51 protein-coding genes and 1 pseudogene (1 of these 52 only partly in view) are annotated in these 55,869 nt (G+C 71.4%); 26 read left to right on the top strand and 26 right to left on the bottom strand.

Annotation, left to right across the window (positions count from 1 at the left end):
- Together HZU84_RS21210 and HZU84_RS15275 are read left to right on the top strand one after the other, a co-directional pair.
- Positions 1-119, top strand: the end of a protein-coding gene (locus tag HZU84_RS21210) for a hypothetical protein (protein ID WP_244954373.1). Its footprint begins 829 nt before the window's first position; only the last 119 of its 948 coding nucleotides appear in the window; the start codon falls outside the window, past its left edge; the stop codon is at positions 117-119.
- The gene (locus HZU84_RS15275) at positions 116-1,159 is read left to right on the top strand and encodes an MBL fold metallo-hydrolase (RefSeq protein WP_244954374.1); all 1,044 of its coding nucleotides are present in this window, start codon (positions 116-118) and stop codon (positions 1,157-1,159) included. The genes HZU84_RS21210 and HZU84_RS15275 overlap by 4 nt, the downstream gene beginning before the upstream one ends.
- On the opposite strand, the gene HZU84_RS15270 is transcribed toward HZU84_RS15275, so the two are convergent.
- Positions 1,096-2,487, bottom strand: coding sequence for a sensor histidine kinase (locus HZU84_RS15270; RefSeq protein WP_149505053.1), 1,392 nt, complete (start codon positions 2,485-2,487; stop codon positions 1,096-1,098). The genes HZU84_RS15275 and HZU84_RS15270 overlap by 64 nt on opposite strands.
- Positions 2,484-3,140: a response regulator transcription factor gene (locus HZU84_RS15265; RefSeq protein ID WP_149505054.1), complete on the bottom strand. Its 657-nt coding sequence runs from the start codon at positions 3,138-3,140 to the stop codon at positions 2,484-2,486. Before HZU84_RS15265 ends, HZU84_RS15270 begins: the two co-directional genes overlap by 4 nt.
- Positions 3,141-3,269: 129 nt before the next feature.
- On the opposite strand from HZU84_RS15265, the gene HZU84_RS15260 reads away from it, so the two are divergent.
- Entirely contained in the window at positions 3,270-4,949 is a 1,680-nt protein-coding gene (locus HZU84_RS15260) for a phosphoethanolamine transferase (protein ID WP_244954375.1), read from the top strand.
- On the top strand, positions 4,934-5,692 hold the full coding sequence (locus HZU84_RS15255; protein ID WP_149505055.1) for a phosphatase PAP2 family protein: 759 nt from the start codon (positions 4,934-4,936) through the stop codon (positions 5,690-5,692). Before HZU84_RS15260 ends, HZU84_RS15255 begins: the two co-directional genes overlap by 16 nt.
- Here HZU84_RS15255 and HZU84_RS15250 read toward each other — a convergent pair.
- Positions 5,599-6,474, bottom strand: a complete 876-nt coding sequence (locus HZU84_RS15250) for an AEC family transporter (RefSeq protein ID WP_149505056.1) — start codon at positions 6,472-6,474, stop codon at positions 5,599-5,601. The genes HZU84_RS15255 and HZU84_RS15250 overlap by 94 nt on opposite strands.
- 239 nt (positions 6,475-6,713) lie before the next feature.
- Here HZU84_RS15250 and HZU84_RS15245 point away from each other — a divergent pair, with 239 nt between their 5' ends.
- Entirely contained in the window at positions 6,714-8,594 is a 1,881-nt protein-coding gene (locus tag HZU84_RS15245; protein ID WP_180692986.1) for a DUF1800 domain-containing protein, read from the top strand.
- A gap of 26 nt (positions 8,595-8,620) precedes the next feature.
- A complete protein-coding gene (locus tag HZU84_RS15240; RefSeq protein WP_149505058.1) occupies positions 8,621-10,012 on the top strand; it encodes a DUF1501 domain-containing protein in 1,392 nt (463 codons plus the stop codon).
- Positions 10,013-10,030: 18 nt separating this feature from the next.
- Here the strand turns inward: HZU84_RS15240 and mmuM are convergent, their stop codons facing one another.
- A complete protein-coding gene (gene mmuM, locus HZU84_RS15235; RefSeq protein WP_149505059.1) occupies positions 10,031-11,005 on the bottom strand; it encodes a homocysteine S-methyltransferase in 975 nt (324 codons plus the stop codon).
- Between the two features lie 8 nt (positions 11,006-11,013).
- The gene (locus tag HZU84_RS15230) at positions 11,014-12,249 is read right to left on the bottom strand and encodes a trans-sulfuration enzyme family protein (protein ID WP_244954376.1); all 1,236 of its coding nucleotides are present in this window, start codon (positions 12,247-12,249) and stop codon (positions 11,014-11,016) included.
- Positions 12,250-12,336: 87 nt separating this feature from the next.
- On the opposite strand from HZU84_RS15230, the gene HZU84_RS15225 reads away from it, so the two are divergent.
- The gene (locus HZU84_RS15225) at positions 12,337-12,849 is read left to right on the top strand and encodes an Lrp/AsnC family transcriptional regulator (RefSeq protein WP_149505061.1); all 513 of its coding nucleotides are present in this window, start codon (positions 12,337-12,339) and stop codon (positions 12,847-12,849) included.
- A 7-nt stretch (positions 12,850-12,856) separates the two neighbouring features.
- On the opposite strand, the gene mgrA is transcribed toward HZU84_RS15225, so the two are convergent.
- The 3 genes from mgrA to HZU84_RS15210 all read right to left on the bottom strand — a co-directional run bounded on the left by mgrA (position 12,857) and on the right by HZU84_RS15210 (position 16,535).
- Positions 12,857-13,903: an L-glyceraldehyde 3-phosphate reductase gene (gene mgrA, locus HZU84_RS15220; protein ID WP_149505062.1), complete on the bottom strand. Its 1,047-nt coding sequence runs from the start codon at positions 13,901-13,903 to the stop codon at positions 12,857-12,859.
- 95 nt (positions 13,904-13,998) lie between these two features.
- On the bottom strand, positions 13,999-14,532 hold the full coding sequence (locus HZU84_RS15215; RefSeq protein ID WP_149505063.1) for a phasin family protein: 534 nt from the start codon (positions 14,530-14,532) through the stop codon (positions 13,999-14,001).
- Between the two features lie 110 nt (positions 14,533-14,642).
- A complete protein-coding gene (locus tag HZU84_RS15210; protein ID WP_149505064.1) occupies positions 14,643-16,535 on the bottom strand; it encodes a DEAD/DEAH box helicase in 1,893 nt (630 codons plus the stop codon).
- 236 nt (positions 16,536-16,771) lie between these two features.
- Here HZU84_RS15210 and HZU84_RS15205 point away from each other — a divergent pair, with 236 nt between their 5' ends.
- Positions 16,772-17,206: a CBS domain-containing protein gene (locus HZU84_RS15205; protein WP_149505065.1), complete on the top strand. Its 435-nt coding sequence runs from the start codon at positions 16,772-16,774 to the stop codon at positions 17,204-17,206.
- Here HZU84_RS15205 and HZU84_RS15200 read toward each other — a convergent pair.
- Positions 17,191-18,120, bottom strand: a pseudogene (locus HZU84_RS15200) (LysR substrate-binding domain-containing protein). The gene HZU84_RS15205 and the pseudogene HZU84_RS15200 sit on opposite strands and share 16 nt — an antisense overlap.
- A 125-nt stretch (positions 18,121-18,245) precedes the next feature.
- Here HZU84_RS15200 and HZU84_RS15195 point away from each other — a divergent pair.
- The 7 genes from HZU84_RS15195 to HZU84_RS15165 all read left to right on the top strand — a co-directional run bounded on the left by HZU84_RS15195 (position 18,246) and on the right by HZU84_RS15165 (position 24,638).
- The gene (locus HZU84_RS15195) at positions 18,246-19,379 is read left to right on the top strand and encodes a tartrate dehydrogenase (RefSeq protein ID WP_149505066.1); all 1,134 of its coding nucleotides are present in this window, start codon (positions 18,246-18,248) and stop codon (positions 19,377-19,379) included.
- Positions 19,380-19,495: 116 nt separating this feature from the next.
- Positions 19,496-21,226 carry a cation:proton antiporter domain-containing protein gene (locus HZU84_RS15190; protein ID WP_149505067.1) on the top strand — a complete coding sequence of 577 codons (1,731 nt, stop codon included), beginning with the start codon at positions 19,496-19,498 and terminating at the stop codon, positions 21,224-21,226.
- A 101-nt stretch (positions 21,227-21,327) separates the two neighbouring features.
- Positions 21,328-21,915 carry a GNAT family N-acetyltransferase gene (locus HZU84_RS15185; protein WP_149505068.1) on the top strand — a complete coding sequence of 196 codons (588 nt, stop codon included), beginning with the start codon at positions 21,328-21,330 and terminating at the stop codon, positions 21,913-21,915.
- 11 nt (positions 21,916-21,926) lie between these two features.
- Entirely contained in the window at positions 21,927-22,292 is a 366-nt protein-coding gene (locus HZU84_RS15180; RefSeq protein ID WP_149505069.1) for a hypothetical protein, read from the top strand.
- Between the two features lie 81 nt (positions 22,293-22,373).
- Positions 22,374-23,180 carry a HupE/UreJ family protein gene (locus HZU84_RS15175; protein WP_244954377.1) on the top strand — a complete coding sequence of 269 codons (807 nt, stop codon included), beginning with the start codon at positions 22,374-22,376 and terminating at the stop codon, positions 23,178-23,180.
- Positions 23,181-23,235: 55 nt separating this feature from the next.
- Complete coding sequence (locus tag HZU84_RS15170) at positions 23,236-23,598, top strand: DUF6488 family protein (protein WP_149505070.1); 363 nt, start codon at positions 23,236-23,238, stop codon at positions 23,596-23,598.
- Positions 23,599-23,624: 26 nt separating this feature from the next.
- The gene (locus HZU84_RS15165; RefSeq protein WP_149505422.1) at positions 23,625-24,638 is read left to right on the top strand and encodes a DMT family transporter; all 1,014 of its coding nucleotides are present in this window, start codon (positions 23,625-23,627) and stop codon (positions 24,636-24,638) included.
- A gap of 1 nt (position 24,639) precedes the next feature.
- Here HZU84_RS15165 and chrA read toward each other — a convergent pair whose 3' ends face one another.
- The 5 genes from chrA to HZU84_RS15140 all read right to left on the bottom strand — a co-directional run bounded on the left by chrA (position 24,640) and on the right by HZU84_RS15140 (position 29,869).
- Positions 24,640-25,974, bottom strand: coding sequence for a chromate efflux transporter (gene chrA, locus HZU84_RS15160; protein WP_219340959.1), 1,335 nt, complete (start codon positions 25,972-25,974; stop codon positions 24,640-24,642).
- Positions 25,971-27,428 carry a TrkH family potassium uptake protein gene (locus HZU84_RS15155; protein WP_149505071.1) on the bottom strand — a complete coding sequence of 486 codons (1,458 nt, stop codon included), beginning with the start codon at positions 27,426-27,428 and terminating at the stop codon, positions 25,971-25,973. Before HZU84_RS15155 ends, chrA begins: the two co-directional genes overlap by 4 nt.
- Positions 27,429-27,446: 18 nt before the next feature.
- On the bottom strand, positions 27,447-28,826 hold the full coding sequence (gene trkA / locus HZU84_RS15150) for a Trk system potassium transporter TrkA (protein ID WP_149505072.1): 1,380 nt from the start codon (positions 28,824-28,826) through the stop codon (positions 27,447-27,449).
- 75 nt (positions 28,827-28,901) lie between these two features.
- The gene (locus tag HZU84_RS15145) at positions 28,902-29,183 is read right to left on the bottom strand and encodes a hypothetical protein (RefSeq protein WP_149505073.1); all 282 of its coding nucleotides are present in this window, start codon (positions 29,181-29,183) and stop codon (positions 28,902-28,904) included.
- Between the two features lie 149 nt (positions 29,184-29,332).
- Positions 29,333-29,869: a phosphonate C-P lyase system protein PhnH gene (locus HZU84_RS15140; protein WP_149505074.1), complete on the bottom strand. Its 537-nt coding sequence runs from the start codon at positions 29,867-29,869 to the stop codon at positions 29,333-29,335.
- 148 nt (positions 29,870-30,017) lie between these two features.
- On the opposite strand from HZU84_RS15140, the gene HZU84_RS15135 reads away from it, so the two are divergent.
- Positions 30,018-30,866: a UDP-2,3-diacylglucosamine diphosphatase gene (locus HZU84_RS15135; protein ID WP_149505075.1), complete on the top strand. Its 849-nt coding sequence runs from the start codon at positions 30,018-30,020 to the stop codon at positions 30,864-30,866.
- A gap of 31 nt (positions 30,867-30,897) precedes the next feature.
- Here HZU84_RS15135 and HZU84_RS15130 read toward each other — a convergent pair whose 3' ends face one another.
- The 9 genes from HZU84_RS15130 to HZU84_RS15090 form a co-directional block, all read right to left on the bottom strand.
- Positions 30,898-31,935: a glycosyltransferase family 4 protein gene (locus HZU84_RS15130; protein ID WP_149505076.1), complete on the bottom strand. Its 1,038-nt coding sequence runs from the start codon at positions 31,933-31,935 to the stop codon at positions 30,898-30,900.
- A complete protein-coding gene (lplT, locus tag HZU84_RS15125) occupies positions 31,935-33,152 on the bottom strand; it encodes a lysophospholipid transporter LplT (protein ID WP_244954378.1) in 1,218 nt (405 codons plus the stop codon). The genes HZU84_RS15130 and lplT overlap by 1 nt, the downstream gene beginning before the upstream one ends.
- Positions 33,153-33,222: 70 nt before the next feature.
- Complete coding sequence (locus tag HZU84_RS15120) at positions 33,223-34,356, bottom strand: acyl-CoA dehydrogenase family protein (protein ID WP_149505077.1); 1,134 nt, start codon at positions 34,354-34,356, stop codon at positions 33,223-33,225.
- 39 nt (positions 34,357-34,395) lie between these two features.
- Complete coding sequence (locus HZU84_RS15115; protein WP_149505078.1) at positions 34,396-35,073, bottom strand: LysE family translocator; 678 nt, start codon at positions 35,071-35,073, stop codon at positions 34,396-34,398.
- 14 nt (positions 35,074-35,087) lie between these two features.
- A complete protein-coding gene (locus HZU84_RS15110) occupies positions 35,088-36,287 on the bottom strand; it encodes an acetyl-CoA C-acyltransferase (RefSeq protein WP_149505079.1) in 1,200 nt (399 codons plus the stop codon).
- A 19-nt stretch (positions 36,288-36,306) separates the two neighbouring features.
- Positions 36,307-38,124: a bifunctional isocitrate dehydrogenase kinase/phosphatase gene (gene aceK, locus HZU84_RS15105; protein ID WP_149505080.1), complete on the bottom strand. Its 1,818-nt coding sequence runs from the start codon at positions 38,122-38,124 to the stop codon at positions 36,307-36,309.
- A gap of 23 nt (positions 38,125-38,147) precedes the next feature.
- Positions 38,148-38,834, bottom strand: a complete 687-nt coding sequence (can, locus tag HZU84_RS15100; RefSeq protein WP_149505081.1) for a carbonate dehydratase — start codon at positions 38,832-38,834, stop codon at positions 38,148-38,150.
- A 152-nt stretch (positions 38,835-38,986) separates the two neighbouring features.
- A complete protein-coding gene (locus tag HZU84_RS15095) occupies positions 38,987-40,375 on the bottom strand; it encodes an L-serine ammonia-lyase (protein ID WP_149505082.1) in 1,389 nt (462 codons plus the stop codon).
- Positions 40,376-40,409: 34 nt separating this feature from the next.
- Positions 40,410-41,063, bottom strand: coding sequence for a YitT family protein (locus HZU84_RS15090; RefSeq protein WP_149505083.1), 654 nt, complete (start codon positions 41,061-41,063; stop codon positions 40,410-40,412).
- A gap of 151 nt (positions 41,064-41,214) precedes the next feature.
- Between HZU84_RS15090 and HZU84_RS15085 the strand changes: the two genes are divergently transcribed.
- From HZU84_RS15085 to alaC, 4 genes are all read left to right on the top strand, one after another.
- A complete protein-coding gene (locus HZU84_RS15085) occupies positions 41,215-43,191 on the top strand; it encodes a sigma-54-dependent Fis family transcriptional regulator (protein WP_420821133.1) in 1,977 nt (658 codons plus the stop codon).
- 228 nt (positions 43,192-43,419) lie between these two features.
- On the top strand, positions 43,420-45,234 hold the full coding sequence (locus HZU84_RS15080) for a flavin-containing monooxygenase (RefSeq protein WP_149505084.1): 1,815 nt from the start codon (positions 43,420-43,422) through the stop codon (positions 45,232-45,234).
- A gap of 100 nt (positions 45,235-45,334) precedes the next feature.
- On the top strand, positions 45,335-47,632 hold the full coding sequence (locus HZU84_RS15075; RefSeq protein ID WP_149505085.1) for a 2OG-Fe(II) oxygenase: 2,298 nt from the start codon (positions 45,335-45,337) through the stop codon (positions 47,630-47,632).
- Between the two features lie 136 nt (positions 47,633-47,768).
- The gene (gene alaC / locus HZU84_RS15070; protein WP_149505086.1) at positions 47,769-48,980 is read left to right on the top strand and encodes an alanine transaminase; all 1,212 of its coding nucleotides are present in this window, start codon (positions 47,769-47,771) and stop codon (positions 48,978-48,980) included.
- Between the two features lie 13 nt (positions 48,981-48,993).
- On the opposite strand, the gene HZU84_RS15065 is transcribed toward alaC, so the two are convergent.
- The 3 genes from HZU84_RS15065 to HZU84_RS15055 are packed head-to-tail and all read right to left on the bottom strand — an operon-like array spanning position 48,994 to position 51,394.
- Positions 48,994-49,326, bottom strand: coding sequence for a soluble NSF attachment family protein (locus HZU84_RS15065; protein ID WP_244954380.1), 333 nt, complete (start codon positions 49,324-49,326; stop codon positions 48,994-48,996).
- Positions 49,327-49,385: 59 nt separating this feature from the next.
- A complete protein-coding gene (locus HZU84_RS15060) occupies positions 49,386-50,597 on the bottom strand; it encodes an MFS transporter (protein ID WP_149505087.1) in 1,212 nt (403 codons plus the stop codon).
- Positions 50,598-50,602: 5 nt separating this feature from the next.
- Positions 50,603-51,394, bottom strand: a complete 792-nt coding sequence (locus HZU84_RS15055) for a ThuA domain-containing protein (RefSeq protein WP_149505088.1) — start codon at positions 51,392-51,394, stop codon at positions 50,603-50,605.
- Positions 51,395-51,459: 65 nt separating this feature from the next.
- Between HZU84_RS15055 and HZU84_RS15050 the strand changes: the two genes are divergently transcribed.
- The 6 genes from HZU84_RS15050 to HZU84_RS15025 all read left to right on the top strand — a co-directional run.
- Entirely contained in the window at positions 51,460-52,512 is a 1,053-nt protein-coding gene (locus HZU84_RS15050) for a helix-turn-helix transcriptional regulator (RefSeq protein WP_149505089.1), read from the top strand.
- Positions 52,513-52,573: 61 nt separating this feature from the next.
- Positions 52,574-52,999 carry a carboxymuconolactone decarboxylase family protein gene (locus HZU84_RS15045; protein ID WP_149505090.1) on the top strand — a complete coding sequence of 142 codons (426 nt, stop codon included), beginning with the start codon at positions 52,574-52,576 and terminating at the stop codon, positions 52,997-52,999.
- Between the two features lie 60 nt (positions 53,000-53,059).
- Positions 53,060-53,470, top strand: coding sequence for a helix-turn-helix domain-containing protein (locus HZU84_RS15040; RefSeq protein WP_149505091.1), 411 nt, complete (start codon positions 53,060-53,062; stop codon positions 53,468-53,470).
- Positions 53,471-53,612: 142 nt separating this feature from the next.
- On the top strand, positions 53,613-53,864 hold the full coding sequence (locus HZU84_RS15035; RefSeq protein ID WP_149505092.1) for a helix-turn-helix domain-containing protein: 252 nt from the start codon (positions 53,613-53,615) through the stop codon (positions 53,862-53,864).
- Positions 53,865-53,886: 22 nt separating this feature from the next.
- A complete protein-coding gene (locus HZU84_RS15030; RefSeq protein ID WP_149505093.1) occupies positions 53,887-55,230 on the top strand; it encodes a type II toxin-antitoxin system HipA family toxin in 1,344 nt (447 codons plus the stop codon).
- Between the two features lie 158 nt (positions 55,231-55,388).
- Positions 55,389-55,869 (top strand): leucine-rich repeat domain-containing protein (locus HZU84_RS15025; protein WP_180692985.1); only part of this gene is annotated, 481 nt, incomplete at its 3' end.

Below are 55,869 nucleotides of genomic sequence, written 5' to 3'. Positions count from 1 at the left end.
GCGGCCTGAGCACGGGGCCTGCTGAGCGTTTCGCGCACGACTCTGAGCGCCGCGCGCATGCCGGCCCGCCTACGCTGTCGACATCGATGTTGCGCCCAACCCTGGAGAGATCCCGATGACGATCATGCCGAAGACGACGACGAAGACGACGAGATTCCCGCTGCGCCGCGCCCTGGCCGCCGCGCTGCTGCCGCTGGCCGCGCTGGGCGCGACGCTGGCTCCGCTGGCCGAGGCGCAGGCGGCGGCGCCCGCGCAGCAGCGCAGCCAGGTCCCGGGCTACTACCGCGCCGCCGTCGGCGACTTCGAGGTCACCGCGCTGTTCGATGGCGTCGTGCCGCTGGCGCCGGGGCTGCTCAAGGGGCTGGCCGCCGACGAGATCCAGACGCTGCTGGCACGCATGTTCCTGGAGACCACGCCGGGCGTGCAGACCGCGGTCAATGCCTTCCTGATCCATACCGGGCAGAAGCTGGTGCTGGTCGATGCCGGTGCCGCCGCCTGCTTCGGTCCGACGCTGGGCCGCATCCAGGACAACCTGAAGGCCGCCGGCTACCGGCCCGAGCAGGTCGACACGGTGCTGCTGACCCACATGCATGCCGACCACCTCTGCGGCCTGCGTGATGCGCAGGGCCGCGCGGCCTTCCCGAACGCCACCGTGCGTGTCGCCGCACGCGACGCCGGCTTCTGGCTCGACGAGAAGACCGCCGCCAGCGCACCGAAGGAGATGCAGGGCTTCTTCAGGATGGCGAGCGAGGCGGTGGCGCCCTATCGCGAGGCCGGCCGGCTGTCGACCTTCGAGCCGGGCGAGGTGCTGCTGCCCGGCGTCACCGCGATGGCGACGAACGGCCACACGCCCGGCCACAGCGCCTTCCTGTTCGAGTCGCAGGGCCGCCGGCTGCTGGTCTGGGGCGATCTGGTGCATTCGCATGCGGTGCAGTTCGCGCGGCCGGCGGTCAGCATCGAGTTCGACACCGATCCGGCGCAGGCGATCGCCACCCGCCGCCAGGTGTTCGAGCAGGCCGCCAGCCAGGGCTGGTCGATCGCCGGTGCGCACCTGCCCTTTCCCGGCCTGGGCCGGGTCGGCCGCGAGGGCGCGACCTACCGCTGGGTGCCGGCCGAGTTCGGCCCGCTGCCGGCCGCGACGGCGCCGTCGTCGCGCTGATCCGCCGGCTCGCTGAGCGTCAGCGTCACCGCCAGGCCGCTGCCGTAGGGCGAGGGGCCCAGGCGCAGCCGACCGCCGTGCGCACGCGCCACCAGGTCGGCCAGCATCAGGCCCAGGCCGGTGCGGCCCTCGTAGGCCTGGGTGTCGAGCGCCTGCTGCAGCGCCTGCAGCCGCATCGGATCGATGCCGGGGCCGTCGTCGACCAGGCGCAGGCCGCCGTCGACCGGCTCGACGCTGACCTGCCGCGCGCCGTGGCGCACCGCGTTGTCGAGCAGATTGGCCAGCGCGGCGGTGAGCAGATCCGCATCGGCGGGCAGCGGCGTGGCCCGTGCCGGGCCCTCTGCCGTGAAGGCCGCGGCAAAGTCCAGCCGCAGGCCCGGCATCGGGATGTCGGCCAGCAGCTCGGCCGCATCCACCGGCCGGCGCTCGATGTCCACGCCGGAGCGGAACAGCGTCAGCAGCGCGGTCACCACCCGCGACAGCCGCGCGGCGGCCTCCCGGGTGCGCTGCAGGCGCTGGTGGGTGCCGGTCGCCTCCGGCGGGCATTCGCGCAGGGCCACCGCCAGCTGCGCGTCCATGCCGGCCAGCGGGGTGCGCAGCGCATGGGCCGCATGCGCGACCACCGCGCGCTCCTGGCGGATGCGCTGCGCCAGGCGCCGGCCCAGCTCGTCGATCGCGTCGCGGATCGGCTGCAGCTCCACCCGCTCGGCCGGAGGCAGCGCGGTGCCGCTGTCCATCGGATCATGGTGCTGCACCTGGGCCGAGAGCTGGTCGAGCGGCAGCAGCTCGCGCCGGGCGCGCCGGCGCAGCGCGGTCGCACCGCCGACGCCGACCAGCAGCGCCGCCACCAGCGTGCCCAGCGTGACATCGCCCAGCGCCTCCAGCCGCTCCTCGCGCGACTGGGCGACATAGAGAATGCGCCCCTCGCGGCCGAGCGCCAGGCCATAGACCCGCCAGCCCTCGGGCGAATGGCTCAGGCCTTCGCGGTGGCGCGGCAGCAGCGGCTCGGCCGGCGCCCGCGAGGAGCGGATCACCACATGCTCGCCCCGGTCGACCACCTGCCAGGAGAAGCGGCTGCTGCCCGGCGCCAGCGAGACGGTGGCCGCGGCCTGCTGCAGCACCGCGTCCTGGGTGGCCGCATCCGGCAGCAGGCCGGAGATCAGCCCGGCCGAGGCGATCAGCGCGTCATCGAGCAGCTCGTCGACCTCGTGCTCGACCACCAGCCATACCGCCAGCGCGGCCAGCAGGCCCCAGGTGACGGCGATCCACAGCAGCGCCGACGACAGCCGGGCGCCGATCGACTGCACCGCGACGGCGGTGCGGCTCATGTCGTCGCGAGCCGGTAGCCCATGCCGCGCACCGTCTCGATCAGCTCGCGGCCGAGCTTGCGCCGCAGCGCCGAGATGTGCACCTCCAGCGCATTGCTCACCACCTCGGCATCGTTGCCCAGCACCAGCGCGTCCAGATCGGTCTTCGAGACGATGCGCCCGGCGCGCAGCACCAGCGCCTCCAGCACCGCCCATTCGCGTGCGGTCAGCTCGACGCGCCGGCCCTCGAGCCGGGCGGTGCGCCCGCTCAGCTCGATCTCGACCGCGCCGATGCGCCGCAGGTCGCTGGCGCTGCCGGCCGAGCGGCGGCAGACCGCGCGCAGCCGGGCCGCCATTTCCTCCGGCTCGAAGGGCTTGACCAGGTAGTCGTCGGCGCCGGCGTCCAGGCCGTTGATGCGGTCGCCGAGCCGGTCGCGTGCGGTCAGCATCAGGATCGGCGTGCTCAGGCCGCGCCGGCGCAGCGTGCGCACCCAGTCGATGCCGGAGCCGTCGGGCAGCTGCCAGTCCACCAGCAGCGCGTCATAGGGCTCGCCGGCCATCAGCATCGCGTCGCCGAGGCGCTGGAACCAGTCGACGCCGTGGCCTTCCACCCGCAGGAAGTCGCGCAGGCCTTCGCCGAGGATGGGGTCGTCTTCAAGAAGGAGCAGTCTCATGACGCGCGACGCTAGCATTTCCGCCCCCGCTGCGGGGCGATGTCCCGGCGGGCGGCTGCACCTTCACGCAGGTTCAGCCTGGCTTCATCGGTGCTCGGCGCAATCGGGCGCCCTGGATGGGTCGACCGCATGAATCTTTTCGCCTTCTTCGCTCTTCCCGCCCCGATGCGGCTGCCGCCGTCCTGGCGCCGATCGTGGTCGTCGGAAGGGCTGCTGCTGGCCGTCAGCGTGTTCTGGCTGCTCAGCGCCAATGACACCTTCCTGCACCGCGCGCTCGAGGGTCGGCTGCCGACGCAGCCGGAGAGCTGGCTGTTCGGCTCGACGCTGGCGCTGGCGCAGGTGGCGCTGCATTTCCTGCTGCTGGGCCTGCTGTGCCATGGCCGCGCGCTGCGGCCGCTGCTGGCGCTGCTGATGCTGGTCGCGGCCGGCGGTGCGCATTTCATCGATGCCTTCGGCGTCTGCCTGGATGCCTCGATGCTGCGCAACGCGCTGCGCACCGATCCGGCCGAGGCCGGCGAGCTGATCGGCCCGGCGCTGCTGGCCAGCCTGCTGTTCAAGGGCGCGCTGCCGGCGGCGCTGATGTGGCGGGTGCCGCTGCGCCGGCTGCCGTTCTGGCGCGCGCTGGGCCGGCGTGCGCTGTGGCTGCTGGGCGCGCTGCTGCTGCTGCTGGCGGCGATCCTGATCGAGTTCCGGCCGCTGTCGTCGATGATGCGCAACCACCGCGATCTGCGCTATCTGGTCACGCCGGCCAATCTGGTCTGGTCGACCGGCAGCGTGCTGGCGGCCGACCTGCGGGGGGCCGCCCGGCCGCGCCAGCCGATCGGGCTGGATGCCCGCCCGGGCCCGGCGATGGCGGCGCGCACCCGGCCCCTGCGGGTGGTGCTGGTGGTGGGCGAGACCGCGCGGGCGGCCAACTGGGGCCTGAACGGCCATGCGCGCCAGACCACGCCGGAGCTGGCGGCCGTGCCCGGCCTGATCAACTTCCCGCAGACTTCCAGCTGCGGCACCAACACCGAGGTCTCGGTGCCGTGCATGTTCGCGCCGGTGGGCCGGCGCGACTACGACGAGGACCGCATCCGCGGCAGCGAGTCGCTGCTGCATGTGCTCGCGCGGGCCGGCGTCGACGTGCTCTGGCGCGACAACCAGTCCGGCTGCAAGGGCGTCTGCGAGGGCCTGCCCAGCGAGGAGATGGTGCGTCTCGACCCGCCAGGGCTGTGCGCCGAGGGCCGCTGCCTCGACGAGGCGCTGCTGGTCGGCCTGGACGAGCGGCTGGCCAGCGCCAGGGGCAGCGGCCTCATCGTGCTGCACATGCTGGGCAACCACGGCCCGTCCTATTTCCGCCGCTATCCCGAGCGCTTCGCCCGCTTCCAGCCGGCCTGCCAGAGCGATGACCTGCGCCAGTGCGACAGCGCCGCCATCGCCAATGCCTACGACAACGCGCTGCTCTACACCGACCATGTGCTGGCCACGCTGATCGCGCGGCTGCAGGCGCAGGCACAGTCGTCCCAGGTCGACACCGCGATGATCTATCTCTCCGACCACGGCGAGTCGCTGGGCGAGTCGAATCTCTTTTTGCACGGCCTGCCCTGGGCGATCGCGCCGGAGGTGCAGAAGCGCGTGCCGATGGTGATGTGGTTCTCCGACGGCCTGGCGCGCCAGGAGCGGCTCGACCTCGACTGCCTGCGCCGGCGCGCCGCGCAGCCGGCCGCGCATGACCATCTGTTCCACACGCTGCTGGGCCTGCTCGACGTGCGCACCGCGCTGCACGAGCCGGCGCTGGACCTGCTGGCCGGATGCCGCCGCTCGTGACGCTGCCCGCATCCCCGGCCGTGCACCGGCACGACCTGCCTGTGCTGCTGGCGACGCTGCTGGCGGTGCTGGCCTGGGATGCCTCCGGGCTGGACCTGGCGGTGATGCGCCTGCTGGGCGATGCCGGCGGCTTTCCGCTGCGCCAGGCCTGGTGGACCCGCTCGCTGCTGCATGACGGCGGCCGCTGGCTCGGCTGGATGCTGCTGGCGCTGCTGGCCTTCGATGCCTGGCGGCCGCTGCTGGCCGGCCCGTCGCGCGCCGAGCGCTGCCGCTGGCTGGCGGTCACGCTGGCCGCGGCGCTGCTGGTGCCGGGCCTCAAGCGCATCAGCCGCACCAGCTGTCCCTGGGATCTGGCCGAGTTCGGCGCTCAGGCCGCCACGCCGGTGCTGCATGTCTCGCACTGGGCCTGGGGCGTGTTCGATGGCGGCGCCGGCCACTGCTTTCCGTCCGGCCATGCGGCCGGCGCCTTCTGCTTCCTGAGCGGCTATTTCCTGCTGCGCGCGCACCGGCCGCGGCTGGCGCGGGTCTGGCTGGCCGGCACGCTGCTGGCCGGAGTGCTGTTCGGGCTGGCGCAGACGCTGCGCGGCGCGCACTACCCCAGCCACACGCTGTGGAGCGCCTGGCTGTGCGCCGCGCTGTGCGTGGCGGCTCAGCGCAGCGCCACCGCCAGCGCGGCCGACAGCACCAGCGGCGCGATGGCGTTGCCGATCAGCACGATCGACGCCACCCGGTCGGGCTCCTGAGCGTAGCGCTCGGCGAACATGTAGTTCAGCACCGCCGGCGGCAGCGCGCCGTAGATCAGCAGCATCGCCTGCTCGCGCTCGGGCAGGCCGAAGGCCAGCGCGGCCAGCCAGGCCGTGCCCGCGCCCGCCAGCGGTCGCAGCAGCGCGCCGGCCAGACCGAAGCCGACCGCGGCGATGCGCGAGTCCGCCAGCCGCACGCCCAGCGCCAGCAGCATCAGCGGCACCGCGATGTCGCCGACCATGCGGATCGCGGTCATCAGCGGCGGCCACACGCCCAGGCCCGACAGGCTGACCGCCACGCCCGCGAAGGCCGCCAGCACCGAGGGCGAACGCCAGGCGTCGACCAGCCGCGCGTGGTGGTCCAGCAGCCAGACGCCGAAGGAGAAGTGCACCAGATTGGTCACCGCGAACATCACCACCGCCGGGGCCAGCGCCTCCGGGCCGAAGGCCAGCACCGCCAGCGGCAGACCGAGGTTGCCGCTGTTGCAGAACATCATCGGCGGCACCAGCGTGCGCGGGTCGATGCCGCGCCAGCGCGCCACCGCCCAGCCCGCCAGTCCGCTGCCGGCCAGCACCGCCAGCGTCGCGCCCAGCAGCGGCAGATCGTCGGCCGGCCGGACCTCGCGCCCGGCCAGCGCGGCGAAGACCAGCGCCGGGGTGAAGACCTCCATGTTGAGACGGTTGGCTTCGGCCAGATCGGGCCGGTAGCGCCGGCCGACGAGATAGCCCAGCGCGGTGATCGCGAAGAGCGGGAACAGGATCGAGACGATGCGCATCAGCATGCCGCCACGATAGGCGCATCCCGCCGGCTCTGCCCGACCGGGTGTGCCGCCCGGACAACACCGGCCCCGGTGTCCGGGCGTGATGCATCGCACGAATTCCCGTGCGGCACCTGATTTGCGGGGGGCATCTCGCCAGCCGCCTGACGCTCGGTTACTGATATGTCACGGACTGTTGCCGAAAATGCAAAAGCATCGGGCGTGAACGGGGGTTCGCGCGGCAACAGGATTTGGAGAAGATCGTGGAAGAACGACGACAGCGGCGCTCCGGGCGTCTGCCGATCCGCCTCGCGGCCCGCGCGGCGACTGCACTGGGGGGGCTGCTGCTGGCGGGCGCCCCCGCCGTCGCCCAGACCGGGGCCACCTTCCTGATCGACGGCGTGCCCTACACCAGCGCCGCCTGCGCTGCCGAGTGGGGCACCTGCTATTTCGAGGGCACCCGCCGCATCGCCTACGGCATTCCGGGCAAGTGGCTCTACCGCTATGCCACCGGCAGCCAGGCCTGCTCCAGCCCGGTCTTCGGCAAGGATCCGGCCTTCGGCAAGAAGAAGTTCTGCTACGCCACCGCCTCGACGGTGCTGATTCCGCCGACCACGCCGTACCCGGCGCCGCTGACGCCGGCGCAGAAGCAGGCGGCCCGGCTGCTGAACCAGGCGACCTGGGGCGCGACCGCCAGCGAGATCGCCCGGGCCGCGACGATGACGCCGGCGGCCTGGATCGACGACCAGCTGGCCCGGCCGCTGAGCACGCCCAGCCATTTCGACTATGTGGCGATGAAGGGCCCGCTGGGCACCTCGGAGCACATCAACGCCTTCATGGAGAGCTTCTGGTCGCAGGCGGTCACCGGCCAGGACCAGCTGCGCCAGCGCATGACCATCGCGCTGGCCGAGATCTTCGTCACCAGCGCGGTCAACAGCGGCATCGACACCCAGCCGGCCGCGCATGCCGCCTACATCGACCTGCTGGCCCGGCATGCCTTCGGCAACTACCGCCAGCTGCTCGAGGCGGTGTCGCTCAGTCCGGCGATGGGCATCTACCTGTCGCACATGAACAATCAGAAGGAGGACGCCGCCACCGGCCGGCTGCCCGACGAGAACTATGCGCGCGAGGTGATGCAGCTCTTCAGCATCGGCCTGTGGAAGCTCAACCAGGACGGTTCGCGCCAGCTCGACGCCAGCGGCAACCCGATCCCGACCTACGGCATTCCCGAGGTCATGGGCATGGCCAAGGTCTTCACCGGCTGGACCTTCAACGGCGTGCGGGCCTGGAACGCGCCGATGATGAACAACCCGGCGATCACCTCGACCTCGGCCAAGGCGATCGTCAACGGGGTGGTGATCCCGGCCGGCACCGACGGGCCGACCTCGCTGAAGATCGCGCTCGACACCCTGGCCAACCATCCGAACGTCGCGCCCTTCATGAGCGAGCAGCTCATCAAGCGCTTCGTCACCAGCAATCCGAGCCGCGCCTATGTGGCCCGGGTCGCGGCGGTCTGGGCCAACAACGGCCGCGGCGTGCGCGGCGATCTGGCGGCGGTGCTGCGCGCCATCCTGCTCGACACCGAGGCCCGCAGCGACACGATGCTGGCCGATGCCCGCTACGGCAAGCTGCGCGAGCCGATGATGCGCTTCGGCCACTGGCTGCGCGCCTTCAATGCCCGGCCGAACGACGGCGTCTGGACGATCTGGAATCTGGAAGACCCGGTGACCAGCCTGGGCCAGAACCCGCAGCGCTCGCCCAGCGTCTTCAACTTCTTCCGGCCCGACTATGCGCCGCCGGGGCCGATCCTGGGCGCCGGCCTGACGGCGCCGGAGTTCCAGATCACCCACGAGACGACGCTGACCGGCTACAGCAACTTCATGTCCTACCTGGCCGAGCGCGGCTTCGGCGGCAAGATCCTGCCGAGCTACAGCCGCTACGAGGCGGTGGCCGACAACGCCGAGACGCTGCTGAGCCTGCTCGACCTGGAGCTGACCGCCGGGCAGATGAGCGCCTCGACCAAGGCGGCCATCACCGAGGTGATGAACACCCTGCCGGTGACGCTGCCCAACGCCCGCCGGCTGCGGGTCTGGAAGGCGGTCTATCTGGTGATGACCTCGCCCGAGTATGTGGTGCAGCGCTGAGCGCGCGACGGACAGGACCCTTCCCCATGAGCTACATCCACAAGCATCTGGCCCGCCGCGACTTCCTGCGCCGCACGGCCCTGGCGACGGCCTGGGCCGGCACGCCCTTCGCCGCCAACCTCGCCGCGATCGGCGCGGCCGCAGCGCAGACCGCCGGCGACCACAAGGCGCTGGTGTGCATCTTCCTGCACGGCGGCAACGACAACAGCAACACCATCGTGCCGGTCGAGTCGAGCGCCTACTCGCGCTACCTGAGCGCCCGGCCGGCGATCGCGCTGCCTCAGGCCACGCTGCTGCCGCTGTCGCTGAGCGGCTTCACCGGGCCGCAGCTCGGCCTCAATCCGGCGCTGGCGCCGATCCGGCCGCTGTTCGATGCGGGCCGCTGCGCCATTGTCGCCAATGTCGGCACGCTGGCCTGGCCGACGACGCTGACCCAGTACAAGAACCGCACGGTCCAGACGCCGCTGGGCCTGTTCTCCCATTCCGACCAGCAGTCGTCCTGGCAGACCGGCCTGCCGACCCGGGCCTCGACGACCGGCTGGCTCGGCCGGGTCGCCGACATGACCACCAGCGCCTACAACGCTGGCGCAGGCGTGTCGATGTGCATGTCCCTGGCCGGCAACAACATCATGCAGGCCGGTGCCTCGGTGGTGCAGTACCAGGTCACCACCCAGGGCCCGGTGGTGATCGAGACGATGACGCCCGGCCACTGGCGCCATGACCCGGCCATGGCCGCGGCGATGAACAAGCTGCTGACCGAGCAGCGCAGCCACATGCTCGAGCAGGCCTACACCACCATCGGTGCGCGCTCGATCGCCACCGGCCAGCGCGCCAAGGAGGCGCTGGCGTCGGTGCCGGCGCTGTCGACCGTGTTCCCGGCCAATGGCCTGGCTGCGCAGCTGCGCATGGTCGCGCAGCTGATCGCCGCGCGCAGCGGCCTGGGCCACCGGCGCCAGATCTTCTTCGTCGCGCAGGGCGGCTACGACTTCCACGACAACCTGCTGGACAACCAGGCGCTGCGCCTGGGCGAGCTGGCCAGCGCGATGGCCGCCTTCCATGACGCCACCGTCGAGCTGGGCGTGGCCTCGAACGTGACCACCTTCACCGCCTCGGACTTCGGTCGCGGCCTGCAGTCCAACGGTCGCGGCTCCGACCACGGCTGGGGCGGGCACCATTTCGTCATGGGCGGCGCGGTCAACGGCAACCGGCTCTACGGCCAGTGGCCGACGGTGGCGCTGGGCGGGCCGGAGGACATCGGCCAGGGCCGGCTGCTGCCGACCACGCCGGTCGACCGCTATGCGGCGACCCTGGCGCGCTGGTTCGGCGCCTCGGCCTCCGACCTGACGACGGTGCTGCCCAACCTGTCGCGCTTCGTCACCGCGGCGAATGCACCGATGGGCTTCCTGCCGGTCAGCTGAGCGGCCGGACGGAGCCGCTCAGCCCTGCTGCTCCCAGCGCCGCCACAGCGCGGCGATGTCGGCCGGCGAGGTGCGGCAGCACCCGCCGATCAGCCGCGCACCCGCGCCGGCCCAGTCCATCGCCTGTGCGTCGAAGGCGCGGTGCGCGCACTCGGGGCCGGCGCGCCAGACCTTGGCCTGCGCGTCCCAGACCTCGCCCGCGTTCGGGTAGACCAGCACCGGCCGGTCGCTGCGGGCGCGGATCGCGCGCACCAGCGACGCGATGTGCTGCGGCGCGGTGCAGTTGACGCCGATCGCCACCACCGAGGCGAAGGGCGCCAGCGCCGCCGCGCAGTCGCCGATCGGCTCGCCCTGGCTGGTGTGCTCGCCGTCGCGGCAGGAGAAGCTGATCCAGCCGCGCAGGCCCAGCTCGTCCATCAGCCGCGCCAGCGCACGCGCCTCGGCCAGGCAGGGCAGGGTCTCGCAGGCCATCAGGTCGGCGCCGGCCGCCTTCAGCACCTCCAGGCGCGGGCGGTGGAAGGCCATCAGCGCCTCCTCGTCCAGGCCGTAGTCGCCGCGGTATTCCGAGCCGTCGGCCTTCATCGCGCCGTAGGGGCCGACCGAGGCGGCCACCAGCGGCGCCGGGCGCGCATCGCTGGCCGGGCGCTCCTGCAGCCACTGCGCGCGCGCCTCCTGCGCCAGCTCGACCGAGCGGCGCATCAGCGCCGCGGCGGCGTCCGTGTCCAGGCCGCGCCGGGCGAAGCCCTCGAAGGTGGCCTGGTAGCTGGCGCTGGTGGCGACGTCGGCGCCGGCGCGGAAGTAGTCGAGGTGGACCGCGCGGATCAGCTCGGGCTGCTCGATCAGCAGCCGCGCCGACCACAGCGCGTCGCGCAGGTCGGCGCCGCGGCGCTCCAGCTCGGTGGCGAGCGCGCCGTCGAGGATCAGGTGAGGGCGCCGGGCCAGCCACTGGGCGATCGGATCGATGAGGTCGATGGGGTCGAGGGGCGGGGTCATGGTGGGCTTCATTCGGTGTCGAGGGGCGTGTTCAGCGCCTGGTCGAGGTCGGCGATCAGGTCGTCCGGATGCTCCAGGCCGACGCTCAGGCGGAAGCTGCCCTCGCCGGCCCAGCGCCGGTACTCGGCCAGCGCCTCGCCGTGCAGATCGTAGGAGCTTTCCATCATCGCGGCGGTGTCGAGCAGCACGACCAGGCTGCGCTGGTGGCCGAGCGAGAAGGCGTAGTGCACCAGCCGCAGCCGCGCGGCGAGCTGACGCGCCATCGCCTGCGGCCGCGCGGTGCGGAAGGTCAGCACCGCGCCGCCCAACGGCATCTGCCGCTGCGCCAGCGCGTGCTGCGGGTGGCTCTCCAGCCCCGGCCAGACGACCGCCTCCACTGCAGGCTGCGTCTGCAGCCAGCGCGCGAGGCGCCCGGCGCTGTCGCAGGCGCGGCGCAGCCGCACATCCAGCGTGTCGATGCCGCGCAGGATCAGCCAGGCGGCCTGCGCCGACAGCGCCGCGCCCAGGTGCACGCCGGCACGCGCTCTCAGTGTCGAGATCAGCGCACGCGGCCCGATCACCGCGCCGCCGAGCGCGTCGCCGTGACCGTTGATGAACTTGGTCAGCGAGTGGACGACCAGATCGGCACCCAGCGCCAGCGGCTGGCTCACCACCGGCGTGGCCAGCGTCGAGTCCACCGACAGCCGCGCGCCGTGCGCATGCACCCGAGCGGCCAGCGCGGGCAGGTCGGTCAGGCGCAGCAGCGGGTTGCAGGGCGTCTCGGCATGGACCCAGCGGGTGTTCGGGCGCAGCGCGGCCTCCAGCGCCGCCGGGTCGGCGAGGTTGACCGCGCTCACCTCGATGCCGAAGTCCGGCAGCATGCGCGAGGCCAGCTCGCGGGCACCGGCGTAGCAGACATCGCTGACGATCAGGTGGTCGCCCGCGCGCAGCAGCGACAGCCACATCGCGGCGATCGCGGCCACGCCGGAGGCGGTGGCCAGCGCGTCCTCGCCGCCTTCCAGCGCGGCCAGGCGCTGCTCGAGCTGGCGCACCGTCGGGTTGGTCCAGCGCGCGTACATGTAGGGCAGCTGCGCCAGGTCCTCGACGCCCTCGGCCGAGAAGGCGGCCTCGCCCGGCTTCACCAGGTGGTTGACCGAGGCGCACAGGCCGGGCGCGATCGCGCCGGTGGCGGCGTCGATCTGCAGGCCGGCGTGCAGCGCCAGCGTCGGCAGCGCATCGGAGGGCAGGGCGGGGGCGGCGGGCACGGGCGGGTTCATCCTGCCAGTCTCGCCGCGCTCGGGCGCCGGCCGGCCGCATCCGCCGGGGCTGTGGCGCCGCTAGACTGCGTTTCCATGTCCGATTCCGATGACCTGAGCACCGCCGCCGAGCCCGGCTACGCGCTCGATGCCTTCGACCGCCGCATCCTCGCGCGGGTGCAGTCCGACTGCCACCGTCCGGCCGAGTCGATCGCCGCCGAGATCGGCCTGTCGGCCTCGGCGGTGCAGCGCCGGCTGCGGCGGCTGCGCGAGCGCGGTGTGATCCGCGCCGAGGTCGCGCTGCTCGATGCGGCCGCGCTGGGCGTGGGCCTGACGCTGATCGCCGGCATCGGCTTCGAGCGCGAGCACTACGCGGCGCTGGCGCGGCTGCGCGCGCTCCTGGCGCCCGAGCCCGCGGTGCAGCAGGCCTACAGCACCACCGGCGACGACGATCTGGTGGTGATCCTGCGCGTGGCCGACATGCCCGCCTACGACCGGCTCTGCGCGCGCTGGATGGCGCAGGTGCCGCAGATCGGCCGCATCACCACGCAGGTGGTCATCGAGCCGCTGAAGGTCGGGCTGGCGCTGCCGGTGCCGGGCGGGGACTGAGGCGGGCTCAGGCCCAGTCGGTGTTCGGCGCCCGCCACAGGTCGACGCCGCCGTCCTGGGCATGCGCGTCGATCTCGGCCAGCTCCTCGGCGCTGAAGTGCAGGTTCTGCAGCGCGGCGACGTTCTCGCGGATCTGCGCGGCGCTGCTGGCGCCGATCAGCGTGGTCGTCACCCGCGGGTCGCGCAGCACCCAGGCCAGCGCCATCTGCGCCAGCGACTGGCCGCGCCGCTGCGCGATCGTGTCCAGCGCGCGCACCCGCGCCAGATTGGCCTCGCTCAGGTGCTCGCGCATCAGCGAGCCGCCGCCGGGGCGGTTGACGCGCGCGTCCGCAGGAATGCCGTTCAGGTACTTGTCCGACAGCAGCCCCTGCGCCAGCGCGGTGAAGGCGATGCAGCCGGCGCCCTCGGCTGCCAGCGTGTCGAGCAGGCCGCGCTCGATCCAGCGGTTCAGCAGGTTGTAGCTGGGCTGGTGGATCAGCAGCGGCACGCCCTCGGCCTTGAGCAGCGCCGCCATCTCGGCCGTCTTGCCCGGCGAGTACGACGAGATGCCGACGTACAGCGCCTTGCCCGCGCGCACCGCCTGTGCCAGCGCGCCGGCGGTCTCGGCCAGCGGCGTGTCCTTGTCGAAGCGGTGCGAGTAGAAGATGTCGACGTAGTCGAGGCCCAGGCGCTTCAGGCTCTGGTCCAGGCTGGCCAGCACGTACTTGCGCGAGCCGCCGCCCTGGCCGTAGGGGCCGGGCCACATGTCCCAGCCGGCCTTGGTCGAGATGATCAGCTCGTCGCGGTAGGGCCTGAAGTCCTCGCGCAGCAGGCGGCCGAAGTTGATCTCGGCGCTGCCGTAGGGCGGGCCGTAGTTGTTGGCCAGATCGAAGTGCGTGATGCCGAGGTCGAAGGCGGTGGTCGCCATCTCGCGCTGCACGCTCAGCGGCGTGGTGTCGCCGAAGTTGTGCCACAGGCCGAGCGACAGGGCCGGCAGCTTCAGGCCGCTGGTGCCGCAGCGGCGGTAGGGCATGGTCTCGTAGCGGCCGGGGGCGGCCTGCCAGGTGGGGGTCATCGGCGTGTCTCCTTGAAAAAAAGCCCGACCGTTGTCGGGTCGGGCCTTGAACGGTACCGAGGAGGTACCGAGGAGACAAGCGGTACGGAGCGCGATCAGCGGCGGCCGGTGGCCTTGGCCGCGGTCTCGCTCAGAGTCTTGAGGTTGGTCTCGGCCAGCGAGACGGCCTGGCGGGCGGCCTTCTGCACGCTCTCGAAGGCGGCGTCGGCATTGGCCATCGCGGTCTTGACGGCGGCGACGGCGCTCTCGCTGCCCTTCGGGGCCTTCTCGGCGGCCTGGTCGACCAGCTCGGTGAACTTTTCCTTGGCGGTGGCCAGCTGGGCTTCGGCCAGCTTGCTCACTTCGGCCTGGGTCGAGGCGGCGATGTCATAGACCTGGCGGCCATAGGCCAGCGCCTTTTCCTGGGCCGGCTTGACGTATTCGGTCTGCAGCGCGGCCAGCTCCTGCGGGCCCTTGGCCGACAGCACCGCCTTGGCGTGCGCGGCGTTCTCTTCCAGCGTGTTGCGCGCGGCCTGCATGTTCAGCTCGACCAGCTTCTCGATGCTCTCGAAGGCCTTGTGGGTCAGCGACACCAGCGCTTCGAGGTTGGCCTTGTTGGCAGCGGCGATTTGTTCGGGCGTCAGGGACATGGTCGGGCTCCGCGAGGATAAGAACTGAAGAAGTTTTGCTGCACTGCAGCATGGCTTCAGTATAGAGACCTCCCGGTCCGGGGTGCAAGGGTTTTGCTGCACTGCAGCAATCATTGGAGCGCAGGCTCTAGTCCCTGCTCCAGCAGCGCCGCCTGCAGCCGCTCCACCACCGGCGAGCTGCCGCAGCACGACAGCACCAGCGACTGCGTCGCGCGGGTCATCGCGACATAGACCAGCCGCACCGCGTCTTCCAGCGTCTCGTCGCGCCAGGGCAGGCGCTGCAGGCCGGCAACATGCACATGGGCGAATTCCAGCCCTTTGGCGCTGTGCAGCGTGACCAGCCGGATGCCGGCCTGGCTCCAGTCGAAATGCTGGAAGCCGGTGCTGCCCATCGACTGCAGCGGCAGGCCGCGCCGCGCCAGCGCCTCGGCGATCGGCGCCATCTGCGCCCGGGTGCGGCACAGCACCGCGATCTCGCCGAGCGGCGTGCCTGCGACCACCGCGTCGGCGATGCGCGCGGCCAGCAGCTCGGCCTCCTCATGCTCGCTGCGGGCGCGGATCAGCACCGGGCGCGGGCCGCGCCGGCCGGAGCTGCTCGGCGCCACGCCGGTGACGCGGTCGTCCTCGTCGTCGCGGCCGGCCTCGCGGTCGCGGCCGCGCTCGGGCAGCAGGCCGCGCGCGAAACGCAGCGCCAGTCCGAGCACCTCGGCGGTGTTGCGGTAGTTCAGCCGCAGCACGCTGGTGCGGCCGCGCGCCTGGATGCCGACGCTGGTGAAGCTGAAGCGTCGGCGCAGACGTTGGTAGATCGACTGCGCATCGTCGTAGAGCACCAGCAGCCGGCGCGCGGCCGGATCGGTCATCGCCGCGGCCAGGCGCAGCCAGCCGTCCTCGAAGTCGTGGGCTTCGTCGATCAGCACCGCATGGTGGCCGCCCAGCGGCACCCGGCCGGCATCGGCCGCGGCGATCACCGCCTGCGCCAGCCGCGCCGGCGCGTCGGTGTCGTCCTGGCCCTCGGGTGCGGCGGGCACCGCGATGCGGTGACGCCGCGCCAGCTCGGCGCACCAGCCGTGGAAGGTGCGCACCTGCAGCCGTGCGCGCAAGGGCTCGTCGGGGGCGATCAGCGCCTCGATGCGGTCGGCCAGCGCGCGGTTGTAGCAGAGCACCAGCACCGGGCGTGCCGGCTCGGCCTCGCTCGCCAGCAGCCGAGCGCGGTGCACCAGGATCATCGTCTTGCCCGAGCCGGCCACGCCGTGAATGACCCGGTGGCCGTCGCCCAGCGTGCGCGCGACCTGCTCCTGCTGCAGGTCCATCACCTGCAGCAGGTCGGGCACCTCGGGCGGCGCCTCGGCGGGGGTGGGTGCCGGGGCCGGCGCACCCAGCCGCAGCTCGGGAAACAGGTGCCAGCGGATGCGTTCGCGCTGCGCCGGCGTCAGCCGCTGCGGCAGGTCGACGGTGAACAGGCCGGAGAGGCGCTGCACGAAGGTTTCCGGATCGACGCTGTCGTCGAGGTCGTCGCGCAGCAGCGTGCGCGACGGTGGGAAGACCGCGTCGAAGCCGGGCAGGGCGGCGACCTCGGCCCGGCGCAGGTTCGACATCACCGCGCCCCAGCCGTAGCGCAGCGCCAGCCGGCCGCGGTGCGGGCCGTCGTCATGCACCAGCGCCGGATCGCGCTGCAGCAGGTCGGCCAGCGCCATCGCGTGGTCGCGCACCTGGCGCAGCGGATGCGCCGTCATCACCGGGCCGCTGGCGGTGGCCAGCTCGACCCGGTCGGGCGTGGCCTGGCGGATCGTCGCGAGCTTCCAGTCCTTCACCTCGAGCAGCAGCAGCCCCAGCCCGGGGCCGAGCACGATGAAGTCGGGCTGGCGCGCGGCCTCGCCGACCGGCAGGTCATGCCAGACGATGTGCTGGTCGTCGAGGCACTGGCGCAGCTGGTCGAGCACACGGCGCTCGCCGGCGTTGCAGCGGGATTCGATCTGGCGCAAGCCCTGGGGAAACTGGGCCATCGGGGGCAATCAGGTGGAGGAGCGGTTCGGAGGTCGGAGCGAAGAGCGGTTCGGACGGCCGCGGGGCGCGATCCTTGCATGAGATCGGCGCCCGTGTCGCGTTTCCTGAATTCCGAAGGCAGCCCGAGGCTGAAGTTTCATTTCCGGGCTCGAATCCGGAAAGACCATCAGCCCGCCGGCGCCGCGATTACGCGAAGATGGGCCATCGATCCGCTGATCGCCGCCAAGGAGTCGCCATGAGCACCGTTGCCCAGATCCTGAAGTCCAAGCCCGTCAACCAGCCGGTGCGCACGCTGCCGCCGCAGGCTACCGTGCGCGAGGCCATCGAGCTGATGGCCGAGCACCGCATCGGTGCGCTGCTGGTCGCCGAGGACGATCGCATCGTCGGCATCTTCACCGAGCGCGACTACGCCCGGAAGATCGAGGTGCGCGGCCGTTCCTCGGCCGACACCCGGCTGGCCGAGGTGATGACGCCCGACGTGCTGCATGTCGGGCCGGCCACCACGACGCAGGAGTGCATGGCGCTGATGACCGACAAGCGCCTGCGCCACCTGCCGGTGCTCGACGGCGGTCAGGTCGTCGGCATGGTCTCGATCGGTGACCTGGTCAAGGAGATCATTTCCGAGCAGCAGTTCATGATCGCCCAGCTCGAGAGCTACATCCGCAGCTGAGCCGATCGCGCGAACCAGTCCGCCAGGAAGTCGAGCGCCACCCGCAGCCGAGCCGATCCGTCGGCCCGGCCCGCATGCACCGCCCAGATGCTGGCGTTCTGGCGCCAGTCGGGCAGCAGCTGCACCAGCCGGCCCTCGGCCAGCGGTGCGGCCACATCCCACAGCGAGCGCAGCACGATGCCGTGGCCCTGCAGCGCCCAGTCGACCGCGATCTCGCCGTGGTTGGTCGACAGCGGGCCGGTGACGCGCACCGTCTGCTCGCGCTCGCCCTGCTGCGCGTGCTGCAGCCGCCAGACGCCGAAGGGATGGTCGCGCTCGCGCACCACCAGGCAGTCGTGGCCGGCCAGCTCGGCCGGGCTGCGCGGGGGCTCGCGCCGCGCGAGGTAGTCGGGCGCGGCGCACAGCACCCGGTGATTGGCCGCCAGCCGGTGCGCCACCCACTGCGGCGCGATCTCGTCGCCGACGCGGATGTCGAGGTCGTAGCCCTCGGCAGCGATGTCGACCAGCCGGTCGAGCACCTCGAAGCGCACCGTCAGCCGCGGACAGGCCCGCGCCAGCGCCGCCAGCGCCGGCGCCACATGGCGCCGCCCGAAGCCGAAGCTGCTGCACACCCTGAGCGCGCCGCGCGGCTCGGCGCGCACCGCCGAGACCTAGCCGACCAGATCGTCCATCGCGTCGAGCAGCGGCTGCGCGCGCAGGCAGAGCTGCTCGCCCTGCGGCGTCAGGCCGATGCGCCGGGTGGTGCGGTGCAGCAGCGTCGCGCCCAGCTGCGCCTCCAGCAGCCTCACCCGCTTGCTCACGCCGGCGGTCGACAGCCCCAGCTCGGCCGCAGCCGCCGAGAAGCCGCCGCGGCGCACCACGGTCAGGAACAGGCGCAGATCGTCGGGATGGGGCGTGGCGGGCGAGGTCGTCATCCAGCGGATTGTCAACGCATCGTGCACGATGGATCAACGATCCGGGGCATTGGAAACCGGCCGTGCGGGCCTAGCATCGCGGCATTCCTTCTCCTGCCCGTTTTCTTCCCGTTCCTGGAGTCCCGATGTCCCCGACCCTGCCGTCCACCGCGTTGACCACGCCCACCGAGTCTTCCCGCCCGTTCCGCGTCGCCGTCATCGCCGGCGACGGCATCGGCAAGGAGGTGATGCCCGAGGGCCTGCGCGTGCTGCGCGCCGCCGCCGAGCGCTTCGGCCTGGCGATCGAGACGACCGAATTCCCGTGGGCGAGCTGCGACTGGTTTGTCGAGCATGGCGAGATGATGCCGGCCGACTGGAAGGCGCAGCTGAGCGGCATGGACGCGATCCTGTTCGGCGCGGTCGGCTGGCCGGCGACGGTGCCCGACCACGTCTCGCTGTGGGGCTCGCTGCTGAAGTTCCGCCGCGAGTTCGACCAGTACATCAATCTGCGCCCGGCACGGCTGTTCGAGGGCGTGCCCTGCCCGCTGGCCGGCAGGAAGCCCGGCGACATCGACATGCTGATCGTGCGCGAGAACACCGAGGGCGAGTACACCAACCTCGGCGGCACGATGTTCGCCGGCACCGAGCGCGAGATCGTCATCCAGGAATCGGTCTTCAGCCGCTTCGGCGCCGACCGGGTGCTGCAATACGCCTTCGAGCTGGCCGCCAGCCGCCCACGCCGGCACCTGACGGTGGCGACCAAGAGCAACGGCATCGCGCTGAGCATGCCGTGGTGGGACGGCCGCGCCGACGCGATGCACGCAAGTTATCCCCAGGTGGCCGTGGACAAGCAGCACATCGACATCCTCACCGCGCGCTTCGTGCTGCAGCCGCAGCGCTTCGACGTGGTGGTGGCGACCAACCTGTTCGGCGACATCCTCAGCGACCTGGGCCCGGCCTGCACCGGCACGATCGGCATCGCGCCCTCGGCCAACCTGAATCCGGAGCGGCGCTTCCCCAGCCTGTTCGAGCCGGTGCACGGCTCGGCGCCGGACATCTATGGCCGGGGCATCGCCAACCCGATCGCGATGATCTGGTCGGCGGCGATGCTGCTGGACTTCCTGACCGAGGGCACTGGCGCCGGCCGCGCCGCGCACGACGCCATCGTCGGTGCGATCGAGGCCGTGCTGCGCGACGGGCCGCGCACGCCCGATCTGGGCGGCACGGCCGACACGGTGGCGGTGGGCGAGGCGATCGCGGCGCAGGTGGCCGGCCGTTGAGCGCCCGCCGTCTGGGGTCTCCCGCCGATGGCTGAACGCTGGGGCTGAACTGTCGGGAAGAATCGGGATCCATCGCCCGGTTCCATCACACATCACCCGAGGGAGTTGCGCCGTCCATGCCCCATGACGTCAGCCTGATCGCCACCATCGCCGCCGCCTTCGGGCTGGCCCTGATTCTCGGCCTGCTGGCGATGAAGCTCAGGCTGCCGCCGCTGGTGGGCTATCTGCTGGCGGGTGTGGTGGTCAGTCCGGCCACGCCGGGCTATGTGGCCGACGTGGGCCTGGCCGGCCAGCTCGCCGAGATCGGCGTGATGCTGCTGATGTTCGGCGTCGGGCTGCATTTCTCGCTCGATGACCTGATGGCGGTGCGCCGCATCGCGGTGCCTGGCGCGATCGTGCAGATCGTCGTGGCCACGCTGCTGGGCGCTGGCGCGGCGATGCTCTGGGGCTGGAGCGGTGGCGCGGCCATCGTCTTCGGGCTGTGCCTGTCGGTGGCCAGCACCGTGGTGCTGCTGCGTGCGCTGGAGGCGCGCGGGCTGCTGAAGTCGGAGCAGGGCCGCATCGCGGTGGGCTGGCTGGTGGTCGAGGACCTGGTGATGGTGCTGGTGCTGGTGCTGCTGCCGGCGCTCTCGGGCCTGCTGGGCGCGCCGGCCTCCGGCACGACCGAGGCGGCCGCGGCCGGCGGATCCGCCGCGCTGTGGAGCGCCATCGGCCTGACGCTGGCCAAGGTGGCGGCCTTTGTCGTGCTGATGCTGGTGGTCGGGCGGCGGCTGCTGCCGCGGCTGCTGTGGTGGGTGGCGCGCACCGGCTCGCAGGAGCTGTTCACGCTCGGCGTGGTCGCTACCGCGATCGGGGTGGCCTTCGGCGCGGCCAAGCTCTTCGATGTGTCCTTCGCGCTCGGCGCCTTCTTCGCCGGGATGATGATGCGCGAGTCGGAGTTCAGCCACCGCGCCGCCGACGAGACGCTGCCGCTGCGCGATGCCTTCGCGGTGCTGTTCTTCGTCTCGGTGGGCATGCTGTTCGATCCGGCGGTGCTGTGGACCGAGCCGCTGCGGGTGCTGTCGGTGGTGCTGGTCATCCTGGTGGGCAAGACGGTCGCGGCGGTGGCGCTGGTGCTGATGCTGCGCTACTCGCTGGGCACCGCGCTGACCGTCGGCGCCAGCCTGGCGCAGATCGGCGAGTTCTCCTTCATCCTGGCCGGACTGGGCGTGACGCTCGGCCTGATGCCGGCCGAGGCGCAGAGCCTGGTGCTGGCCGGCGCGATCCTGTCGATCGCGGTCAATCCGGCGCTGTTCTCCCTGATCGCGCCCTTCGAGCGCTGGCTGCTGGCGCGCTCCGCCCTGGCCCGCCGTCTCGAGGCGCGCATCGAGCCGCTGTCGGCGCTGCCGACCTCGACCGACGAGAAGCTGCTGCGCGATCAGGTCATCGTCGTCGGCCACGGCCGGGTCGGCCGGCCGCTGGTTCAGGCGCTGCAGGAGCGCCAGGTGCCGCTGGTGGTGGTGGACCTCGGCCGCGAGCGGGTCGACCGCCTGCGTGCCGAGGGTCTGGCGGCGGTCTGCGGCGACGCGGCCGAGCCGGAGGTGCTGGTGCAGGCCCATGTCGCCCAGGCGGCGATGCTGGTGGTCACCGCGGGCGACGCGCTGGCGCTGCGCCGCATGGTCGAGACTGCCCGCACCCTCAATCCCGCCATCCGCGTGCTGCTGCGCGCCGCCAGCGAGGACGAGGCCGAGCTGCTGCGCGGCGAGGGCCTGGGCACGGTGCTGACCTGCGAAAGGGAGCTGGCCCGGGGCCTGGGTCAGGGGGTGATCGAGGCGCTGGGGGCCTCGATCAGCCCGCGCTCAGCCTGAGTGGCGTATTGTTGCCAGATGTTTCAAGGGTGCCGGACTCCCGCCGGTTTCCTGCAGAGCAGCGGCACATCGCCGCAACACAGAGCCTCAACAGAGCCGACATGAATCCATCTCCGGTGTCGATCCGCGGGGCCGGTCCGCAGGACTGGGCCTTCATTCATGCGCTGGTCGCGCAGCATTTCACCGGCCTGGTGGCCGAATCGGCGCTGTGCCACTGGCTCTGCCACGAGTCGCACCGTGTCTTTGTCGCCGAGCTGGGCGGGCGGCCGGTCGGCTTCATTCATGTGCAGCCCCGGCCGGCGGCCGGCGAGCTGTGGCTGAACCTGATCGCGGTGCAGGCCGAGGCGCGCCGCGGCGGGGTGGCCGCGCGGCTGCTGGCGCACTGCGAGGCGCTGGCCGCCGGCCAGGGCCTGACGCGGCTGGCGCTGCAGTGCCATGTCGGCAATCCGCAGGGGCTGGCGTTCTACGCGCGCGCCGGTTTCCTGCGCGGCGAGCAGCATCACGATCCGGAGATCGGGCAGGATTTCGTGCGCCATGTGCGCGCGGTGCCGCCCGGCACCGTGGCCGCGGCCTTCGGCGCGGCGCCGTCGATCTGGGCGGGGCGGCTGCGGCGGCTGCGGTACCGGCTGCGTGGCATGGGGCGCGGCACGCTGGGCGAGCTGCGCTCCGCGCAGCGCCTGTCTGGATAGAATCGTCCGCCATGCGCCGTGTCCTGCCTGTCCTGCTGCTTCTGGCTCTGCTGCTGCAGCAGCTGGTGTTGCCGCTGCTGCCAGGGCGCATCGAGCAGCAGGCGCACATGCTGGCCCATGCGTGGATCCATGCCGAGGGTGTGGCCCACCATCATCATCACGACGGCGACATGCACGCCGATCCTGACCCGCGTGATGCTCCGGCCGCACATGTCCATGCCGATGCCGGCGGGCCCTCACAGATGGCGGTGCTGATGCCGGCCATCGAGCTGCCCGACCTGCCGGGAGTGAATCTCCAGCCCGGCTATGCACCGCCCTTTCACCCCGATCTGAACCCGGAAGGGTTGTTGAGACCCCCCCGCCACCTCGTCGGCTGAGACTGTCGCGCCCGGCGAGGCTGTCCGCTGACTTGCGCACTGCGCCGGGCCTGTCCTGCACGCCCTTCCACGAGGTTTCCCTTGATCGCTTTCTTCTTGCGTATGCGACGCCGGCTGGCGCGCGTCCTGTTCACCGCTGCCGCGGCGGCGCTGCCTGTGCTGGCCTTCGCCCATGGCATTTCCGCCGAGGACCGCGAGCGCATGCTCTCCGGCGGCTATCTGCAGTATGTCGGCCTGGGCGCCACGCACATGCTCAGCGGCTACGACCACCTGCTGTTCCTGTTCGGCGTGGTGTTCTTCCTGAACACCTTCCGCGATGTGGCGAAGTTCGTCACCGTCTTCACGCTCGGGCACTGCATCACGCTGGTCTTCGCCACCTTCTGGGGCATCACCTGGAACTACTTCCTGATCGACGCGGTGATCGCGCTGAGCGTGATGTACAAGGCCTTCGACAACAACGGCGGCTTCCAGAAGCACCTCGGCATGGCCTCGCCGAACCTGCTCGGCATGGTCTTCGGCTTCGGGCTGCTGCACGGGTTCGGGCTGTCCACGCGCCTGCAGCAACTGCCGCTGGGTGATGACAGCACCGCGATGCTGCTGCGCATCCTGAGCTTCAACCTCGGGGTGGAGATCGGCCAGATCGCGGCGCTGACCGTGATGGTGGCGCTGCTGGCCATCTGGCGGAGGCGGCCATCGTTCGAGCGGCTCAGCTTCGCGGCGAACCAGTTGCTGATGGTTCTGGGCGCACTGCTGCTGCTGATGCAGCTGCACGGCTACCTGCACGACAGCGACCCCGACAGCTTCCGCTTCCCCGAGCAGGAACACCGCCACATCCACGAGGACATGGATGTCGAGAAGACGGTGGATCCGAGCCGCAACACCCTTTGACCCTAGACCCTTGACCTTTGCCCCAGGCCTTTGCCTTTCATCCAGGAGTCCGTCCATGAACCTCGTCACCCTCGCACGCACCGCCGTTCTGTCCGCTGCCGCACTGCTGGCCGCGCCCGCCGCCCTGGCCGATCCCGGCGCGGGCTGCCATTTCCACGGCAGCAAGCCCGCCGCCGAGGCCACCGTCGTCGGCTGCGCGACGCAGTACAAGGACAAGCTCGTCGCAGGCAACAAGGTCGAGAAGTCCTGGCAGGCCGTCTCCAGGCCCGAGAAGGTCGAGCAGATCGACGGCAAGAAGGGCAAGGAATGGCGCCTGACCTTCCGCAACCCGGCCGCGACCGACAAGGCGAAGGAATCGCTCTACCTGTTCTACACGCTGCCGGGCAACTTCATCGCCGCGAACCACACCGGGCAGTGACCGTGAGCCCGGTCTGGCATGGCGCGATGCTGGCGCTGCTCGCCTCGGCGCTGTTCGGTCTGAGCACGCCGCTGGTGCAGCGCTTCGGGGCCGGGCTCGGGCCGTTCGCCACCGCCGGGCTGCTGTATGCGGGTGCGGCGCTGCTGGGCGCGCTGCTGCGCCAGCCGGTCGGTCGAGAGGCGCAGCTGCAGCGCGGCGACGTCCCGCGCCTGCTGCTGATGGCGGCGTTCGGCGCGGTGCTCGGGCCGGTGGCGCTGGCCTGGGGGCTGCAGCACACCAGCGGGGCGAGCGCCTCGCTGATGCTGACGCTGGAGGCGCTGTTCACGGCCGCGCTGGCGCGGGTGCTCTACCGCGAGGCGCTCGACGCGCGGGTGCGCGCCGCGATGGCGCTGATCCTGTGCGGTGGCGTGCTGCTGGTGATCGACCAGGGCCTGAGCGGGCGCGCCGGCCTGGCCGGGCTGCTGGCGGTGCTGGTCGCCACCATGGCCTGGGGCGCGGACAACACCGTCTCGCGGGCACTGGCCGAGCGCGATCCGGGGCAGGTCGTGATGGTCAAGGCGACGCTCGGGGCGTCAGCGTCGGGGCTGCTCGCGGTGCTGGCCGGAGAGTCCGTGCCCTCATGGACGGCGGTGGCCGCGCTGCTGGCGGTTGGCGCGTCCGGCTACGGGCTGAGCCTGCGCTTCTACCTGCTGGCGCAGCGCACCTTCGGCGCGGCGCGCACCGGCTCGGTGTTCGCGCTGGCGCCGTTCCTGGGTGCGGTGGCGGCGGTCGCGCTGGGCGATCGGCAGTGGGGCGTCGGCATGGTGGCGGGCAGCGGGGCGATGCTGGCCGGCGTGCTGCTGCACCTGGCCGAGTCGCACGCGCACGAGCATGAGCACGAGGCGCTGGAGCACGAACATGCCCACCGCCACGACGACGGCCACCACGACCACTTGCACGACCCGATGCCCGTCGGCACGCACAGCCACTGGCACGCCCATGCGCCGATGCGCCACGCCCATGCGCATGCGCCGGACGCGCATCACACCCACGCGCACTGACTCAGCCCATCAGGCTCCTGAGCAGCCCCATCCCGGCGCAGACCGCCAGCACCTTGACGATGTCCTGCTGGTAGCGCCACAGCGCCACGAAGGCCACCACCGCCACCGCTGCCGAGAACACCTCGACCCCGCCCGAGAAGGGCGCGGCGGCCGTCGCCCGCGGCCAGACGACATGCCAGCCGAAGAACACCGCGAGGTTCAGGATCACGCCGACCACCGCGGCGGTGATGCCGGTCAGCGGCGCGGTGAACTGCAGCTTGCCGCGGGTGGACTCGACCAGCGGCGCACCGGCCAGGATGAAGACGAAGCTCGGCAGGAAGGTGAAGAAGGTCGCCACCGTGGCCCCGGCCAGACCGGCCAGTGCCAGCGCGTCCGGCCCGAAGATTTCCTTCGTCCACGCGCCGACGAAGCCGACGAAGGCCACCACCATGATCAGCGGCCCCGGCGTGGTCTCGCCCAGCGCCAGGCCGTCCATCATCTGCGGGCCGCTCAGCCAGCCGAAGGTCTCGACACCGCCCTGGTAGACATAGGGCAGCACCGCGTAGGCGCCGCCGAAGGTCAGCAGCGCCGCCTTCGTGAAGAAGCTGCCCATGTCGCGCAGCACCGGCTGGCCGAGCAGCAGCGCCATCGTCCCGAACCACAGCCCGAGCGCCACGCCCACCAGCACGAGCAGGTAGCCCCAGCGGAAACGGGCGTGCGGCGGTGCGGGCGTGTCGTCGTCGATCAGCGCGGGGCCGTGGCCGGCCTGGGCCGCGCCGTGGCTGCCGCCGGTCTGGAAATGCTGCGGCGCGATCCGCCCGCCGACCGCGCCGATCAGTCCGGCCGCCAGCACGATCGCCGGGAACGGCACATCGAAGCCGAACAGCGCGACGAAGGACAGCGCCGCCATCGCCTGCAGCACCCGGTTCTTCAGCGCCCGCGTGCCGATCCGCCACGCCGCGAAGACCACGATGGCGACCACGGCCGGCTTGATCCCGTCGAAGAGACCCTTCACGACGGGCACATCGCCGAACGCCAGATAGACCCAGGTCAGCCCCGCCAGGATGACCAGCGAGGGCAGCACGAACAGCGTGCCGGCGACGATGCCGCCCCAGGTCCGGTGCAGCAGCCAGCCCAGGTAGATGGCGAGCTGCTGCGCCTCCGGGCCGGGCAGCACCATGCAGTAGTTCAGTGCATGCAGGAAGCGGCCCTCGCTGATCCAGCGCCGGCGCTCGACCAGCTCGGCATGCATCAGCGCGATCTGGCCGGCCGGGCCGCCGAAGCTGATGAAGCCGAGCCGCAGCCAGTAGAGGAAGGCTTCGCCGAAGCTGGGGTGGCGCGGGGCGGTCATCGTCATCGCCGCCAGAACTGCGGCGTGAACAGGATCAGCACCGCGAACAGCTCCAACCGCCCGAGCAGCATCACCACGGTGCAGATCCAGGTCTGCGCGTCGGTGAGCCCCTGGTAGTTGTTGGCCGGGCCGACCTGGCCCAGGCCGGGGCCGGTGTTGTTGACGCAGGCCACCACCGCCGTGAACGCGCTGACGATGTCCAGCCCGGTCAGCAGCAGCGCCATCGTGCCGGCGGTCAGCACCGCGCCGTAGACCAGCATGAAGGCCTGCACCGAGAACAGCACCTGCGGCTCCACCACCGCGCCGCCCAGCGTCACCGGCCGCACCGCGCGCGGGTGCAGCAGCCGGGTGAACTCGCGCTGCACCTGCTTCATCAGCAAGAGCGAGCGGCTGAGCTTGATGCCGCCGCCGGTCGAGCCCGCGCAGGTCGCGAAGCCGCACAGGAACAGCATCAGGATCGGCGCGAAGATCGGCCACTGCGCGTAGTCGACCGTCGCGAAGCCGGTGGTCGTCGCCACCGAGATGACGTTGAATGCGGCGTGGCGCAGCGCGGTCGTCCACTCCGGATAGACGCCGTGCGCGACCAGGAAGACGGTGACCACCGCGACGCTGGCGGCCATCAGCACGAAGAACAGCCGCGCTTCCAGATCGCGCCACAGCGGTCGCATCGAGCGGCGCTGCCAGATGCGGAAATAGAGCGCGAAGTTCACGCCGGCCAGCAGCATGAACACGATGGCCACCAGTTCCACCTTCAGCGAGTCGAAGGCGGCGAAGCTGGCGTCATAGCCCGCCAGCCCGCCCAGGCCCATCGTCGAGCACATGTGCATGAAGGCGTCCGGCCAGCTCATGCCGGCCCAGCGATAGCCCAGCAGGCAGGCGGTGGCGATGGCGAAATAGACCGCCCACAGCCCGCGTGCGGTCTCGGCGATGCGCGGGGTGAGCTTGTCGTCCTTCATGGGGCCGGGTGTCTCGGCCTTGAAGACCTGGCTGCCGCCCACGCCCAGCAGCGGCAGGATCGCCACCGCCAGCACGATGATGCCCATGCCACCGATCAGCACCATGAAGCAGCGCCAGATGTTGAGCGACACCGGCAGCTTCTCCAGCCCGGTCAGCACGGTGGCGCCGGTTGTCGTCAGCCCGGAGACGGCCTCGAAGTAGGCATCGGTGAGGCTCAGGCCGGGAATGTGCAGCAGCAGCGGAATGGCGCCGAAGACCGGCAGCACCGTCCAGACCAGCGTCGCCAGCAGGAAGCCGTCATGCGGCTGCAGCTCGCGGTCGAGATGGCGGCAGTGCAGGAACAGGCCGGCGCCGATCGCGATGGTGATCGCCATCGACAGCGCGAAGCCCTCCTCGATGCCGTCGTGGCAGAAGTGCGAGAAGCCCAGCGGCACCGCCATCGTCAGCCCGAACAGCATCAGCACGCCGCCGAGCACCTTGAAGACCGGGTAGTAGTAGCGCATCGGATCGGCCGGCCGGTGTCAGAAGAAGGTCGCGCCGACCTGGAACAGCTTCTCGACCGCACGCACCTGGCGCTTGCTCGGCAGGAAGACGATGACATGGTCGTCGGTCTGGATGACGGTGTCGTGGTGGGCCATGATGACCTCGTCGCCGCGCACGATCGCGCCGATCTGCACGCCCTCGGGCAGGTCGATCTGCTCGATGCGCCGGCTCACCACCTTGGAGCTGCGCCGGTCGCCGCGCGCGATGATCTCCAGCGATTCGGCCGCGCCCTGGCGCATGCTGTGCACCGCCTCGACATCGCCGCGGCGCACATAGGCCAGCAGCTCGCCGATGACCGCATGCTGCGGCGAGATCGCCACGTCGATCTGCGTGCCCTGCACCAGCTCGGTGTAGGCGCGGCGGTTGATCAGCACGATGGCGCGGCGCGCGCCCAGGCGCTTGGACAGCAGGCCCGACAGGATGTTGTCCTCGTCGTCGCTCGACAGCGCGATGAAGACATCGGTCTCGCCGACATTGGCGTCGGTCATCAGCTCCTCGTCGGTGGCGTCGCCGTGCAGCACCAGCACCTCCGAGCCCAGCTCGGCGGCAAGGTACTCGCAGCGCTGGCGGTCGAGCTCGATCAGGCGGATCTCGCAGCGGCCGCGCAGCTCGCGCGCCAGGCGCAGGCCGACCTTGCCGCCGCCGGCGATCATGACGCGGCGCACCGGCCGGTCGCGCTCGCGCAGCGCGCACAGCACCTCGGTGACCGCGGCGGTGCGGGTCAGCACGAAGGCCTCGTCGCCGGCCTCGATGCGGGTGCTGCCGTCGGCCTTCAGCGGCTGCTCGCGCCGGAACAGGCCGACGACGCGCATGTCCAGGTTCGGCACCAGCGTCGGGATCTCGTCGAGCCGGTGGCCGACCAGCCGGCTGCCGGCGCCGGCGCGCACGCCCGCCAGCGTGACCCGTCCGCCCGCGAACTCGATGACACGCAGCGCCTCCGGATACTCGACGAGCTTGCGGATGTAGGTGGTGACCGACTGCTCCGGGCAGATCACATGGTCGACCGCGAAGCCGCCCTCGCGCGCCAGCAGCGGCGCGCCCTCGACGAACTCGGGCGAGCGCAGCCGCGCGATGGAGGTGGTGACGTTGAACAGGTCGTGCGCGACCTTGCAGACCGTCAGGTTGGTCTCGTCCTGCGGCGCGCAGGCCACCAGCAGGTCGCAGTCCTCGGCGCCGGCCTCGCGCAGCACCGAGGGCTGGATCGCGTTGCCGCAGACGCCGCGCAGGTCCAGGCGCTCCTGCAGATCGCGCAGCCGCTGCGGGTCGGTGTCGATGACGGTGATGTCGTTGCGCTCCGACACCAGGTGCTCTGCCACGCTGGTGCCGACCCGGCCGGCGCCGATGATCAGGATGTTCATGGCGCGATTATCGGCAGCGGCGCTGACGCCGGGGCGCGCGCTGCCGCGTCGGGCTTGTCCGGGATCAGGCCGTGATCAGGCCGGCAGCGCCACCGGCTGGCCGGAGAACCAGTCGCTCCAGGCCGAGGGGCGTGGTGCCTGGGCGCTCGGCGTGACCGGCTCGGCCAGGCCCGCCTCCAGCAGCGGCGTCAGGGCGGCCAGTGCCTGTGCCCGGTCCTCGTCCGGGCCGCGCAGCTGGTCCAGGGGGGTGTAGCCGTTGAGGCGCATCAGCAGGCGCAGGGCCTCGGCGGGCAGTTCCTGCTCCTCGAGCAGGGCGGCACGGCCCCGGTCGGTGCGCTGGAAGATCCTGTGGGTCATGGGCATTCCTCGAGCGTTAAGGAATTCGTTGTTTTAGACGGATGTCGCCCGGTTGTCACCGGGGGGCGCGATGGTAGCCGCAGTGCCTGCCCTTGTGTTTGCCTGCCCTTGTTTCACGCGGTTTCATCTGGCGGCTGCGCGCCGCGGCCTCAGCTGCAGAGCCAGACCCGCGACTGCCGGCCGATCGCCACCAGCCGGCGATCGCTGCACAGCACCAGATCGACCCCCGGGTCGGCCGGATCGGCCTCGGGCCGGCGCCGCCAGAAATGACGCGCGATGCCGGCTACGCTCAGGTGACGGGTGCCGTCGATGCACAGGCAGGGCGTGAGGTCCGGATCCTCGTCGTCGCGGGTGCGCTCGGCGCTGCGGCCGTCGCGCAGCGCCGGCACCTCGATCAGCAGCATCGCCGGCGTGCCGGCCGGCGTCTGCCACACCGCCGGGTCGACCTCGGCGGCGGTGGTCAGCGCCAGCCGCAGCGGCGCGGCATGACCGGACAGGGCCTGCAGCACCGTCTTCATCGCCGGCGACAGCCGGCCGGTGCCCTGGCGCACGAAGGGCCGGGCGGGCTGCGGCGGGCTGGACGGCTCGATCTCGAGAATCTCGCCTGGACGGGCCAGGGCCTGCTGCAGCAGGCGTGCGGCGCGCAGATCGTCGGCGTCAGGGGTGTCGGCGGGGTTCGGCATCATCGCGGAGGGCTCCTTCGGGTGGGCGTCGTGCGTCCTGCCTGTCAGTGTCCGGGGGCTCGATGACAGGGGCTTGTCGTGCCGATACCGCGTCGTGCCGCTGTCACCCGCGCTTCACCGGGGGGTCATCCCGGGTGCCGACGATGGTGCCATGGACGCCATCACCGCCCCCGCCGCCGCGGCGCCGGACAGTGCCTTCCCGCAGGAGACGCTGTCGGTCCGCACCGTGTTCATTTCCGACGTGCACCTGGGCACGTCCGGCTGCCAGGCCGAGGCGCTGCTCGACTTCCTGCGCTCGGTCGAGTGCGAGACGCTCTACCTGGTCGGGGACATCGTCGACGGCTGGCAGCTGCAGCGGCGCTGGTTCTGGCCGCAGGCGCACAACGACGTGGTGCAGAAGGTGCTGCGCAAGGCGCGCAAGGGCACGCGGGTGATCTTCGTGCCCGGCAACCATGACGAGTTCGCGCGCCGCTACGCCGGCCATGCCTTCGGCGGCATCGAGGTGGTGGAGGACTGCATCCACCAGACCGCCGACGGCCGCCGGCTCTGGGTGATGCACGGCGACCTGTTCGACGGCGTGATCCAGTGCGCGCGCTGGCTGGCCCATGTCGGCGACGGCCTCTACCAGCTGGCGCTGCGGCTCAACCGGATGCTGAACTCGGCCCGCGCGCGCCTGGGGCTGCCCTACTGGTCGCTCTCGCGCTACCTGAAGCTCAAGGTCAAGCGTGCGGTCAGCTTCATCAACGACTTCGAGCTGGCGGTGATCCGCGAGGCGCGCCGGCGCGGCGTCGACGGCGTGGTCTGCGGCCACATCCACCATGCCGAGCTGCGGGTGGTCGACGGCCTGACCTATGCCAACGACGGCGACTGGGTCGAGAGCCTGACCGCGCTGGTCGAGCATGCCGACGGCCGGCTCGAGATCATCGACTGGGCCGAGGCGATGCGCCGGCGCACGCGCCGCTCGCCGATGGCGGCGCTGCCGCAGCCGGCCGGAGCCTGAGCCCGATCCGGCCCAGGCTCCGGCCCCGGGCTCAGGTCGCCGCGATCAGCGCGGCCGGCCGCGGGATCGGTCGGAGCGCCTGCTCGAACTGGCGCGTCGCCGCCGCCCAGGTGTAGCGCTCGGCGAAGGCGCGCACGCGCGTGCGGTCGCAGCGCAGCGCGGCCAGGCAGGCCGCCTTCAGGTCGGTGTCGATCACGCCGCCCTCGCCGCTGGTGCCGACCACGTCGATCGGACCGGTCGCCGGCAGCGCCGCCACCGGCGTGCCGCAGGCCATCGACTCGATCAGCACCAGGCCGAAGGTGTCGGTCTCGCTCGGGAAGACCATCACGTCGGCGCTGCGGTAGAGCTGCGCCAGGTCCGGGCCGGAGAGCACGTCGAACCAGCGCACCCCGTCGCCGTAGGTGCGGCGCAGCCGCGCGGCCTCGGGGCCGGCGCCGGCGACCCATTTCTCGCCGGGCAGCGCCAGCCGCAGGAAGGCGTCGATGTTCTTCTCGACCGCCAGCCGGCCCACGTACAGGAAGACCGGGCTGCCGCCGGCCGGGCGCGTCAGCACCGGCCCGTCCGGGCTGAACATCTCCAGGTTGACGCCGCGGCTCCAGTGCACCGGGTGCCGGTAGCCGTGGCGGCGCAGCTCCTCGCCCATGTGCGGCGTGGGCACCAGCGTGGCCACGCCGCTGTTGTGGAAGCGGCGCAGCAGCGCGTGGCTCCAGTTCACCGGCAGGCCGGTGCGCAGCTGTAGGTATTCGGGGAAGCGGCTGTGATAGGCGGTGGTGAAGGGCCAGCCGCGCCGGCGCGCCACCGAACGTGCGGCCCAGCCCAGCGGGCCCTCGGTGGCGATGTGCAGGCAGTCGGGCTGCAGCGCGTCGAGCCGGCGCGCCATGCCGCGCGGCGTCACCGCGGCGAGGCGGATGTCCGGATAGGTCGGGCAGGGCACGCTCGGCCAGCCCTGCGGCGAGACGATGTGCACCTCGTGGCCGAGCAGGCCGAGCTCGTGCGTGGTCATCTTCAGCGTGCGCACCACGCCGTTGACCTGCGGCTCCCAGGCGTCGGTGACGATGACGATCCTCATCAGGCGATCTCCTTGTGGCGATGGGGTTGCCGGTGGTGGTGCCGGTGATGCAGCGCGATCAGCGCCATCAGCAGCGCGATGCCCAGACCGAAGCCGCGGATCAGCAGCTCGAGCGGCAGGTCCTGGCGACTGAACCAGGCGTAGCCGGCCAGCATCAGCAGCACGCTGGCGTTCTCGTTGAAGTTCTGCACCGCGATCGAGCGCCCGGCGCTGAGCAGCGTGGCGCCGCGGTGCTGCAGCAGCGCGTTCATCGGCACGACGAACAGCCCGGCGACCAGGCCGGCGCAGGCCAGCAGCGGCAGCGCCGGCAGCCAGTGGTCGATGTGCGGCATCGGCAGCAGCAGCAGGCCCATCGGCACGCCCAGCCACAGCACCTGCGGCGCACGCTCCAGCGGCACCAGCCGCCCGGCCAGCAGCGCGCCGACCACCACGCCAGTGGCCGACAGGCCCTGCAGCCAGGCGGCCTGCGCCAGCGTCAGGCCGAGGTCTTCCTCGGCCCAGCGCAGCACCAGGAACTGCAGCGTGGCGCCGACGCCCCAGAACAGCGTGGTGGTGGCCAGCGAGACGCGCCCGAGCGGATCACGCCACAGCCGCGCGTTGGCGCGCGCGAAGTCGCCGAGCTGGCAGGCCAGCGGCGGCGCGGCCGGATAGCGCGCGCCGCTGTCGGGAATGCCCAGGTTCAGCAGCGCCGCCAGACCGTAGAGCGCCAGCAGGCCGGCCAGTGCGGTGGCCGGCGCCAGCCAGGCCAGCAGCGCGCCGCCCAGCATCGTGCCCAACAGCACGGCCAGCACGGTGGCCACCTCGATCCAGCCGTTGGCGGCGACCAGCCGGTGCGGCGGCATCAGCTCGGTGACCAGACCGTACTTGGCGGGCGAATACAGTGCCGCGCCGGCCCCGGCCAGCGCGAAGCACGGGCCCACCGGCGCGCCCAGCGCCATCGCGGCGCAGGCGCCGGCCTTGAGCGCATTGGCCGCGCTCATCACCGCGGCCTTCGGCGCGCGGTCGGCCAGCGGCCCGACGAAGGGCGCCAGCAGCACATAGGCCAGCGTGAACGCCAGCTTGAGCAGCGGCGGCAGCCAGACCGGCCCGCCCTCGGCCGCGAGGCGGCCGATCGCCACCAGCAGCAGCGCGTTGTCGGCCAGTCCGGACACGAACTGGGCCGACATCAGCAGTCGGAAGCCGCGCAGGGCGGCGGGCAGGGGCAGCGACGTCGTCACCCGGCCGAGTGTCGGCAGCGGGCATGACGCCGGCGTGATCGGGACGTGATCGTGGCGTGACCGGGCTGCGTCAGCCCGCCAGCGCGCGCCCGATCAGGATCTTCTGCACGTCGCTCGTGCCCTCGTAGATCTGGCAGACGCGCACGTCGCGGTAGATGCGCTCGACGGGAAAGTCGCTGACATAGCCGTAGCCGCCGAAGGTCTGGATCGCCATCGAGCAGACCCGCTCGGCCATCTCGCTGGCGAAGAGCTTGGCCATCGCGGCCTCCTTCAGGCAGGGGATGCCGGCGTCCTTCATCGAGGCGGCGTGCCAGATCAGCTGGCGCGCCGCCTCGATCTGCGTCGCCATCTCGGCCAGGCGGAACTGCACCGCCTGGTGCTCGAAGATCGGCACGCCGAAGGCCACGCGCTCCTTGCTGTAGCGCAGCGCCGCCTCGAAGGCCGCGCGCGCCATGCCGACGCACTGCGAGGCGATGCCGATGCGCCCGCCCTCCAGCCCGGCCAGCGCGATCTTCAGGCCCTGGCCCTCGTCGCCGATGCGGTTGGCCGCCGGCACGCGGCAGTTCTCGAACAGGATCTGCGCGGTGTCGGAGCTGTGCTGGCCCATCTTGTCCTCGATGCGCGCCACCGTGTAGCCGGGCGTGGCGGTCGGCACGATGAAGGCGCTGATGCCCTTCTTGCCGGCGTTCCGGTCGGTCACCGCCATGACGATGGCGACGTCGCCGTTCCTGCCGCTGGTGATGAACTGCTTGACGCCGTTGAGCACGTAGTGATCGCCGTCACGCACAGCGGTGGTCTTCAGGCCGCCGGCCTCCGAGCCGACGTGCGGCTCGGTCAGACAGAAGGCGCCGAGCATGTCGCCGCGCGCCAGCGGCTTCAGGAACTGCTGCTTCTGCGCCTCGCTGGCGAAGCCCATCAGGATCGAGCAGACCGGGCAGTTGTTGACGCTGATGACGGTGGAGGTGCCGCCGTCGCCCGCGGCGATCTCCTCGAGGATGAGGGCCAGCGCCAGGTAGTCGAGGCCGGCGCCGTCGTGCTCGGTCGGCACCGCCACCCCGTAGCAGCCCAGCGAGGCCAGGCCCTTGAGCTGCTCGGCGGGAAAGTGGTGCTCCTTGTCCCAGCGCGCCGCGTGCGGGGCGATCTGGTCCTGGACATAGGTGCGGATGGCGTCCTGGATGGCGCGGTGGTCGTCGGAGAGCAGCATGGGTGGGCCTCTTTCGGCGTGTTGAACGGCGCTGCGCCCTCAGGGCACGGGCGCCTCGGTGCGGGCCAGCCGTGCGGCCAGGCCCAGGAAGAGCAGGCCGCCCAGGCCCTGCAGCCAGCGGCCGGCCGAGGCGGAGCCGAAGATGGAAGAGCGTGCACGCTGCCGGAGCAGGCCGGTGATGCCCACGAGCACGGCGAGGAACAGCGCGCTCTGCGCCGCGAACCACGCGCCCAGCACCAGGAAGCTGAAGGCCTTGTCAGGCGCGGCGGCATCGATGAACTGCGGCAGGAAGGCGAGGAAGAACAGCGCGACCTTCGGGTTGAGCACATTCGTCAGCAGGCCCTGGCGAAAGGTGCGGCCCAGCGGCGGGGCCTCGTCGGCAGCGCCGGGCGACACCGCGGCCGCGGGAGCCTGTGCCGGATCAGCCCATGCCGCGCGCAGCATGCCCGCGGCCAGCCAGACCAGATAGGCCGCGCCCAGCCACTTCAGCGCCGAGAAGGCGGCGGCCGACATCGCCAGCAGCGCCGCCAGCCCGGAGGCCGCCGCCAGCGCGTGCACCACGCAGCCCAGGCTGATGCCGGCCGCGCCGGCCAGCCCGGTGCGCGGTCCGCACTGCAGCGTGCGCCCGACCACGAAGACCAGGTCGACGCCCGGCGTGGCGTTGAGCACCAGCACCGACAGCGCGAACAGCGCTGGATCGTGCAGACCCAGGGTCATGCCGATGCCGTGCGTCAGACCATCTCGACGGCCAGCGCGGTGGCCTCGCCGCCGCCGATGCACAGGCTGGCGACGCCGCGCTTCAGGCCGCGCTTCCTGAGCGCGCCCAGCAGCGTCACGACGATGCGCGCGCCCGAGGCGCCGATCGGGTGGCCCAGCGCGCAGGCGCCGCCGTGCACGTTGACGATCTCGTGCGGTAGCGAGAACTCGTGCATCGCCGCCATCGTCACCGCCGCGAAGGCCTCGTTGACCTCCCACAGGTCGACGTCGCCGACCTGCCAGCCGGCGCGTGCGAGCACCTTGCGGATCGAGCCGGCCGGCGCGGTCGAGAACCAGGCCGGCTCCTGCGCATGCACCGCATGCGCGACGATGCGCGCGACCGGCTGCAGGCCGTGCGCGGCGGCGGTCGACTCGCGCATCAGCACCAGCGCGGCGGCGCCGTCGGAAATGCTGCTGGCGTTGGCGGCCGTGATCGTGCCGTCACGCTTGAAGGCCGGCTTCAGCCCGGCGATCTTGTCCAGACGGGCCTTGAAGGGCTGCTCGTCGTGGCGGACCACCGTGTCGCCGCCGCGGCCCTTGAGCGTCACCGGCGCGATCTCCCAGTCGAAGGAGCCGTCCTCGTTGGCGGTCTTGGCGCGGGTGGTGGAGGCGATGGCGTAGGCGTCCTGCGCCTCGCGGGTGAAGCCGTACTTCTCGACGCAGGCCTCGGCGAAGACGCCCATCGCCCGGCCGCGCTCGTAGGCGTCCTCCAGGCCGTCCATCGCCATGTGGTCGAAGAGCTGCGCGGCGCCGTACTTCACGCCCTTGCGCACGAAGCTCAGGTGCGGCGCGTTGGTCATGCTCTCCATGCCGCCGGCGATCATCACGTCGGCCGAGCCGGCGGCGAGCATGTCGTGCGCGAACATCATCGCGCGCATGCCGGAGCCGCACATCTTCGACAGCGTCACCGCGCCGGCCGAGATCGGCAGGCCGGCGGCCAGCGCGGCCTGGCGCGCCGGCGCCTGGCCCTGGCCTGCCATCAGGCAGTTGCCCATCAGCACCTCGTCGACCACGTCGCCGGGCAGGCCGGCGCGCTCGATGGCGGCGCGGATCGCCACGCCGCCCAGCTCGGCGGCGGGCAGCGCGGCGAAGTCGCCCAGCAGACCGCCGATCGGCGTGCGGGCGGCGGAGACGATGACGACGGGGTCGTGACTGCGGCTGATGCTGACGCTCATGGCGGCGCTCCTTCGGGATTCAGTCGGTGGGGACGGTGGGGGCAGGGGGAACGGCGGGTTCGACCGGGCGCCGGCGGTGCAGGAAGCGGCGCTCCGGATCGTAGGGAAAGACATCGTGCACATGGCCGGCGCGGATGCGCGCCTGGTGCGCCTGCCAGAAGGCCGGGTCGAGCAGGTCGGCGTGATGGCGCATGAACACCTCGCGCACGCCGCGGTGGCCGAGCAGGAAGGGGCCGAAGGTCTCCGGGAAGACATCCTTCGGACCGACCGAATACCAGATCTCGCCCGACATCTCGTCTTCCTCGTGGCGTGGCGCGGGCACGCGACGGAAGTGGCAGTCGGTGATGTACTCGATCTCGTCGTAGTCGTAGAAGACGACCTTGTTGTTGCGCACCACGCCGAAGTTCTTCCACAGCATGTCGCCGGGAAAGATGTTGGCCGCCACCAGGTCCTTGATCGCCTGGCCGTACTCGACGACCGCATGCTCGAGCTGCTCGGGCGTGGCCTCCTGCAGGTAGATGTTCAGCGGCACCATGCGGCGCTCGATGTAGACATGCTTGAGGATGACCTCTTCCTGGCCGTCGCCGTCGCGGTCGGAGATCTCGAGCTGGCTGGGCGCCTCGCGGCGGATCTCCTCGATCAGCGCTTCGGAAAAGCGCGCGCGCGGAAAGGCGACATTGCTGAACTCCAGCGTGTCGGCCATGCGCCCGACCCGGTCGTGCTGCTTCACCAGCAGGTACTTGCCCTTGACCTGCTCGCGCGTGGTGTCCTTCTGCGCCGGGAAGCGGTCCTTGATGACCTTGAAGACGTAGGGGTAGCTGGGCAGGTCGAACACCAGCATCACCATGCCCTTGATGCCCGGCGCGATGCGGAAATGGTCGCTCGAGTGGCGCAGGTGCGACTGGAAGTCGCGGTAGAACAGCGTCTTGCCCTGCTTGTGCAGGCCCAGCTGGCTGTAGAGCTCGCTGCGCGGCTTGCGCGGCATCAGCGCGCGCAGGAACTGCACGTACGCCGAAGGCACCTCCATGTCGACCATGAAGTCGGCGCGCGCGAAGCTGAACAGCCGCTGCAGATCGTCCTCGCCGAACAGCGCCGCGTCGATGAACAGCCGCTGCTGTTCGTCCTTGAGGATCGGCAGCGCGAAGGGCAGATCGTTGTAGCCGTTGATGATGCGCCCGACCACATAGGCGCCCTTGTTGCGGAAGAACAGCGAGCTCAGCGCCTGGATCTGGAAATTGGTGCGCAGCCGACCCGGGCCGATGGCCGCCTCGGTCTCGGCCAGCACCTCGTCGAGGTCGCGTTCCAGGTCGGCCCATGCGCCCTCCAGCCCGAAATGGCCGACCAGCTGCGCCAGCGCCTCGCGCAGCGTCTCGCGGCTCGGGTACCAGGCGCGGAAGCTCGGGCGCAGCTGCGGCTCGCCGTTCTCGATGTATTCGGTCGAGACGGCCGGCCGCACGAAGATGAAGTCGTTGTGGAAATAGTCCCGGTGCAGGATCTTGGTCGTCACCGAGTTGAAGAAGGTCTCGGCCAGCTCGGGCTGGCGGTGGCCGGTCAGCAGGCCGATGTAGTGCAGCTTGACCTGCTGCCAGACCGCCATCGGCAGCGCGCCGGCGTGGAAGTCGCGCCGCAGCCGCTCGACCGTTTCCTCGACCCGGCGCGGGAAGAACGCGAGGCGTTCGCGCTGCGCCTCGTGCTGGCCGTGCCAGTCGCCTCGCTCGAAGCGTGCGCGTGCGCTGGCGCTGGCCTCCCGGAACAGCTGGTAGTGGCGGTTGAATCCCTCCAGCATCGCGCAGGCGATGTCGAAGGCGCGGGTGTCGTCGAGCTGCTGCGGGAACATTGGCGCGTTTCGCTGCGTCCGGGTCAGTCGGAGGCCGCCTCGGCCGTCTCGGCCGGGACAAAGCGCTGCTTCAGCGCCTCCAGCGCGCGTTCGTAGGCCGGCTCGATGTCCTGAGGCTTCGACACCGTGATGCGCAGATCCTCCAGCAGGCCGTTGTGCAGGCCGTAGACCCAGCCGTGAATCACCACCTCCTGGCCGCGCTGCCAGGCGTCCTCGACGATGGTGGTGCGGCAGACGTTGCGCGCCTGCTCCAGCACGTTCAGCTCGACCAGCGCGTCGACCTGGCGTTCCGGCGTCAGCCTGTCGAGAAAGGCCCGGTGCTGGTTGCGCACGTCCTGCACATGGCGCAGCCAGATGTCGACCAGACCGACGCGCAGATTGTTCAGCGCCGCCTTGACGCCGCCGCAGTTGGAGTGGCCGACGACGATCACATGCGTGACCCGCAGCGCATCGACCGCGTACTGGATCACCGACAGCGCGTTGAGGTCGCTGGGCACGATCACATTGGCGATGTTGCGGTGCACGAAGAGTTCGCCCGGCAGCAGATCGACCAGCTCGTTGGCCGGCACGCGGCTGTCGGCACAGCCGATCCACAGGTACTGCGGAGTCTGCTGCTTCAACAGGCGCGAGAAGAAACCCGGCTCGCGGGTCTCGGTGTCGGCTGCCCACTGGCGATTGCGTTCGAAGAGTTCGTTCAGTTCTGTGCTCATGGACAGCGATTGTTGCGTCAGGGGGCCTGTCCGTGGCTGACATCCGGGCACGAAGCGGGTACGGCTCGACGGGCTGCGGTCCGGATGCGACAGCGCGGCGATTGTTGATGACGTTTACGTAAACGTCAATTGGTGGGTGCCACCCTGGCGCTTCAGCACTCGACGATGTTGACCGCCAGCCCACCGCGGGCGGTCTCCTTGTATTTGGTCAGCATGTCGGCGCCGGTCTCGCGCATGGTCTTGATGACCTTGTCGAGGCTGACATGGTGCGAGCCGTCGCCGCGCAGCGCCATGCGCGCGGCGTTGACCGCCTTGACCGAGGCGATGGCGTTGCGCTCGATGCAGGGGATCTGCACCAGGCCACCCACCGGGTCGCAGGTCAGGCCCAGATGGTGCTCCATGCCGATCTCGGCGGCGTTCTCGACCTGCTCGGGCGTGCCGCCCATGACCGCGCACAGGGCGCCTGCAGCCATGGAACAGGCCACGCCGACCTCGCCCTGGCAGCCGACCTCGGCGCCGGAGATGCTGGCGTTCTCCTTGTAGAGCAGGCCGATGGCGGCGGCGGTGAGCAGGAAGTCGACGATGCCGGCGGTGCTGGCGCCAGGGTGGAAGCGTGCGTAGTAGTGCAGCACCGCCGGCACGATGCCGGCCGCGCCGTTGGTCGGGGCGGTGACGACCCGGCCGCCGGCGGCGTTCTCCTCGTTGACCGCCAGCGCGTAGAGGTTGATCCAGTCCAGCGTCTGCAGCGGGTCGCGCAGCGCGGCCTCGGGGTGCGCGAGCAGCTGCGCGTGCAGCGCCGCGGCGCGCCGGCGCACCTTGAAGCCGCCGGGCAGCACGCCCTCGGTGCGGCAGCCGCGTGCCACGCAGTCCTGCATCACCTGCCAGATGCGCAGCAGGCCGGCGTCGATCTCGGCGTCGTCGCGCCAGTGGCGCTCGTTCAGGCGCATCACGCCGGCGATCGAGGTGCTCAGCGAGCGTGTCAGCGCCAGCAGCTCGGCGCCGCTGCGGAACGGGTGCGGCAGCACCGAGGCGTCGGGCGCGATGACGCGCTGGCGCTGGCCGTCGGCGGCGACCTGATCGCTGACGACGAAGCCGCCGCCGACCGAGTAGTAGGTGCGGCTCTCGAGTTCGCGGCCGTCGGCGTCGAAGGCCAGGGCGCGCATGCCGTTGGCGTGAAAGGGCAGCGGGCGGCGCAGCATCGCCAGATCGTCGCGCTCGACGAAGGTCACCGGATGGCGGCCGGCCAGCACGATGCGCCGCTCGGCGCGCATCGCCGCCAGCAGCGCCGGCACCGCGTCGACGTCGACCGTCTCCGGATCATGCCCGGCCAGGCCGAGCAGCACCGCCTTGTCCGAGCCGTGGCCGCGCCCGGTGGCGCCCAGCGAGCCGTGCAGCTCGACGCGCACCCGCGCCACCGCCTCGAGCCGGCCCTCGGCGATCAGGCGCTCGACGAAGAGCCGTGCGGCGCGCATCGGCCCCACGGTGTGCGAGCTCGACGGCCCGATGCCGATCTTGAACAGGTCGAATACGCTGACGGCCATCTTGTCTGTCTCCTGGAATGCCGGGGCGTCGGTGTCAGAGCACCGCGTAGCGCCCCGGTCGGTGGTTGATCGCGATGAAGAGGTTCATCGTCACCGCGGCGAGAATCGAATAGAGCGCCTTCTGCTGCTCGATCAGCGCAAACGACAGCGCCAGGATCGTGCCGTCGATCGCCATCTGCACATGGCCGGCTCGCCACTGGCGCGCGCGCTGCAGGTAGAGCGAGACGATGGTGGCGCCGCCCAGGCTGGCGTGGTGCCGCGCCAGGAACAGGCAGCCCGAGCCCAGCAGCAGCCCGCCGAGCACCGCCGCGTAGGCCGGATGCAGCCGCTCGATCGCGAACAGCGCCGGCGACCAGGACGTCATCAGCGACAGCAGGCCCACCGACAGGAAGGTCTTGAGCGTGAACTCCAGCCCCATGCGCTTCCAGGCGAAGCCGTAGAAGGGCAGGTTCAGCACGAAGAACAGCGGTCCGAAGCTCAGTCCGGTGGCGTAGTGCAGCAGGAAGGCCGCGCCTGCGGTGCCGCCGGTCATCAGTCCGGCCTGGCGGAACATGATCAGCGCCAGCGACACGAACAGCGTGCCGGTGAACAGCGCCTGCGCGTCCTCGAACAGGGTGTGGCGGCGCACGCGCTCGGTCTCGGCGGCGGGCGGGGCGGGGGGAGTCGGTACAGCGGAATCGGAAGCCATGGTCGAAATGTGCATGAAGCGTGCCGGCGCCGGGGCGACCGGCTGGGTGCCCTGTGCGGGTGTTCACGCCTGTGCGTGTCGGCCGGGCTGCGGCACAGTGGCCGGCCAGCCGTCCGGAGATCCGTCCATGCCGACCGCCATGCCGTCCCCGCTGTCCGCCGCCCGGCGTGCGCACATCGCCACCGTCATCGAGGTCGCCGACCGGGGCCTGACGGCGCCGGCCGCCGCCGCGCACGACGCGATCATCCGCGCGAGCTGGCAGCGCTGCGTGCACGATCACCGGCTCGACCCGACCCGCATGCAGGAGGCGGTCATCCTGCCGCAGGCCCGGCTGCGCGAGCATCAGGACCAGATGGAGGACTTCCTGCAGATCGCCCGCCACGGGCTGGAGCAGCTCTATCGCCAGGTCGCCGGCCTGGGCTATGTGGTGCTGCTGACCGACGCGCGCGGCGTGACGGTGGACTTTCTCGGCGACCTGCAGATCGAGGGCCGGCTGCGCCGCGCCGGCCTCTATCTGGGCGCCGACTGGAGCGAGGCGCAGGCCGGCACCTGCGGCGTGGGCACCTGCATCAGCACCGGCCAGGCGCTGACGGTGCATCTGGACGACCACTTCGACGCGACCCACATCCCGCTGACCTGCACCTCGGCGCCGGTGTTCGGCCCCGGCGGGCGGCTGGAGGCGGTGCTCGACATCTCGCAGCTCAGCAGCGCCGAGCCCAAGTCCAGCCAGCATCTGGCGCTGCAGCTGGTGCGCGACGCCGCCGCGCGCATCGAGGACGCCGCCTTCCTGCAGCGCCACCGGCGCGACTGGATCCTGCGCCTGGGCGACGCGCCGGCCTTTCTCGATCTGCGCGCCGACTATCTGCTGGCGCTGGACGCGGCCGGTCGCATCACCGGCCACAACCGTCGCGCACAGCAGCTCTTCGCGCCGCCGGGCACCGCGGCGACGGCGCCCTCGACGCTGATCGGCCGGCCGCTGCAGGCGCTGCTGGAGCTGTCGCCGGCGGAGCTGCCGCGCCATCTGGCCGGGCAGGGCGGCGAGGCGGGCGCGGTGCGCTGCACCGGGCGGCCGGACCTGCTGTTCCTGCGGGTGAGCGCGCCGCCGGCCGTGTCGCCGGCCCGCCGTCCGGCCGAGACGCCGCGCAGCGCCACGCTGCCGGCACCGCTGGCCGCGCTCTCGGGGGGCGATCCGGCGCTGGACCGGCTGGTCGAGCGCGCCGCGCGGCTGGTCGACAGCCCGGTCAGCCTGCTGATCACCGGCGAGACCGGCAGCGGCAAGGAGTTTCTCGCCAAGGCGCTGCACCGCAGCAGCGCGCGCCGCGACGGGCCCTTCGTCGCGGTCAACTGCGCCGCCATTCCCGAGTCGCTGATCGAGAGCGAGCTGTTCGGCCATCTGCCGGGCAGCTTTTCCGGCGCAGGCCCGAAGGGCAAGCGCGGCCTGATCCAGGAGGCCGACGGCGGCACGCTCTTTCTCGACGAGATCGGCGACATGCCGCGTGCGCTGCAGGCGCGGCTGCTGCGGGTGCTGGCCGAGCGCGAGGTGCTGCCGATCGGCGCGACGCGGCCGCAGCCGGTGCGCCTGCGGGTGATCGCCGCGACGCACTGTCCGCTCGAGACCATGGTGCGCGAGGGGCGTTTCCGCGACGATCTGTACTACCGGCTCAACGGCGCGCACTTCGCGCTGCCGCCGCTGCGCGAGCGCCGCGATCTGGAAGCGCTGGTCGCACGGCTGCTGGCCGACGACGGCGCCGGCACGGTGCTGGCCGACGATGCCCGCGCGGCGCTGCTGGCGCATGACTGGCCCGGCAATCTGCGCGAGCTGCGCAATGTCGTCGACTATGCCCGCAGCGTCTGCCTCGGCGGCGTGATCCGCCTGGCCGATCTGCCCGAGCGGCTGCAGGGCCTGGGGGGCCGCCGCGCTGCCCTGGCGGCACTGTCGTCCGCGGCCCCGGTTGCTGCGGTCGAGCATGACGCGGCCCGGCAGCTGCGCGAGCGCCTCGCGGCCGCACGCTGGAATGTCTCGGCGGTCGCGCGCGAGATGGGCGTCGCGCGCATGACGCTCTACCGGCGCATGCGCCGCTTCGGCATCGTCTCGCCGCTGGATGCGGCCGAGTCGTCGGCCGAGTGACCGGGCGAGGCACCTGTCACGCGGTGACCGGTGACAGCTGTCTCGGTGTGACAGCTGTCACCGCGGCGGCCGGGCGCCGGGCGGAGAGGGAAGCTTCAATGAAATCAAGGGCTTGTCATCGTTCCAGGGGGTGAGCAGGCGCGGCACGCGGCTTGCGCTGTCTGGAGGCGGCGGCACGGCGACGCAGAAGCCGGCCGCATCCGCATCCACCACGAAGGAGACATGACGATGAGCGAGACCCTGACCGTCCCGGTCACCCCGACCGCCCGCGCCGCCGCCTGGCTGGCCCGTCTCGAGGCCGCGCTGGCCGCGCGCGACAGCGCGGCCGCCGCCGCGCTGTTCGACGACGAGTGCTACTGGCGCGACCTGGTCAGCTTCACCTGGAACCTGCGCACCGAGGAGGGCCGCGACGCGATCCGCGAGATGCTCGACGCGCAGCTCGGCACCGTGGCGCCGTCCGGCTTTCGCCTGCAGGGCGAGGCCAGCGAGGCCGGCGGCGTCACCGAGGCCTGGTTCGACTTCGAGACCGCGCAGGCGCGCGGCACCGGCCATCTGCGCCTGAAGGGCGATCTCGCCTGGACGCTGCTGACGACGATGAGCGAGCTCAAGGGCTTCGAGGAGAAGAAGGGCCGGCGCCGCATCAAGGGCGCCGAGCACGGCGCGCAGGCCGGCGGGCGCGCCAGCTGGCTCGAGCGCCGCCAGCAGGAGCTGGCCGCGCTGGGCGACACCGAGCAGCCCGAGGTGGTCATCATCGGCGGCGGCCAGGGCGGCATCGGCCTCGGGGCGCGGCTGCGCCGGCTGGGCGTGCCGACGATCATCATCGAGAAGAACGCGCGTGCCGGCGACTCCTGGCGCAACCGCTACAAGAGCCTGTGCCTGCACGACCCGGTCTGGTACGACCACATGCCCTATCTGCCCTTCCCGGACGACTGGCCGGTGTTCTGCCCGAAGGACAAGGTCGGCGACTGGCTGGAGATGTACGTCAAGGTGATGGAGCTGAACTACTGGAGCTCCACCGTTGCCGAGAAGTGCCGCTGGGACGAGGCCAGCGGCCGCTGGGAGGTGCGGGTGGTGCGCGAGGGCCGGCCGGTCACGCTGCGGCCGCGCCAGCTGGTGTTCGCGCTGGGCGTGTCGGGCTACGCCAACGTGCCGCAGATTCCCGGTGCCGAGCGCTTCGAGGGCACGCAGCACCATTCCAGCCGCCACCCCGGCGGCGCGGCCTGGGCGGGCCGCAAGGCGGTGGTGCTGGGCTCGAACAACTCCGCGCACGACATCTGCGCCGACCTCTGGGAGCACGGCGCCGACGTGACGATGATCCAGCGCAGCTCGACGCACATCGCGCCGTCGGACTCGCTGATGGAGCTGGCGCTGGGCGGGCTCTACTCGGAGCAGGCGCTGGAGAACGGCGTCGGCACCGAGAAGGCCGACCTGCTGTTTGCCTCGGTGCCGTACCGGATCATGCACACCTTCCACATCCCGGTGTACGAGGAGATGAAGCGCCGCGACGCCGACCTGTACGCGCGGCTGGAGAAGGCCGGCTTCCTGCTCGACTTCGGCGAGGACGGCTCGGGCCTGTTCATGAAGTACCTGCGCCGCGGCTCGGGCTACTACATCGACGTCGGCGCCTCCGAGCTGGTGGCCGACGGCCGCATCCACCTGAAAAGCCGCGTCGGCATCGAGCGCATCAACCCGCGTTCGGTCACGCTGACCGACGGCACCGAGCTGCCCTGCGACCTGCTGGTCTACGCGACCGGCTACGGCTCGATGAACAGCTGGCTGGCCGACCTGATCTCGCCGGAGGTCGCCGACCAGGTCGGCAAGTGCTGGGGCCTGGGCTCGGCCACCACCAAGGATCCCGGGCCGTGGGAGGGCGAGCTGCGCAACATGTGGAAACCCACGCCGGTCGAGAACCTGTGGATCCACGGCGGCAACCTGCACCAGTCGCGCTGCTACTCGCAGTACCTGGCGCTGCAGCTCAAGGCGCGGATGGAAGGGCTGGCCACGCCGGTGCACAAGCCGGCGCCGAGCCATCACCGGCGCTGACTCACACCCACTGGCCTGCACGAAGCCGGTGCGGTTCAATCTGGGGACGGCTGGCTGTGCGGTGTACGGTCTCAGGTCGGTGTTGCCACAATGACTGACCATGAACACCCTGCTCGACCTCCTGCGCCAGCCGGCCACGCCGCGACCCGCCTCGCCAGACGGCTCCACCACCCCGGACTGTTTCTGGGCGGAAGGCCGCTTGCCCGCCGGACACCTGGCGATCGAGGTCGAAGGACTCGGCCTGCTCCCCCAGCCGCTGCCGCCCGCCCAGGCCCAGGCGCTGCACGACCTCAGCGAGCCCGCCCAGTTCGGCCTGCGCGACCAGACTCTGCTGGACACCACCGTGCGCCACACCGGCGAGATCAGCGCCGACCTGCTCAGCCTCGACTGGCAGCCAGGCGCCTTCGCCGCGCTGAAGCAGGCGGTCGCGCAGGCACTTGGCGTGGAGCAGATCGACGCCTGGCTGCACAACCTGCTGATCTACGGCCCCGGCCAGTTCTTCAAGCCGCACCAGGACACCGAGAAGCACCCCGGCATGGTCGCCACGCTGGTGCTGGTCTGGCCGTCGCCGCACATCGGCGGCACGCTGCGGGTGCAACTGGGGCAGCAGGAAGCTGCCCTGTCGTCACAGCACCTGCAGGCGCAGGACCTCCGCTGGTTCGCGTTCTATGCCGACTGTCGTCACGAGGTGCTGCCGGTACAGGAGGGCTGGCGTGTCGCGCTGACGTTCGACCTCGTGCTGCCGGCGCAGGTGGCGCGGCCGGCTGTCCCTGCGAGGCTGCAGACGGCGCTGGAACACGCGCTGCGGCAGCAGTTCGCGATGGACGGCGACACGCCGGGCATGGCGCCCTGGGTGCTGCTGCTGGACCATGAATACACCGAACACGGCCTGCGCTGGCCGCTGCTCAAGGGCGATGACCGCTGGCGCGTGGCGGCGCTGCGGGCGGCGGCCGAGGCGCTCGGGCTGCGCCTGCACCTGGCGCTGGCCGAGCTGCACCAGACCTGGAGCGCCGAGCCTGCGCCCCGATCGCGCTGGAGCCGCCATGGCGATGAGGCTGACCCCCAGCGGGGGGAGCTGATCGACGAGTCGCTGTCGCTGGATTTCTGGGTCGATGAACACGACCAGGTCGGCCCGCGCAGCAGCCTGTCCGTGAGGCTCGACGACACCGCCAGCTTCACCGAGACCGGCAGCGCCCACCTTGTGGACGAGCAGTACGAAGGCTACATGGGCAACTACGGCGATACGCTGGACTACTGGTACCGCCGCGCAGCGCTGGTGATCCAGTCACCGCTGGCGGTCGAGCGGGACCGGTTCGCACTCGACTTCGACGGGGCCCTGGCAGAGCTGCAGCGGCTGGCCGGACTGCCCGCCGAATCGGTCACCCTGGCCAGTCGCGTGAAGGTGGCGGCCCGCACGCTGGCCTACCAGGTGAGCGTCCGCGGTCGGACGCTGCTCGACGCGTATGCCGAGATCGCCGCCGCGCTGCCCGACCCCGAAGCCGCCACGGCGCTGCTGGCGGACTTCGATCCGAGTGGTTTCCTGCCAGAGGATGCCGCCACCCTGGCCCGGTTGCAGCACGCGCGCGGCACCCTCTGGCTGCGCACCGTGCTGCAGCGCTGGAACGATCCGCAGGCGCGGCGATTCGCCGCCGTGACAGGATGGCGTGTGCAATGGGGTTCGCACCTGTCCCTGTCGGCGCTGTGGCCGACACCGCTGCCGGCATTCACGCAGGCTGCCCTGGACGCGGGCTGGAGTCTGGTGCTGCTGGACGACTGGTTCGACGCCTGCCTGGCTGCGCTGAAGCGCTTCGATCAGGCCCGCGTGCAGGCGAAGCCGGCCAACCGGATGCAACTGCAGCCCGCAATGCTGCAGGCGGTGGATGAGCTGGCGCAGTCCCTCGTTCTGCGGGCGGATGATGGGATCGAGGATCTGCGCGTCCTGATCGACCATGTGCTCGCGCACCCGGGTCTGTACCCCGCCACGCAACTGGCGCCCTTCGTGCAGTCCGTCGGTGCGCTGTCGCGCCAGTGGCCGCAGGATCGCCTGCTGCACGACCGCGTGACCGAGGCACTCCGCAACGCCCTGAACGAACCGCTGCGCGACCTGACGGACCACCGCCTGTGCGGCGTGGAGTGGGTGTGCCGCTGCAAGGACTGCATGGCCATGATCCCCTGGGCCGAGTCCGCCAGCGCCGAGCCGCTCGTGCTGGCGATGGCCGAGCCGCGCCGCCAGCATGTCCAGTCACAGTTCGAGGCCGCGGGCGCACCGCTCACCGCGACCACGCTGCGGCAAGGCTCGCCGCACAAGCTGGTGCTGCGCAAGCCCGGTGATCTGCAGGCGCGTGATCGGGCTGCACGCGAGGCGTGGCGCCGCGACTTGGCGATGCTGGGGGACTGATCGACAAATCGCAGAAGGTGCGGCCGGCCAGGTTCAGGGCTTGTCAATCTGCGTCAACAGACCCTAGGATGTGCACTGGCTGCCCAGCAGCCAGCGTCGCTCGGACGGTTCCGGGCGCTCACGTTCATCTCTGCCAATGTCGTCTTCCAGCTCTTCGGGCAAGCGCCGCTTTGCGCGCATCGATCGCCTTCCCCCCTACGTCTTCAACATCACGGCCGAGCTGAAGCTCGCCGCGCGCCGCCGTGGCGAGGACATCATCGACCTCAGCATGGGCAATCCCGATGGCGCCACCCCCGCGCACATCGTCGCCAAGCTCACCGAGGTCGCCCAGCGCCCCGACACCCACGGCTACTCGGCCAGCAAGGGCATCCCGCGCCTGCGCCGCGCGATCTCGCACTGGTACAAGGACCGCTACGCCGTCGACATCGACCCGGACAGCGAAGCCATCGTCACCATCGGCTCCAAGGAAGGCCTGGCGCACCTGATGCTGGCCACGCTCGACCGCGGCGACACCGTGCTGGTGCCGGATCCGAGCTACCCGATCCACATCTACGGCGCGGTGATCGCGGGCGCGGACATCCGCTCGGTGCCGCTGGTGCCCGGCGTGGACTTCTTCGCCGAGCTGGAGAAGACCATCCGCGGCAGCTACCCGAAACCGAAGATGATGATCCTCGGCTTCCCCAGCAACCCGACCGCGCAGTGCGTGGAACTCGACTTCTTCGAGCGGGTGATCGCGCTGGCCAAGAAGCACGACATCTTCGTCGTCCACGACCTGGCCTACGCCGACATCTGCTTCGACGGCTGGAAGGCGCCGTCGATCATGCAGGTGCCCGGCGCCAAGGACATCGCGGTCGAGTTCTTCACGCTCTCCAAGAGCTACAACATGGCCGGCTGGCGCATCGGCTTCATGGTCGGCAATCCCGATCTGGTCGCCGCGCTGGCGCGCATCAAGAGCTACCACGACTACGGCACCTTCACGCCACTGCAGGTCGCCGCGATCGCCGCGCTGGAAGGCGATCAGAGTTGCGTGAAGGACATCGCCGCGACCTACCAGAAGCGCCGCGATGTGCTCGTCAAGGGCCTGCGCGAGGCCGGCTGGAACGTGGACTGCCCGAAGGCCTCGATGTACATCTGGGCGAAGATCCCCGAGAAGTACGCGGCGCTGGGCTCGCTCGAGTTCGCCAGGCAGCTGATGGCCCGCGCCAAGGTCTGCGTCTCGCCCGGCATCGGCTTCGGCGACCACGGCGACGACCATGTGCGCTTCGCGCTGATCGAGAACGAGAGCCGCATCCGCCAGGCGGTGCGCGGCATCAAGGCGATGCTCAAGGCCGACGGCGTCTCGGCCTGAGCGCGGCCGCGCTTCAGCGCCGGGTGCGGGCGCGGCGGATCAGGTCGACCGCGGCGATCTCGCTGCCGAGCGAGGCGCCCAGCGCATGCCGGCACAGCCCGGCCTGCGCGTAGTGCAGGTTCTCGTAGAGTTCGGCGGCGGCCGGATGCGCGTCGAGCAGCGCATTCAGCGCCGGGCCGGGCTCGGCCGCGTCGAGCAGCGCGCCCAGCGTCGAGGCGACCTGGCGGTACTGCGCTGCAGCGCGCTCCGAGGCGCCGGGGTCGAGCCGCTCCAGCAGCCGCGCCAGCGCCAGCACGGCACCGAGATCGTGGTGAAGTCGTTCGGGACGGGTCGGCATGATCGGCATGGTCGGCTCCTGCGGCGGGGTGTCCTGATCTGCCGATCTGCGGGGGCCTGGCCGGGATTTCAAGGCCTGGATGCGCGGTCCGCCATCGGCACCCGGTGCGAGAAGATCGACAGCAGGCTGGCCGCCACCACCACCACGCCCATCGCGGCAGTCAGGGTCAGCGCGTGCGCGATTGCGCCGATCAGCGGCGGGCCGATCAGGAAGCCGCTGTAGCCGATCGACGAGACCGAGGCGATCGCCGCGGCACGGCTGGTGCCCGGCACCCGGGTCGCGGCGTTGTAGAGGATCGGCACCACCGGCGCCAGGCCGGCGCCGACCAGCGCGTAGCCGATCAGCGAGACCCACGGATCGCCGCTGATCAGCACCACCGCCATCGCGAAGGCCGACAGCCCGGCGCTGAAGGCCAGCAGCTGGTCCTCGGGATACCGCGCGCGCAGCCGGTCGCCGGCGAAGCGCGCCAGCGCCATCGCGCCGGCGAAGGCGGCATAGCCCAGGCCGGCCTGGGCCTGCGGCATGCCGAGCTCCTGCTTCAGGTAGAGCACGCACCAGTCGTACATCACGCCTTCGGCGCTCATGCCGGCGAAGATCAGCAGGCCGATGACCAGCAGCTGGCCGCGCGGCCAGGCGAACTGCGCCTGCGGACCCTCGTGCGGCTCGGGCGCCGGATGGGTGTCGAGCATGCCGCGTGCGGCCGCCAGCACCGCCAGCGCCATCAGCAGGCCGAAGCCGGCGAGCTGATGCTCCGGCGTGACCTGCAGCCGCAGCAGGCCCGCGGCCAGCGCCGCGCCGCCCATCGCGCCGAGGCTGAACATGCCGTGCAGGCCGCTGAGAATGGCGCTCCCGCCCATGACCTCCAGCGCCGAGCCTTCGGCATTGATCGCCACGTCGTAGAGGCTCATCGCCGCGCCGAAGACCAGCATCGCCGGCAGCAGCAGCGCCAGCGAGGGCCAGTGCAGCACCAGCGCCAGCATCAGGCCCATCACCAGCGCGCAGGCCCGCGCCGCGCCGCGTGCGCCCAGCCACGCGACGATGCGCCCGGCGGTGAACAGCGACACCACCGCGCCGGCCGCCGCCGACAGCAGCACCAGCGACAGCATGGCCTCGTCCAGGCCGTAGTGCATCTTGACCGACGGGATGTGCACGCCCCAGGCGCCGCCGACCAGCCCGAGCGCCGCGAACAGCACCCGGGTGGAGCGGCGCGCCCGCGACAGCCGCGAGGGCGAGGGGCCGGGCCCGGTCTGGCCGAGCGAGGCAGGGAAGGTCGTCGTCATGTTGTTCAATCTTTCGGGGTGTGCAGGCGTTCGCGCGGCTCGACCTTCGGGCAGCGGTCGGGCCGGCGCGCCGAGTTCGGCGCGGCCCACTGCACCGCGTTGGTCAGCACGCGCCGGATCTGCGGGTGGTGATAGGTGGGAAAGGTCTCGTGGCCCGGCCTGAAATAGAAGATGCGCCCGTGGCCGCGCTGCCAGCAGCAGCCCGAGCGGAAGACCTCGCCGCCCTCGAACCAGGAGATGAACACGGTGCTGTCGGGCGCGGGAATGTCGAAGCGCTCGCCGTACATCTCTTCCTGCGCAAGCTCGATGCAGTCGTCCAGGCCGGCGGCGATCGGGTGCGCGGGCTCGACCACCCACAGCCGCTCGCGCTCGCCGGCGACGCGCCACTGCAGCGAGCAGTGCGTGCCCATCAGCCGGCGGAAGAGGCGCGAGAAGTGGCCCGAGTGCAGCACGATCAGGCCCATGCCGGCCAGCACATGGCGCTGAAGCCGGTCGACGACTGCATCCTCGATCTCGGCATGCGCCCGGTGGCCCCACCAGACCAGCACGTCGCAGCCGGCCAGGCGCTCTTCCGACAGGCCCTGCTCGGGCTCGTCGAGCGTGGCGGTGCAGATGTCGAGCGCGCGTGCGCCCGGGCCCAGGCCGGGCAGCTCGGCCAGCGCGGCGGCGATCGTCGCGTGAATGCCGTCCGGATAGATCGCGGCGACCTCCGGCCGGGTGCGCTCGTGGCGGAACTCGTTCCAGACGATGACAGAAATCCGCGCTGGTGGCGCGGGCAAGGGAGCGGGACTTTGCATGTCGGCAGAATAGGTTTTTCCCTGGGTGGGCGGCAACGGCTGCCGACAGCACAAAACCTCAAACCATGTCAGAAAACCTGGATGCCGCGGCGATGACGGCCGACCTGCCGGCCGAGCCGGCGCAGCGCCTGCGCGAGCTGGTCGAGCGCTTCGCGCGTGCGGCGGCCGAGGGGCGTACGCCGCTGTGGCTGCCGCCGCATCCAGCGGTCTGGCCCGGTCGCGGCCAGGGCCATTTCCATCTGGCCGCCGAGCTGTTCCTGCAGGTCTCGGGCACGACCCGCTTCGTCTTCCCGCATGCCGAGCGGCTGCTGCAGCCCGGCGAGATGCTGCTGGTGCCGCCGAAGCTGCTGCATGACGAGCATGTGCGCGCGGCCGGACCGGCGCCGGCGCAGGCCTTCCAGAACCTGGTGATCCACGCCGATGCCGGCTCGCTGTGCAGCCATCTGGCGCACGAGGCGCAGCCCGGCCGGCCCGGCATCCTGCATCTGGAGGTGCGCGGCCATGCGCAGGTCGCGCGCATCCAGGACTGGCTGGCCGATGCGGCGCTGCCGGGCGAGGAGGGCGACGCGGCGCTGGCGCTGCAGCGCCGTGCGCTGGTGGCCGCGGCGCTGGCCGGGGTGCGCCGGGTGCTCGATGCCGGCGCGGCCACCGAGGTCAGCGTCGAGCCACCGCTGCTGGCGCGGGCGCGCTCGCTGATCCGCGACCGCCTGGGCGACCACACGCTGAGCGTGCGCGATCTGGCCGCGCACTGCGGCTGCAGCGCCGACTATCTCTCGCACCTCTTCCACCGCCATGCCGGCGAGACGCTGGCCGCGCACATCGTGCGCCTGCGCCTCGACCGCGCCGAGCGGCTGCTGGCCGACGAGGCGGCGCTGGCGGTCAAGGAGGTGGCCTGGGCCTGCGGCTTCGCGTCCTCGGGCTATTTCATCCGCACCTTCCGCGCCCGCCACGGGCAGACGCCGGCGGTCTGGCGCCAGGCGCGGCCGAGCCGGCCCGCCGGCGCGACCGAAGCCGCCGTGCCGGCGCTCCCCTTCGTGCCCACGCGCGAGCGCCCCTGCCACTGGGCACGGCTGCCCGGCGACGAGGCCGACGACGGCCGCCCCGATACTGCCGCCTGATGCCGCCCCGGCAGCCGCCTTCTTCCTGTTCCTTTTTCTCTTCCTTCGACACGAGACCGACATGAGCACCGATCGCCCCGATTCCGCCGCCTCCCCCGCGCCGTCCGCCGGCGAGCAGCGCCGCCGCCAGGTCATGGGCGACGCCTTCGTCGACCGCGCGCTGGGCGCGGCGGACGCCTTCTCGAAGCCGCTGCAGGCCTATGTCAACGAGCACGCCTGGGGCTCGACCTGGCTGCGCGAGGGGCTGGAGCTCAAGCAGCGCAGCCTGTGCACCGTGGCGATGCTGGCCGCGCTGGGCCGCAGCCAGGAACTCAAGGGCCACCTGCGCGGCGCGATGAACAATGGCGCCACGCTGGCCGAGATCCGCGAGGTGCTGCTGCACGTCGCCCCCTACGCCGGCGCCCCGGCCGCGATCGAGGCCTTCCGCGCCGCGAAGGAATGGATGGCCGACAGCGGGCTGTCGGTGGATGGGCTGGATCCGAGCTGAGGGAGATCAGCCTTGGCGAGCACGCGCAGCACAGAGCATGGACGACAAAGGAGCCTGGAAATGAACCTCTCCGACATCTCGACGCACTGGGTTGCGCTGCACGAGGCGCTTGGCCTGGGCGCCCCGATCGCCGATGACGCGCACTACGAACGGATGCTGGCGGTCGTGGACCAGCTTTTCGACGCCGTGGCCGCCGATCCGGCGCATCCGCTGGGCGGGCTGGTGGAGATCCTGGCCGACCGCATCCGCGAATACGAAGGCCGCGTCCATCCGTGGCCTGACACCAGCACCCCGGCCAGCGTGCTCGCCAGCCTGATGGACGAGCACGGGCTGCGGCAATCCGACCTGCCCGAGATCGGCTCGCAGGGCGTGGTCTCCGAGGTGCTGGCTGGCAAGCGGCAGCTCAACCTGCGGCAGGTGCGGGCGCTGGCGGCGCGGTTCTCGGTGCCGATGGAGATGCTGGCCGGTTGACAGCAGCTTGCCGGTGCCATGGTGTTGGCAAATCATGGTCACGCGCTGCCACGCCTTCGAGAGCAGAGGCTGCGCTCGGTCAGAGGCGATATTCTTTTGGGGAATAAACCCATCTTATTCTCCGGAAGAATAAAATGTCCCCATGAAGCACCTCCTGCGCACCACTTACCAACTCGGCCAGTTGCTGCAATCGGCCCGCAAGCGCGCCGGCTGGTCGCAGACCGAACTGGCCGTGCGGATCAACCTGAGCCAGTCGCGGCTGTCGAAGCTGGAGCAGAACCCGGGGTCGATGACGGTCGATCAACTGCTGGCGCTGTGCGGGAGCCTGGGGCTGGACCTGACCTTGCAGGTGCGCGGGACGGACGAGCCGGCCGCGACGCCGGCCGAGTGGTGAACAGGCCGAGGTGAGGCAAGGCATGGCCCGCCGATCCGCGACCCGGGTGCTGTCGATCTGGTCCAACGGCGAGCGGGTCGGCACCTGGCGCCTGCCGGTGAATGGCCCGATGGAACTCCGCTACGACGCCGCCTGGATGGCCTCGCCGCAGGGCCGGCCGCTCTCGCTGTCCCTGCCATTCCGGGCGGACGACGCACCGCACGTCGGCGAGAAGGTCGCGCACTACTTCGAGAACCTGCTGCCCGACAGCGACGACATCCGCAGGCGTCTGGCCAGCCGGCTCAGGACGGCGTCCACCGGGGCGTTTGATCTGCTGCAGGCGATCGGGCGCGATTGTGTCGGGGCGGTGCAGCTCCTGCCCGAGGACGACACGCCGAGCGGCTTCGACCGGATCGACGGCACGGCGCTGAGCGACGAGGCGGTCGAGCAGCACCTGATGCGCGTCACCTCGCCCGCCGCGCCGGGTGCGCAGGATGCGGACGAGGATGACTTCCGTCTGTCGCTGGCCGGCGCACAGGAGAAGACGGCGCTGCTGTGGCACGGCGGCCAGTGGCTGCGCCCGCACCGCGCCACGCCGACCACCCACATCCTGAAGCTGCCGCTCGGGCTGGTGGGCAATGGCCGGGTGGACTTGTCGTCGTCGGTCGAGAACGAGTGGCTGTGCCTGAACCTGCTGCGCGGGTACGGTCTGGCGGTGCCCTCGTGCGAGATCCTGACGTTCGGCGCCCGGCAGGTGTTGAGCGTCGAGCGGTTCGACCGGCGGCTGCACTCGTCGGGGCGGTGGTGGCTGCGGCTGCCGCAGGAGGATTTTTGTCAGGCGCTGGGCCTGCCACCGCATCTGAAATACGAGTCGGATGGCGGTCCCGGCGTGCGCGATCTGGCGCAGATCCTGCGGCAGTCGGACGAGGCAGCACGCGACATCGAGACCCTGCTGCTGGCGCAGATCCTGTTCTGGCTGCTCGCCGCACCGGACGGTCATGCGAAGAACTTCAGCCTGCACCTGCTGCCCGGCGGGCGCTACCGGCTGGCGCCGCTGTACGACGTGATGTCGATCTGGCCGGTGGTCGGCAGCGGCCCCAGCCAATGGTCATGGCACAAGGCCCGGCTCGCGATGGCGGTGGTGGGCAAGCACCGGCACTACCACTTCAAGGATGTGCAGCGGCGGCATTTCAACGCGATGGCGCCGCACTGCGGGCATGGGCCGGATGCCGAGTCGCTGATCGAGCGCGTGCTGGTGGCGACCGACCGCGTGGTGGATGAGGTCGGGGCGCGGCTGCCCGCCGGGTTCTCGGCGCTGGTGTTCGAGACGGTCACGCAAGGGCTGCGGCGCTCGGTCGAGCGGCTGCAGCGGATGCCGGCGTGGTGATCGTCTTGGCGCCGCGTGCGGCTGGCCGATGGTGGGGCGGCGGAGAGGCTGTTCCTGACCGCGTGACCTGACCTTCCGCATCTTCCCGCCGCACGAGCCGCAGATTTACCATCTGCGGCTTGTTGGTTTTGATGCGCGAAAAACACGGGGGACAGTCGATGGCTGGCGACTACGACGAAGCGGAGCGGCGGATTGCGGAGGCGAAGGCCAGCGGGGCGCGGGAGCTGTCGCTGCGAGGGCTGGACATTGATCGGCTGCCGGACAGTCTGCGGACATTGACCCGTCTGGAAACACTCGATCTGCGCGGATGCCAGAAGCTGGCGGATATCCGGGCTGTCTCGTGCCTCATGGGGTTGAAAGCGTTGCTCTGCGGCGTGGACACAAATGCAGAGATCTGGTGGGGGCAGTCATTTGCTCTCTCCGACATAAAGCCGGTGTCCGGTCTGAAGAGTTTGCAGCAGCTCTACCTGAGCGTGTGCAGCCAACTGAAGGATGTGAGCGTGCTGAGCAGTCTGACGGGCTTGCAGCAGCTCGACCTGAGCGTGTGCAGCCAACTGAAGGATGTGAGCGGGCTGAGCAGCCTGACGGGCTTGCAGCAGCTCAACCTGAGCGGGTGCAGCCAACTGAAGGATGTGAGCG

This window comes from Sphaerotilus sulfidivorans, assembly GCF_013426975.1.
Taxonomy (GTDB): Bacteria; Pseudomonadota; Gammaproteobacteria; order Burkholderiales; family Burkholderiaceae_C; genus Sphaerotilus; species Sphaerotilus sulfidivorans.
Note: the sequence above shows the minus strand (reverse complement) of the source record. Positions and strands in the feature narration are given on the sequence as shown.

Bases quoted from the DNA above. Each gene is read 5' to 3' on its own strand.
- HZU84_RS15275 (WP_244954374.1), top strand. From the start codon at position 116: ATGACGATCATGCCGAAGACGACGACGAAGACGACGAGATTCCCGCTG.
- HZU84_RS15270 (WP_149505053.1), bottom strand. From the start codon at position 2,487: ATGAGCCGCACCGCCGTCGCGGTGCAGTCGATCGGCGCCCGGCTGTCG.
- HZU84_RS15265 (WP_149505054.1), bottom strand. From the start codon at position 3,140: ATGAGACTGCTCCTTCTTGAAGACGACCCCATCCTCGGCGAAGGCCTG.
- HZU84_RS15260 (WP_244954375.1), top strand. From the start codon at position 3,270: ATGAATCTTTTCGCCTTCTTCGCTCTTCCCGCCCCGATGCGGCTGCCG.
- HZU84_RS15255 (WP_149505055.1), top strand. From the start codon at position 4,934: ATGCCGCCGCTCGTGACGCTGCCCGCATCCCCGGCCGTGCACCGGCAC.
- HZU84_RS15250 (WP_149505056.1), bottom strand. From the start codon at position 6,474: ATGCTGATGCGCATCGTCTCGATCCTGTTCCCGCTCTTCGCGATCACC.
- HZU84_RS15240 (WP_149505058.1), top strand. From the start codon at position 8,621: ATGAGCTACATCCACAAGCATCTGGCCCGCCGCGACTTCCTGCGCCGC.
- mmuM (WP_149505059.1), bottom strand. From the start codon at position 11,005: ATGACCCCGCCCCTCGACCCCATCGACCTCATCGATCCGATCGCCCAG.
- HZU84_RS15225 (WP_149505061.1), top strand. From the start codon at position 12,337: ATGTCCGATTCCGATGACCTGAGCACCGCCGCCGAGCCCGGCTACGCG.
- mgrA (WP_149505062.1), bottom strand. From the start codon at position 13,903: ATGACCCCCACCTGGCAGGCCGCCCCCGGCCGCTACGAGACCATGCCC.
- HZU84_RS15215 (WP_149505063.1), bottom strand. From the start codon at position 14,532: ATGTCCCTGACGCCCGAACAAATCGCCGCTGCCAACAAGGCCAACCTC.
- HZU84_RS15210 (WP_149505064.1), bottom strand. From the start codon at position 16,535: ATGGCCCAGTTTCCCCAGGGCTTGCGCCAGATCGAATCCCGCTGCAAC.
- HZU84_RS15205 (WP_149505065.1), top strand. From the start codon at position 16,772: ATGAGCACCGTTGCCCAGATCCTGAAGTCCAAGCCCGTCAACCAGCCG.
- HZU84_RS15195 (WP_149505066.1), top strand. From the start codon at position 18,246: ATGTCCCCGACCCTGCCGTCCACCGCGTTGACCACGCCCACCGAGTCT.
- HZU84_RS15190 (WP_149505067.1), top strand. From the start codon at position 19,496: ATGCCCCATGACGTCAGCCTGATCGCCACCATCGCCGCCGCCTTCGGG.
- HZU84_RS15185 (WP_149505068.1), top strand. From the start codon at position 21,328: ATGAATCCATCTCCGGTGTCGATCCGCGGGGCCGGTCCGCAGGACTGG.
- HZU84_RS15180 (WP_149505069.1), top strand. From the start codon at position 21,927: ATGCGCCGTGTCCTGCCTGTCCTGCTGCTTCTGGCTCTGCTGCTGCAG.
- HZU84_RS15170 (WP_149505070.1), top strand. From the start codon at position 23,236: ATGAACCTCGTCACCCTCGCACGCACCGCCGTTCTGTCCGCTGCCGCA.
- HZU84_RS15165 (WP_149505422.1), top strand. From the start codon at position 23,625: ATGCTGGCGCTGCTCGCCTCGGCGCTGTTCGGTCTGAGCACGCCGCTG.
- chrA (WP_219340959.1), bottom strand. From the start codon at position 25,974: ATGACGATGACCGCCCCGCGCCACCCCAGCTTCGGCGAAGCCTTCCTC.
- HZU84_RS15155 (WP_149505071.1), bottom strand. From the start codon at position 27,428: ATGCGCTACTACTACCCGGTCTTCAAGGTGCTCGGCGGCGTGCTGATG.
- trkA (WP_149505072.1), bottom strand. From the start codon at position 28,826: ATGAACATCCTGATCATCGGCGCCGGCCGGGTCGGCACCAGCGTGGCA.
- HZU84_RS15145 (WP_149505073.1), bottom strand. From the start codon at position 29,183: ATGACCCACAGGATCTTCCAGCGCACCGACCGGGGCCGTGCCGCCCTG.
- HZU84_RS15140 (WP_149505074.1), bottom strand. From the start codon at position 29,869: ATGATGCCGAACCCCGCCGACACCCCTGACGCCGACGATCTGCGCGCC.
- HZU84_RS15135 (WP_149505075.1), top strand. From the start codon at position 30,018: ATGGACGCCATCACCGCCCCCGCCGCCGCGGCGCCGGACAGTGCCTTC.
- HZU84_RS15130 (WP_149505076.1), bottom strand. From the start codon at position 31,935: ATGAGGATCGTCATCGTCACCGACGCCTGGGAGCCGCAGGTCAACGGC.
- HZU84_RS15120 (WP_149505077.1), bottom strand. From the start codon at position 34,356: ATGCTGCTCTCCGACGACCACCGCGCCATCCAGGACGCCATCCGCACC.
- HZU84_RS15115 (WP_149505078.1), bottom strand. From the start codon at position 35,073: ATGACCCTGGGTCTGCACGATCCAGCGCTGTTCGCGCTGTCGGTGCTG.
- HZU84_RS15110 (WP_149505079.1), bottom strand. From the start codon at position 36,287: ATGAGCGTCAGCATCAGCCGCAGTCACGACCCCGTCGTCATCGTCTCC.
- aceK (WP_149505080.1), bottom strand. From the start codon at position 38,124: ATGTTCCCGCAGCAGCTCGACGACACCCGCGCCTTCGACATCGCCTGC.
- can (WP_149505081.1), bottom strand. From the start codon at position 38,834: ATGAGCACAGAACTGAACGAACTCTTCGAACGCAATCGCCAGTGGGCA.
- HZU84_RS15095 (WP_149505082.1), bottom strand. From the start codon at position 40,375: ATGGCCGTCAGCGTATTCGACCTGTTCAAGATCGGCATCGGGCCGTCG.
- HZU84_RS15090 (WP_149505083.1), bottom strand. From the start codon at position 41,063: ATGGCTTCCGATTCCGCTGTACCGACTCCCCCCGCCCCGCCCGCCGCC.
- HZU84_RS15080 (WP_149505084.1), top strand. From the start codon at position 43,420: ATGAGCGAGACCCTGACCGTCCCGGTCACCCCGACCGCCCGCGCCGCC.
- HZU84_RS15075 (WP_149505085.1), top strand. From the start codon at position 45,335: ATGAACACCCTGCTCGACCTCCTGCGCCAGCCGGCCACGCCGCGACCC.
- alaC (WP_149505086.1), top strand. From the start codon at position 47,769: ATGTCGTCTTCCAGCTCTTCGGGCAAGCGCCGCTTTGCGCGCATCGAT.
- HZU84_RS15065 (WP_244954380.1), bottom strand. From the start codon at position 49,326: ATGCCGATCATGCCGACCCGTCCCGAACGACTTCACCACGATCTCGGT.
- HZU84_RS15060 (WP_149505087.1), bottom strand. From the start codon at position 50,597: ATGACGACGACCTTCCCTGCCTCGCTCGGCCAGACCGGGCCCGGCCCC.
- HZU84_RS15055 (WP_149505088.1), bottom strand. From the start codon at position 51,394: ATGCAAAGTCCCGCTCCCTTGCCCGCGCCACCAGCGCGGATTTCTGTC.
- HZU84_RS15050 (WP_149505089.1), top strand. From the start codon at position 51,460: ATGTCAGAAAACCTGGATGCCGCGGCGATGACGGCCGACCTGCCGGCC.
- HZU84_RS15045 (WP_149505090.1), top strand. From the start codon at position 52,574: ATGAGCACCGATCGCCCCGATTCCGCCGCCTCCCCCGCGCCGTCCGCC.
- HZU84_RS15040 (WP_149505091.1), top strand. From the start codon at position 53,060: ATGAACCTCTCCGACATCTCGACGCACTGGGTTGCGCTGCACGAGGCG.
- HZU84_RS15035 (WP_149505092.1), top strand. From the start codon at position 53,613: ATGAAGCACCTCCTGCGCACCACTTACCAACTCGGCCAGTTGCTGCAA.
- HZU84_RS15030 (WP_149505093.1), top strand. From the start codon at position 53,887: ATGGCCCGCCGATCCGCGACCCGGGTGCTGTCGATCTGGTCCAACGGC.